Origin of the sequence: Streptococcus sp. ST16, from assembly GCF_046098135.1 — a bacterium.
Classification (GTDB): Bacteria; Bacillota; Bacilli; order Lactobacillales; family Streptococcaceae; genus Streptococcus.
On the sequence record NZ_JBJUSE010000001.1, the window covers coordinates 230,686 to 288,356 of the forward strand.

Here is a 57,671-nt window from a genome sequence, read left to right on the forward strand (position 1 = left end):
TATTCGGTTTGGGAATTCGCCATGTCGGAAGCAAAGCAAGTCAGCTCTTGCTCCAACACTTTCACTCTATTGAAAATCTAGCCCAAGCAGACCCAGAGGAAGTAGCAAGTATCGAGAGCTTGGGTAGTGTGATTGCTCAAAACCTTCAGACTTATTTTGCTACAGAAGGATCGAAGATTCTCTTAGACGAGTTGAAAGAAGCTGGAGTAAATCTGGACTACAAAGGACAGACAGTAGTAGAAGATGCAGCCTTGTCAGGTTTGACCGTTGTATTAACTGGAAAATTGGAACGGCTCACACGCTCAGAAGCCAAAAGTAAACTCGAAAGTCTGGGTGCCAAAGTTACAGGCAGTGTATCTAAGAAAACGAATCTTGTCGTAGCAGGAGCAGATGCAGGAAGCAAGCTCCAAAAAGCGGAAGAACTTGGTATCGAGGTTCGAGATGAAGCCTGGCTAGAAAGTTTGTGAAGAATAGTCGAAAACTAGATGTTAGATAGTCTGGAACTATCTCTCCTGATGTGTTTTTATATCTATTAATGTAATGCTATTCTATATTGTGCTGAATTTCCCGCTAAATTCTTCAGCATGACTTAAAAAATTAAAATTGAAATTAGGAATTAGGAAAAGAAATGTATAGATACCCAGTAGTCATCCATTTTCACCGAAAAAATGGGGATTATGATGCTTGTTCATTCAGTAGAAAACAGGCAGATTTTAAAGAAAATTTGTATTATGAAAATGACTATTTTGGAGCAAAATTCTCCTTTACAGTTACAAGTGCAGAAAGGCTCGATACTCTGACCTTTTCTGTTGAAATAGATGGAAAAGCAAAAGACTATCTCCTACGGTTTAACCATTATCCACTGTTGACCGAGGTTTGGATTTTGGATGGTGATGAGACAGTCTATTATTCTGAAAATCCAGCCATTGCAAGTCCTTACTATAAAGATCAAAACCCGTTTGCTTTTGATAAAGCCTTGCACAGTGAAAGTTTTGATCATCATTGGGGATACCAAGGAGAGTTAGGTTACAGTATCTCAGACTACCAGACAAGCTTTAAACTCTGGGCTCCAACCGCTACAGCTGTCCAAGTGGTCGTTTATGAAAATACAAGCAACGACGCGCCGGTTTGGAAAACCTTTAATCTTGAGCGTGGGAATAGCTATTCATACAGCCATAAGTACAATACCATTGGTGTTTGGAGTGTAGGCCTGGATGAAAATCTTACCGGTAAAGCTTATCAGTATCAGATTGAGTTTCCTCACCACCAGACTTTGACACGAGATCCTTACACCATCGCTACAAGCCCTGACGGGAAACGTTCCGTCATTCTCTCTCAGCAAGATAGACAGGTAGAAGGATTCAAAGTTAAACATGGGACAGATGCTCCTTGGCGTTTGGAAAATCCATGTAAAGCAGTTATCTGTGAGATGCACATTCGTGATTTTACAAAATCACCGACATCTGGAGTTCCAGAAAACCTTCGAGGGACCTTCCTTGGGGCTGCCCAGACAGGAACGACTAACCAATTTGGCCAAGAAACCGCCTTTGACTATATCAAAGCGCTCGGCTGTAATTATGTTCAGCTTCAACCAATCTTTGATCGCCATAAGGAATATGATAAGGACGGAAATGTAACATATAACTGGGGGTATGACCCTCAAAACTACAATGCTCCAGAAACGAGTTTCTCTAGCAATCCAGATGATCCTGGACAAGTTATTCGAGATCTCAAAACCATGATTCAGGCTTATCATGATGCAGGAATCGGTGTCATTATGGATGTCGTTTACAACCATACCTTCTCAACGGTTGATGCTCCTTTTCAAACAACTGTTCCTGATTATTACTATCGTATGAATCCAGATGGAACCTTCCAAAACGGCACAGGTGTTGGAAATGAAACCGCAAGCGAACACGAAATGTACCGCAAGTATATGATTGACTCACTTCTTTATTGGGTGAAAGAATACAATATTGACGGTTTTCGTTTCGACTTGATGGGAATTCACGATGTTAAAACCATGCAGGCAATTCGTTGGGCACTTGATGAAGTTGACCCGCGTATTCTCACTTATGGAGAAGGTTGGGATATGGGGACAGGTCTTGCACCTTATGACAAGGCCAAGAAGGACAATGCCTATCAGATGCCAAATATTGGCTTTTTCAACGATGATCAGCGAGATGCCATCAAAGGAGGAGAAGTTTATGGCTCAATCAAGGCAGGATTTGTTAGTGGTGCTGCTACAGAACCGATTGTAGCCAAAGCTATTCTTGGTAGTCGAGAGTTGGGCTCATATCTTAGCCCAAACCAAGTCCTTAACTATGTGGAAGCCCATGATAATTACAACTTGCATGATTTGTTGGTGACCCTTCATCCAGATCACAGTTTAGATAAGATTATGCGCCAATTTGAGACAGCAACAGCGATGAGCATCCTCATGCAAGGGATGTCCTTTATAGAGTTGGGGCAAGAATTTGGCCGCACTAAACTCCTTGCTACTGGAGAAAATGGCGAGCTGACTGCGGCAGATAGAGAACGGGCTATGAATAGTTACAATGCTCCAGATAGTGTCAACCAAGTCAACTGGGATTTAATCAATGAGAGACAAGAGAGCATTGAATTTATCCGTCAGATTATTCGCCTAAAAACACAGACCAGTGCCTTCTCTTATCCTACATACGAAGAAGTCTATCGCCATGTCTTCGTCCATACAGCTGCTGAAAATAGTGGGTGGATTGTTTACGAAATTCACGGTGGACCAGAGCACTTATTGGTAGTCTTTAATGCGAAGGGAACTTCCTTCTACTTTGAGAATGCAGGAAATCTTGAAATGCTTGTGTCTAATAGTCGTTCTAAAGAATCAAATGTGATTGATGATACCAGTGTCGTGGTCTTAAAGGTACTCTCGTAAATTAATATTCTAAAAAGGTTTAGATTAACTAGGCCTTTTTTGATTTTTATTGAAAAACCAATATCTAATAGGAATAAAATTCAAATAATTTGAAGAGTCAAGTTTGTGAAAAAATATCAATATTTGCACAAGAAGGGTTGTAATTTTCTGAAAATTTGATAAAATAAGTTTTAATCATTTTCAGGAGGAAGAGAATTTGACAAATTATCAGAATTTAGTGAATGGAAAATGGAAATTATCAGAGAACGAGATTACGATCTATTCTCCTATCAATCAAGAAAAACTAGGCACAGTACCAGCTATGAGTCAGGCTGAAGTAGATGAGGCTATGAAAGCTGCGCGTGCAGCTCTCCCTGCGTGGCGTGATTTAGCACCCGTTGAGCGTGCAGCCTATTTACATAAGACAGCAGATATTTTGGAACGTGATAAAGAAAAAATTGGTACAATTCTTGCCAAAGAGATTGCAAAAGGGATTAAAGCAGCCATTGGAGAAGTAGTACGTACAGCAGATGTGATCCGTTTTGCTGCTGAGGAAGGTCTCCGTATTACTGGACAAGCAATGGAAGGTGGCGGTTTTGAAGCTACAAGTAAAAACAAACTAGCCGTTGTCCGTCGTGAGCCAGTTGGAGTTGTCTTAGCTATCGCGCCATTTAACTACCCAGTCAACCTTTCTGGATCCAAGATTGCTCCGGCTTTGATTGCAGGGAATGTCGTTATGTTTAAGCCACCAACACAAGGATCTATTTCTGGTCTCTTGCTAGCTAAAGCATTTGACGAAGCCGGAATTCCAGCAGGCGTCTTTAACACCATCACTGGACGTGGTTCTGAGATCGGAGACTACATCATCGAACACAAGGAAGTGAACTTCATTAACTTTACAGGTTCAACACCGATTGGGGAGCGTATCGGTCGTTTAGCTGGTATGCGTCCAGTTATGCTGGAGCTTGGCGGGAAAGATGCAGCAATCGTTTTAGAAGATGCAGATTTGGAAAATGCAGCCAATCAAATCGTAGGTGGTGCATTTAGCTACTCTGGTCAGCGCTGTACCGCTATCAAACGTGTCTTAGTTGTAGAAAGCGTAGCAGACAAGTTAGCCGAATTGCTCCAGGCTAAAGTCGCTAAGCTAACAGTCGGTGATCCATTTGACAATGCTGATATCACACCTGTTATTGACAATGCTTCAGCCGACTTCATCTGGGGATTGATTGAAGATGCTCAGGAAAAAGGCGCTAGGGCTCTTACACCAATCAAGCGTGAAGGCAATCTTCTATGGCCAGTGCTTTTTGACCAAGTTACAAAAGATATGAAAGTAGCATGGGAAGAGCCGTTTGGCCCTGTTCTACCAATTATCCGTGTCGCAGATGCGAATGAAGCAGTAGCAATTGCCAATGAATCTGAGTTTGGTCTTCAATCCTCTGTCTTTACAAATAACTTTAAGAAGGCATTTGAAATCGCTGAGAAACTTGAAGTGGGAACCGTTCATATTAATAATAAAACACAACGCGGACCAGATAATTTCCCATTCCTTGGTGTAAAAGGTTCTGGAGCAGGAGTGCAAGGAATTAAATATAGTATCGAAGCGATGACAAATGTTAAATCCATTGTATTTGATGTGAAATAATCTATAAAATCAGGAAATCGATTTCCTGATTTTATTTTTTTCAAAAAAATACAGTTTAAAATTGTTAAAAAACGAATATTCTGGTATTATAATAAAAAAATATATGGAAATTGTTTCGTATTCTATTTTCGGGATATCTTTTTTAAAATGATCGGTAATTTTTTGAAGACTTTCATAAAAAAATATGATTTTCTTCGTAAATTACTTGAAAGTTATCTTAAAAGAGTGTATAATAGAATTATAGAAAACGCTTACAAAAGAGAGGGGATCGAATGAATAATCAAGAAGCATTAAGAACCTTTACTACAGGTGAAAACTTTCACCTCCAGCATTATTTAGGAGCACATAGAGAGGAGAAAAACGGAGAAATTGGCTATACTTTTAGGGTTTGGGCACCAAATGCACAAGCAGTTCATCTAGTTGGGGATTTTACTAATTGGGTCGAGAATCAAATTCCTATGGTTCGTAATGAAGCAGGTGTTTGGGAAGTCTTTACTAGTCAGCCTCAGGAAGGTCAGATTTATAAATATCATATCACGCGTGCAAATGGTCACCAGATTATGAAGATTGATCCGTTGGCAGTTTATTTTGAAGCTAGACCGGGTACAGGAGCAGTTCTGACCAATATCCGTGAAAAGAAATGGAAAGATGGTCTTTGGCTAGCACGTCGCAAACGTTTGGGATTTTTCGAGAGACCAGTTAATATATACGAGGCCCATGCAGGATCTTGGAAGAGAAATCCAGACGGTAGTCCCTATACTTTTTCGCAACTGAAAGACGAGTTGATTCCATACTTAGTTGAGATGAACTATACACATATTGAGTTCATGCCATTAATGGCTCACCCACTTGGCTTGAGCTGGGGCTATCAGCTTATGGGTTACTTTGCTTTTGAACATTCCTATGGCAGACCTGAGGAATTCCAAGATTTCGTTGAAGAGTGTCATATAAATAATATCGGTGTTATCGTAGACTGGGTGCCAGGCCATTTCACTATTAATGATGATGCATTAGCATATTATGACGGCACACCAACTTTTGAATACCAAGATCACAACAAGGCTCACAACTATGGATGGGGTGCGCTGAATTTTGACCTCGGGAAAAATGAGGTCCAGTCTTTCTTGATTTCAAGTATTAAATTTTGGATTGATTTTTACCACTTAGATGGTATTCGGGTCGATGCAGTGAGCAATATGCTTTACCTAGATTATGATAATGCTCCTTGGACTCCAAACAAAGACGGTGGAAACCTTAACTATGAAGGTTATTATTTCCTTCAACGTTTAAACACAGTGATTAAGTTAGCTCATCCAGATATCATGATGATTGCAGAAGAAAGTTCATCAGCAACAAAGATTACTGGCATGAAAGAAATGGGTGGTCTTGGCTTTGACTATAAATGGAATATGGGCTGGATGAACGATATTCTCCGTTTCTACGAGGAAGATCCAATTTATCGCAAGTATGATTTTAATCTTGTGACCTTCAGCTTTATGTATGTTTTCAATGAAAACTATCTCTTACCTTTCTCACATGATGAAGTGGTTCATGGCAAGAAGAGTATGATGCATAAGATGTGGGGAGATCGCTATAACCAATTTGCCGGTTTGCGCAATCTTTACACCTATCAAATTTGCCACCCAGGTAAGAAATTGCTCTTTATGGGCAGTGAGTACGGGCAATTCTTAGAATGGAAGTCTGAGGAACAGTTGGAATGGTCTAATCTAGAAGATCCGATGAATGCGAAGATGAAGCATTTCACTTCTCAACTAAATCAATTCTATAAAGAGCATCATTGTCTTTGGGAAATTGATACTAGTTATGATGGTATTGAGATTATCGATGCTGATAATAGAGATCAGAGTGTTCTTTCCTTTATTCGTAAGGGCAAGAAGGACGAAATGTTAGTCTGTGTCTTTAATATGGCACCGGTTGAACGTAAAGACTTTACGATTGGTTTACCTGTTGCAGGTATTTACGAAGAAGTTTGGAATACAGAATTAGAAGAATGGGGAGGTGTGTGGAAAGAGCACAATCAAACAGTTCAGACTCAAGAAGGCTTATGGAAAGATTACGAGCATACTTTGACCTTTACCTTGCCTGCTATGGGAGCAAGCATCTGGAAGATCAAACGTCGTTTGAAACCAGCTAAGAAAAAAGAATAAGAGGCTGTTGATTACAATTTTTTAGATTTTAAAAACGGATGTACTTGTATTGGACTTGAAACACAAGAGAAATGGATTTCCTATTATTTTTATAAAAAGTTTGACTTCCGACCTTCTTTCGATTTTAACGTTCACATGTCTATAAAAAGGAGTAGAAAATGAAGAATGAAATGCTAGCTTTGATCCTTGCGGGTGGGCAAGGAACACGTCTCGGAAAACTCACTCAAAGCATTGCCAAACCGGCAGTGCAATTCGGTGGGCGCTACCGTATCATTGACTTTGCTCTTTCCAACTGTGCAAACTCTGGAATCTATAATGTTGGTGTGATTACGCAATACCAACCTCTCGCTTTGAACAACCATATCGGAAATGGTTCTAGCTGGGGATTGGATGGTATCAATTCAGGTGTCTCTATTTTACAACCTTATTCAGCCAGCGAAGGAAACCGTTGGTTTGAAGGGACTAGTCACGCTATCTACCAAAACATTGACTACATCGACAGTGTTAATCCTGAGTACGTTTTGATTCTTTCTGGTGACCACATCTATAAGATGGACTACGATGATATGCTTCAGTCTCATAAGGATAACAATGCCAGTTTGACAGTAGCTGTCCTAGACGTACCTCTCAAAGAAGCTAGCCGTTTTGGTATCATGAATACAGATGCCAATAACCGTATCGTTGAATTCGAAGAAAAACCTGCTCAACCTAAGTCTACAAAGGCTTCTATGGGGATTTATATTTTTGACTGGAAACGGCTTCGCAATATGCTTGTCGCTGCTGAAAAGAGCAATGTGGATATGTCAGACTTTGGTAAGAACGTTATCCCTAACTATCTCGAGTCTGGTGAAAGTGTCTATGCTTATGAATTTAATGGTTACTGGAAAGACGTTGGTACGATTGAGTCACTTTGGGAAGCCAATATGGAATACATTGATCCAAACAACGCTTTGGATAGTCGTGATCGTCAGTGGAAAATCTACTCACGGAACTTGATTTCACCACCAAACTTTATTGGAGAACACGCTCATGTAGAAGATTCTTTAGTTGTGGATGGCTGTCTCGTGGATGGAACTGTTAAGCATTCCATTCTCTCAACAGAGGCGCAAGTACGTGAGGGGGCTGAAGTAGTAGACTCTGTAATCATGAGTGGTGCCATTATCGGAAAAGGTGTAAAAATTAAACGTGCCATCATTGGTGAAGGTGCCATTATTGCAGACGGCGTAGAGATTGACGGAACTGACGAAGTACAAGTAGTAGGATACAATGAAGTAGTGGGGGTAGCAACAGATGAAGATTGATAAATATTCAGCCATTTTAGGAAACACAGTTGGTTTTCATGATATGTCAACGTTAACAGAACACCGTCCGGTAGCTAGCTTACCTTTCGGTGGGAAATACCGTTTGATTGACTTCCCCCTTTCCAGTCTTGCAAATGCAGGTGTTCGTAGTATCTTTGGTATTTTCCAACAAGATAATATCAGCTCAGTATTCGACCATATCCGTTCAGGTCGTGAATGGGGCTTATCCACCCTTCTAAGTCACTACTATCTAGGAATTTACAATACTCGTGTTGAAAGCAGTACAGTTGGAAAAGAGTATTACCAACAACTTCTTACCTACTTGAGACGTTCAGGTTCAAACCAAACTGTTTCGATTAACTGCGATGTGCTGGTGAATATTGACTTGAATCAAGTCTTCCACCTACACAATACAACGAAAGGTCCGATCACAGTTGTATATAAGAAACTTCCGAAGAAAGATATTTCTGATGTGAATGCTATCTTGGAAATTGATGAAACAGACCATGTTCGTTCGCACAAACTCTTTGATAACAAATCTACGGATGAACTCTTCAATATGTCTACAGATATCTTTGTTGTGGATACTCCTTGGTTGATTGAACGACTTGAAGAGGAGGCTCAGAAAGAATATCCTGAAAAGCTGCGCTATGTTCTTCGAGATTTAGCTGCAAAAGAAGGAGCTTTTGCTTACGAATACACAGGCTACCTAGCGAACATTCATTCTGTTCAGTCCTATTATCAAGCAAACATCGATATGCTTGAATCTAAAAAGTTCTATTCTCTCTTCTCACCAAATCAAAAGATTTATACAAAAGTTAAGAATGAAGAACCAACCTACTATGCGAATACTTCAAAAGTAAGTACTTCTCAGTTTGCTTCTGGTAGCATCATTGAGGGTGAAGTCGTTCAGTCAGTCCTATCTCGTAACATTTATGTTCATAAAGATAGTGTGGTGAAAGACAGCGTTCTATTTCCTCGAGTTGTGATTGGTCAAGGTGCCCAAGTTGAATATGCCATCCTAGACAAAGGAGTTGAAGTTGCGGACGGTGTTGTTATTAGAGGAACAGCAGAACAGCCAGTTGTAGTTAAGAAGGGTGAAACAGTAACAGAGGACATTTATTCATGAAAATTTTATTTGTAGCGGCAGAAGGAGCCCCCTTTTCAAAAACAGGTGGTTTGGGTGATGTCATTGGCGCACTTCCTAAATCACTTGTAAAAGCGGGGCACGAAGTTGCAGTTTTCTTGCCTTACTATGATATGGTAGAAGCTAAGTTTGGTGACCAGATAGAGGATGTTCTCCACTTTGAAGTGAGTGTAGGATGGCGTAGACAGTACTGTGGTATTAAGAAAACGGTCTTGAATGGGGTTACCTTCTACTTCATTGATAATCAATATTATTTCTTCCGTGGTCATGTGTATGGTGATTTTGACGACGGTGAACGCTTCGCCTTTTTCCAACTGGCTGCTCTTGAAGCCATGGAACGCATTGACTTTATCCCTGACCTTCTCCATGTTCATGATTACCACACAGCCATGATTCCCTTCTTGTTAAAAGAAAAGTACCATTGGATTCAGGCATATCAAGGAATCAGAACAGTTTTAACCATTCATAATTTAGAATTTCAAGGTCAATTTTCTGAAGGAATGTTGTGGGATTTGTTCGGTGTTGGATTTGAACGCTATGCTGATGGGACCCTTCGCTGGAATGATTGTCTTAACTGGATGAAAGCAGGGATTCTCTACGCAGATCGTGTCACAACCGTTTCCCCTAGCTATGCACATGAGATTATGACCAGTCAGTTCGGTTGCGGTTTGGACCAGATTCTTCGCATGGAGTCAGGTAAGGTTTCAGGTATTGTCAATGGTATTGACGCAGATCTTTATAATCCTCAAACAGATCCGCTTTTAGACTATCATTTTGATAAGGAAGATTTGTCTGGAAAAGCGCAAAACAAAGCAAAATTACAAGAGAGAGTTGGTCTACCTGTGCGAGCAGATGTGCCACTAGTTGGGATTGTCTCTCGATTGACGCGCCAAAAAGGTTTTGATGTTGTTGTAGAAAGCTTGCATCGTTTCTTACAGGAGGACGTTCAAATAGTCCTTTTAGGAACAGGTGACCCGGCTTTTGAACATTCCTTCTCTTGGTTTGCTCAAGTCTATCCTGACAAGCTATCAGCAAATATCACTTTTGACGTCAAACTTGCTCAAGAAATCTACGCAGCTTGTGATCTCTTCCTCATGCCGAGTCGTTTTGAACCATGTGGCTTGTCTCAAATGATGGCGATGCGCTACGGAACTCTACCATTGGTTCATGAGGTTGGCGGACTAAGAGATACAGTTCAATCCTTCAATCCAATCGAAGGAACTGGTACTGGATTTAGCTTTGATAATTTAACACCATACTGGCTTAGCTGGAGTTTCCAAACAGCCTTGGATGTTTATAAGTACCAGCCGGACGTTTGGAGAAATTTACAAAAACAAGCTATGGAATGCGATTTCTCATGGGATACAGCCTGCAAATCTTACCTAGACTTGTACCATAGTCTAGTCAACTAATAGATAAAATCGTATGATTCTTTCATACGATTTTTGGGCTGTTTAGAAAAGAGGAGAGGAGAAGAGATGACTCAAGTAATGGGGCTCTGTGTTATGGATGTTGACGGCACCTTGATAGCAGAGGAAGTGATTGATCTTCTAGGAAGAGAAGCTGGTTGCGAAGCCGAAATTTCGCAGATTACAAGCCAGGCAATGCGAGGTGAACTGGATTTTGAAACAAGTTTAAGAGCAAGAGTGGCTTTGTTAAAAGGTCTTCCGATTTCGGTCTTTGATACTGTCTTCAAATCCATTCACCTGTCCAAGAATGCTCAAGAATTTATCTCCATTCTCCAAAAGAAAGGCATTCTAGTCGGTCTAGTGTCTGGTGGATTTACACCAATAGTTAAGAGATTAGCAAAATCCCTTGGTATTTCCTATTTCTCTGCCAACCAGTTGGAAGTCAAAGACGGTTCTTTAACAGGGCAACTAGTTGGTGAAATTGTGACAGGTAAAGTAAAAAATGCTACTCTTGAGAAATGGAGAAAGGAATTAGAACTACCCAAAGAAAGAACGATTGCTATCGGTGATGGTGCCAATGACCTCTTGATGTTAAAGACAGCAGGCCACGGTATAGCCTTTTGTGCCAAAGAGGTCGTAAAAGCAGAGATAGCTTGTCATGTAGATACGAGGGATTTTTTGGAAGTTCTTCCTTTGATTGATTTCTTAGAATGAGAGGGAACTATGAAAATTGTAATTGCACCTGATTCCTTTAAAGAAAGTTTGACAGCAGAAGAGGTCGCTCAAGCTATAAAAAGAGGATTCCAAAAATCGATAGCAGATGTAGAATGTCTGCTCTGCCCTGTAGGTGATGGTGGGGAAGGAACTGTAGACGCTATTCGCCATTCTCTTGAACTCGAAGAAAAATGGCAAGAGGTGACGGGGCCTTTTGGGCTAAAAGAATCAATGCGCTACTTTCAAAAAGATCAAATAGCGCTCTTCGAAGTTGCTGACTTGGTTGGTCTTGGAAAGATTCCGCAGGAGAAACGAAACCCTCTCCACATCCAAACTCGCGGTATCGGAGAATTGATTCGCCATCTCATTGATCAAGGGATGAAAGAAATTTATATCGGAGTTGGCGGTACGGCTAGTAATGACGGTGGGATAGGCATTGCTGCTGGTTTAGGTTATCGTTTTTATGATAGGAAGGGAAAAGAATTGCCTGCTTGCGGTCAGACTTTGCTTGAGTTCGAGTCAGTTTCAAATAGCAACTTGTATAGGATTCCTGAAGATGTGAAAATCCGCATTTTAGCAGATGTCGTGAGTCCTTTATGTGGTCATCAAGGAGCGACCTATACATTTGGAAAACAAAAGGGCTTGGATCCTGCTTTATTTGAAATAGTAGATCTGGCTATGCGGCGGTTCTATGAAAAATTATCGCCTTCTACCCTATCTCTTAAAGGAGCAGGGGCAGGTGGGGGTATTGCTGCTGGGCTCTGTGCCTTTGCTAAGGCCTGTATCGTATCTGGGATTGATACTTGCTTGGATTTGATAGACTTTGACAAGAAAGTTGCAGGTGCCGACTTGGTTATCGTTGGAGAAGGCAGACTGGACAGTCAAAGCTTTGCTGGAAAAGCTCCTATCGGCGTAGCAAAAAGAACCCCTAACAGAGTTCCAGTTATTGCTATTTGTGGTAGTCTTGCTGACGATTTGCCTCCCCTACCATTTGAAAATATACAAGCAGCATTTTCCATTTTAGAGAAATGTGAACCTTTAGAGAATAGTTTGAAAAATGCAAGTCTCTATTTGGAGCACACAGCTACTAATATCGGTCATTTATTAAATATGAGGAAGAATTAACCTAACCATTTTTTCCAGATTGATTTTTTAGGAGTTTCTGTCTTTTTCTCCTCCCAGAGATTCGAGAATGCAAGTTTAAGGTCTTTTTCATCTACTTGAACAGGTTGGTTCGAATGGATAACTAAGCCTAAAGGAGAAGAAGTGTGATCCTCTGATACGATTGTTGCTTGACTATTGGTTTTCTTAGCTTCTTTTAAGTAGAATACTTGTTTGTCAAACTCAATATTTGGCGAAATCTTCACAAAAAGAGTCTCTGTCTTTTTTGAAAATGTTCCAAAATCGTTAAAAATCCCTTTTGTAGCTGAAGACTATTTGCTGTCTCGATATCCGCATAGCCCAGAACCCTCTCCTCAAAAGTACCAAGAAAGTGACGTTGCTCATCTGGGTTTAATTTTGGCCCACCATGAGCTTTTTCTAGTAGTTGTTTTGATAAATCTGTCATAAAATTAGTATATCACAAAAAACAAAAGAAAACAGACAAAAGAAAGCGATTACTTTATAAAGTTAAGGAAAATTTGCACAAAGATAACGTTTTTTCTTGAAAAACGCTTATTTTTAAGGTATCATAGAGGTGTAAAAAATTTAACTCAAAGGAGAGTAAAAAATGTCAATTATTACTGATGTTTACGCTCGCGAAGTCCTAGACTCACGCGGTAACCCAACACTTGAAGTAGAAGTTTATACTGAATCAGGTGCTTTCGGACGTGGTATGGTTCCATCAGGAGCTTCTACTGGTGAACACGAAGCAGTTGAACTTCGCGACGGTGACAAATCTCGTTACGGTGGTCTTGGTACACAAAAAGCTGTTGACAACGTAAACAACATCATCGCTGAAGCTATCATCGGCTACGATGTACGTGACCAACAAGCTATCGACCGTGCTATGATCGCACTTGACGGTACTCCTAACAAAGGTAAATTGGGTGCAAACGCAATCCTTGGTGTGTCTATCGCTGTAGCTCGTGCTGCTGCTGACTACCTTGAAATCCCACTTTACAGCTACCTTGGTGGATTCAACACTAAAGTTCTTCCAACTCCAATGATGAACATCATCAACGGTGGTTCTCACTCTGACGCTCCAATCGCTTTCCAAGAATTCATGATCGTACCTGCTGGTGCACCATCATTCAAAGAAGCTCTTCGCTGGGGTGCTGAAATCTTCCATGCTCTTAAGAAAATCCTTAAATCTCGTGGTCTTGAAACAGCCGTAGGTGACGAAGGTGGATTCGCTCCTCGTTTCGAAGGAACTGAAGACGGAGTTGAAACTATCCTTGCTGCTATCGAAGCTGCTGGTTATGTTCCAGGTAAAGACGTATTTATCGGATTTGACTGTGCTTCATCAGAATTCTACGATAAGGAACGTAAAGTTTACGACTACACTAAATTCGAAGGTGAAGGCGCTGCTGTTCGTACTGCTGCAGAACAAATCGACTACCTTGAAGAATTGGTAAACAAATACCCAATCATCACTATCGAAGATGGTATGGACGAAAACGACTGGGACGGTTGGAAAGCTCTTACTGAACGTCTTGGTGGTAAAGTTCAATTGGTTGGTGACGACTTCTTCGTAACAAACACTTCTTACCTTGAAAAAGGTATTGCAGAAGGTGCTGCTAACTCAATCCTTATCAAAGTTAACCAAATCGGTACTCTTACTGAAACATTCGACGCTATCGAAATGGCGAAAGAAGCTGGTTACACTGCCGTTGTATCACACCGTTCAGGTGAAACTGAAGATTCAACAATCGCTGACATCGCAGTTGCAACAAACGCAGGACAAATCAAGACTGGTTCACTTTCACGTACAGACCGTATCGCTAAATACAACCAATTGCTTCGTATCGAAGACCAACTTGGTGAAGTAGCTGAATACCGTGGATTGAAATCATTCTACAACTTGAAAAAATAAAATAGTTCAGTGAACTATTTTATCCCGAACCTTGAAATTCAAAAGTTCGGTCGTTGATTTAACAACGTTTTAAGCCCCTCGGATTTTATCCGAAGGGCTTTTTGTATATAAAGGCAAAAAATAGAAAATAGTTTATGGTATAATAGACAAAAACACTTGTATTAGGAAGAAATTATGTCTAAAGAGATTGATATTGAGTATTACCACCAACTAGCACTGCAAAAGCAGAAGGAGCACCGCAAAGTGTTAGCTAATCTAAAGAAAAAACCTCCTAAAAACTTAGATAAGATTGCCCAGCAGATTCACCAAGAAGTTTTTGCTGAGATTGATTGTACCGCCTGCGCGAACTGTTGCAAGACATTGGGGCCTGACTTTAAGGAAGCTGATATTACCCGTATTGCTAAGTACTTTAAGATGAAATTACCAGCTTTTGAAGCGGAATTCCTTCAGGTAGATGAAGATGGGGACAAGGTTTTCAAATCCATGCCTTGCCCCTTTCTAGGAGGAGACAATCTCTGCTCCATCTACGACGTTCGACCAAAGGCTTGCCGCGAGTTCCCCCATACAGATCGTAAAAAGATCTATCAAATTAATCATTTGACGATTAAGAATACCTTGACCTGCCCAGCAGCTTATCTCTTTGTTGAGAAATTAAAAGATAAGTTATAAGGATTTGAACCTTTAAATCTTGTACAAATATTCTAGGGCGGAAGTATCTTGTATTTGCTAGAATATAGATAGATTGAACACGGCCTAAAAGCTATGCGAAAAAGACAGAATTTCCTAGGATCAGAAGCTCCAGCGTCAATTTTCCTATTTTCACTTTGCTTTTAACGTCCTTTGTATCTTATGGAGGTAAGAAAAGAAGAATATGATGCATCAATTCAATCAAACCATGGATTATTTGGAACAGCAGCTGACTGGAGAAGTGGATATGAAAAGATTTCAGCAGCTATCTGGCTATTCTTATCCTCTCTTTAGTAGACTCTTTTCTATCCTTGCTGATATGACCTTGGCAGAATATTTGCGTAATCGCAGGCTGTCAGAAGCAGTGACAGACTTACGGGAAAGCACTGAGAAAGTCATTGATATAGCAATGAAATACGGCTACGACTCTGCGGACGCCTTCAGTGCAGCCTTTAAGAAATTCCATGGGGCAACTCCCTCAGAAGTTCGAAATGGAAAAACTTATCGGTTCTTTCCTAAACTTCAGTTATCCTTAAAGATTACAGGAGGAAAGAACATGGATATCAAGATTCAAAAGAAACCTGCTTTTACCGTAGCAGGTGTCCTATTGGAAGCTATTGACAATAGCCAGTGTCCGTCTGCATGGGAGCATCTCTATGCAACTCACAGTTTTGAAAGCCTAGAAGGTTTGGGTAGCGGCCAATCCTTCGGTGTCTGCTCGGATGTCAAAGAAGGCGAAATTATCAACTATATAGCTGCCTATGATGTGACGGATAAAGCTAAAGCAGAAGAACTGGGTCTATCAATCAAAGAAATCGCAGAAGCTGAATATGCTATCGTACCAGTCAAAGGCCCAATACCAGAAAGCATCCATCATGCTTGGAAATATGTTCTAGAGATTTTTTTCCCAGAAACTGGCTATCGTCATTCAGGTGCTCCAGATTTTGAAGTCTATACCGAAGGAGACATGTGGTCAGCTGACTACCAAATGGAACTCTGGATACCAGTGATTAAGGACTAGATCATTTTCTGACATTTTATAAAGATGCAAACCTAACTCTGTAGAAGATATCTTTTACAGAGTTTTTTCTTTATTTGGATTTTGAATTTATAAGAATAACAATAAATCTGATTTTACTTAAATTTAATTATAAGGAATTTTTAAGCATTTATCTGTATACTTTTTCCAATCATCAAAGAAAGAGGTGTAAATATGAACTATCTAGTTATTCCAGCTTACGAACCTGACTACAATCTTATTAAATTGATTGAAAAGATTCACAACAGGAGCGATTTTTACATCATTGTCATTGATGATGGAAGTTCGGCAGAATGCCAAGACATTTTTTCTAAAGCAGAACGCTTTGCGACAATCCTTCGTCATCAGGTAAATCAAGGGAAAGGTCAAGCACTGAAAACAGCCTTTGAGTACATTCAGTCACTCAATATGCCTGGAACGGTGGTCACAGCTGACGCAGATGGCCAACATAGGATCTGGGACATCTTTCGTGTCTTGAGCAAATCAAATGAAAATCCTAATACACTTGTTCTTGGTGTCCGTGCCTTTACAGGCAAGGTTCCCTTGCGTAGTCGCTTTGGAAATAGCTTGACTCGTATCTTGTTTAAACTGCAAACGGGTGTTGCTGTATCCGATACACAGACAGGATTACGTGCCTTTTCAACAGATATGATCCCCTTCATGATCCAGATAGAAGGCCAACGGTATGAATACGAGATGAATATGCTCCTCGAAGCAAGCCAAGCCTACCCAATCTTGGAAGTTCCGATTGAAACGGTTTATATTAACGATAATGCGGCTTCTCACTTCCGTCCTGTACGGGATGGCTTGATGATTTATAAAAATATTTTAAAGTTTGCCCTTTCGTCTTTTAGTAGTTTTATCGTAGATTATGTAGTCTATGCTCTCTCAATTCTATGCTTGAGTTTTATTCCGACAGGTTTGCGTGTCCTCCTCTCAAATGGTTTGGCCCGTGTAACCAGTTCTATCTTTAACTTTTCTACTAATAAAAAATTGGTCTTTAAGAATAAGGCTAGCAGTTTTAAAACAGGGTCAGGTTATTTCGGACTAGCAATTGGTCTCTTTATTCTAGACACCATTTTGATTCGACTGTTTAATTCAGGTCTTGGAGTCAACTTGCTGATTGCAAAGATTCTTGTTGGAATCATGCTCTTCATCCTCTCTTGGACAGTTCAAACTCGCTTTATTTTCAAAGAAAGGACCTGTAGCCCATTATGAAAGTTTTAAAGAAACCCTATCTATACGCATCAGTCTTGGGCTTGCTTCTAACAAGTTCCTTTACCTATTCGATGTTGAAGACCTTTGTACTCGCTGAAACGATTTCCACTGTATCCAATGCAGGCTCAACGTCTAACACCGCAGAAGCAAGTAATGCAGCAAAAAATGCTCAAGTGACGAATACCAGCTATTCAGATGGAAATATCAGTGTCACCCTAACTGAAAAGACTGTGAATGAAACGCAAGTCTATGTGGCAGACATAACTCTCAGTTCATCGGATTATCTGAAGACTGCTCTAGCTCAAAACTCCTATGGAACGAATGTCACAGCTAAAACCTCTGTGACAGCTGCTGAAAATAATGCTATTCTAGCTGTCAACGGTGACTACTATGGAGCTAATAGCTCCGGTTACGTTATCCGAAATGGGGTTGTCTATCGTGATAGTGTCCGTGAAGATGCTAGTAATGGCGACCTTGCCATTTACAACGACGGTTCCTTTAAAATCATCTACGAGGATCAAATTTCAGCCAATCAGTTGGTTGAGGACGGTGTGGTCAATCTACTGGCATTTGGCCCTTCTCTAGTTGAGAATGGGGAAATCTCTGTCAGCACTAATGCAGAAGTTGGCCAGGCTATGGCTTCAAATCCTCGTACAGCTATCGGGATTATCGATGAAAACCACTACATCATCGTCGTTTCGGATGGTCGTACCTCCGAAAGCAAGGGCTTGTCACTGTACCAGATGGCAGAAGTGATGAAATCTTACGGAGTGAAGACAGCCTACAACCTTGATGGTGGTGGATCTTCCACTCTCTACTTTAACGGTCAGGTGATCAACAAACCGACCACAGGTGGAAGCAAAATATCAGAAAGGGCGGTGAGTGATATTGTCTACATCGGTTATTAAAAACAAAAACAAACGCCTCAAAAAGACACTTGTTGGTTATAGTCTTCTCACTATTTTCTTCTTAGCATTTAGCCGTATCTACGAGTCTTTCAGCTTTGGCGAAACCTCTCTCCATATGCACTATCTCTTTGTAGTTCCTCTAGTAGGAGGAATCATTCTGACATTACTGTTGAAAATCATTCCAAATTTAGCACGACTCAGCCTAAACTTGTGGAACTCGGCAGTTGCAGTCTTAACGGCCGGAATGCTCTTTCGCGGAATCGTCAACCTATCAGGTCGTTCAACGACACTCGATCAACCCTACTGGTATGTTGGCCTTGTCTTTGCATTGCTGGCTATAGCATCGCTTATCCTTCAGAAGAAGAATAGTAAGAAATTAGCTTAAAAATGAAGAAACTGGTTGTTGAGAAAAACAGCCAGTTTTTTGTGGACATTCATTTCCGAAAAGCAAACATACCTTATTTTTTGTTTGGATTTTATGGGGTATGAGTAACGTTATCTCGGTATAATAGACTCATAGAAGATAAGGAGGCATGGATATGCAGATGTATTTTGGAGATGTGTCACTTTGCTATAGCTATTCATTGGCAATGGCACTCGACGCCTATGGTTATGACTTTAAAGCAGAGTTTTTAGAGGCAATTATGGTGATGGGAAATGGCGCTAGTATCGTAAAGAAAGATGAGCAGCACCCTCTAGTATTCTTTGATAATGGAATGCCAGACCTTTCCATCTCCCATTCTTTAAAAATACTTGGATTTGACTATGAGGATTTCTATCTAAAAGATAGAACGGAAGTAGATTTGGAAGAGGTTAAAGGAAAGTTAGAAACCTTTCTGTCCAATGGACCTGTCGTACTGGGACCTCTTGATATGGGCCATTTGACTTACAATCCCAATCACACAATCCTTTATGGTGTAGATCACTTTGTAACCGTGTATGCTGTTGACGGTCAGTATCTCTATTTGCATGATCCAGCTGGTTTTGCCTGTATGAAGATTGCTTTTAATGACATTTTAGAAGCTTGGAAGGCGGAGGCTATTGACTATAAGCGTGGGGCTTACTCCATGTGGGGAAATTTTAAGAAGGTCAAGAGTCCTAGTCAAACTCAAATCTATCAAGAAACGGCAAGGCTTATAAGGGCCAGATATCTGGATGGACAAAGTAATGTCTTGGAATGTTATGCAAAAGCAGTTGCTGAAAACGGATTAAATTCGGAGCAAAAGCAATTGCATCAGTATTTCAGCTTTAAACTTGCTGCTGTTCGAAGTCTCTATCTCAGTCGATTTTTAAAAGAGTATGAACCTAAAGGGGCAAGGTTAAAAGAGGAATTAGCTAATTTATTTGGCCAAGCCCACCTTTCATGTTTAAAAGAAGATTACCAAGAACTAGCCGAATTGCTCTATCAGATAGCTGAAGTGGATGGTCGCTTTAGAGATTTATATGTAAATAAGTAAGTCTAGGGGCGCTCCTAACTTTTATAAAATGGCAAGTAAAAGCAGTTTTTCGTAAAATGAAGAACTGCTTTTTGATTATGGTATAATGAAGTAAGAAAATAGCTTATTCTACTTAAAAATGAAGGGAGAACGCCTATGCCTAAACCAAGAACAAAAGAGGAGCTAGTGTTAGCCTCTAAGGGAAGCTATGAAAAACTTAATCTCTTAATTTCTCAGTTAAGTGAAGAGGAGCTACAGACTCCTTTTGATTTTTCAAAAGACCAAAAGAAAAAAGAAGCTCACTGGAAAAGAGATAAAAATCTAAGAGATGTTCTAATCCATCTCTACGAATGGCATCAGTTACTTTTGACCTGGGTACATTCCAATCAAAAGGGTCATGAAAGACCTTTTCTCCCTGAACCTTATAATTGGAAAACTTATGGGGAAATGAATGTCGCTATTTGGAAGAAGCACCAGAAAACGTCTCTAGAAGAAGCGACTAGGCTACTAGAGCAATCACATAAAGAGGTTTTAGAGTTGATGGAAGGCTTCAGCAATGACGAATTGTTCACAAAAGGTGTCTATAAGTGGACAGGAGGGACAAGTTTAGGTTCCTACTTTGTGAGTGCCACTTCCAGTCACTATGATTGGGCTCTGAAAAAACTCAAAGCTCATCAGAGAAATTGTAAGAATAGCTAGTTGAAGTGCTATTGAAATTCACCAAAGGTTCTTCTAAGCTTCGAATAGCTTCATTCTCGTGATTTTAGAGTTATTCTGGCTTTAGAATCCTTCAAAAATTAAAATTTAAGGCTATCATAGACTTAGAATAGTCCTAAAACATTTATTTTAATGTAATTCTAAGTTTAGAATTACATTGGTATTAAAGGAATTGAACTGTTCGATGCTTAGAATGTCTTGATTCTGAGAAATGTCGACTAGAAAATGCTTCGAGTGGCTTTTTTCTGATATAGGATGATAGATAGATGGGTGAGATGATGAGCATACAAAAAGAGAAAGTTAGAAAAGAGTTGGTGTCCCTCTGTTTGGGAGAGTTTACAGCCGTCCTATCCTTTTGGTTGTGTTTTTTCCTTTTGAAAAATCGACTTGGTGATTGGAAGGGGCTAGTCATCATTCTCTATCCTTTGTCTTTACTGACATTTATTTTGTTTCAAGGTTCAATCTATTGGGCAATTTTGATTAGAAGACTGTCAAATCCTCAGTTCGGAAGTGGAAGTGTCCCCAAACTATATGATGGTTTCAGAATACTAGACCTTGTTTTACTTATTTCTGGTTTTCTTTTTATTGTCTGGAACATACAGAGTGTCCAAGTGGCTGTCATAGCCACACTGATACAGCTTTTTGCCCTTATCGAATGGGTTAATTATTACCTCCTGCGCTTATCTTATAGTCTGAATCCTCTTGTTTTATGGAAACGAATTATCAAGGGAAAACTTGAAAAAAGCAGAATAGCGAAGGAGTTGGGGTAGGGGGAATGAAGAGTTTAGTAATTCATTTTACAATATGCTATAATTAAGCTATTAAATTTTTAAAACAACTACTTAAAGTGAGATAAGTATGCAAATAAACTCTAGAAAACAGAAATCAGATATTGTTATTTCTAAACCGTCAGCCAGTGAAGTAGAAAAATACTTGAAATCGTGGAAAAACCTTAAAAATTATAGGTTACAAGAAGATGCTTTAGATAAATTATTTTTTGAGCTGTTACCAAGTAACGAAGAAATTTCTGACATCTTATTAAAGGTTGCTACGTTGAATGATTTTTATAGTACAAATATTTTCTCAGTTTATCCAGTTGCAGAACATATACTGAGTCTTAAAATTGACGAGAGGTTGAGACAAGGTGATGTAACTTTAGTCAATGAAATTCAAAATGTTACTATCAATGGTGTAACTAGAAAGTTCTATTCTTTTTCTACTAAATACTGTTCTCATCATAATCCTAAAGAATATCCTATTTATGATAGCTATGTAGAAAAGGTATTGAAATACTTTAGAAAAACAGATAAATTTTCTAAATTTAAGAATTCAGACCCAAAAGATTATCAAAAATTTAAAAATATAGTTATTGCTTTTAGAGAATACTATGGATTAGAAGAATTTAATCTTAAAGAAATTGATCAGTATTTATGGCAGTTGGGAAAAGAATATTTTCCAAATAAATACTAGCGACTTATTTTCACTCAGAAAGGAAACTCAATGCCCTACAAATTTCTACTTTTCGACCTTGACCACACCTTGCTTGATTTTGATACTGCTGAGGATGTAGCTCTGACACAACTACTAAAAGAAGAAGGAGTTGCGGATATCCAAGCCCACAAAGACTATTATGTTCCTATGAACAAGGCTCTCTGGAAGGACTTGGAGCAAAAGAAAATCAGTAAACAAGAGCTGGTTAACACGCGCTTTTCGCGTTTGTTTGCTCATTTTGGATTGGAGAAGGATGGTGCTTTACTTGCCCAGCGTTACCAATTTTACCTTGCCCAGCAGGGGCAACCCCTTTCGGGCGCTCATGAACTCTTGGACAGTCTCATTGAGCGTGATTATGAGCTGTACGCAGCGACAAATGGGATAACCGCCATTCAGACGGGTCGTTTGGCTCAATCAGGTCTTGCTCCCTATTTCAACCAAGTCTTTATTTCCGAGCAGTTGCAAATACAAAAACCTGATGCACTATTCTATGAAAAAATCGGTCAGCAGATTGCTGGATTTGATAAAGAAAAGACACTGATGATTGGAGATTCTCTAACCGCCGACATTCAAGGTGGCAACAATGCTGGTATTGATACTATCTGGTACAATCCCCATCATCTGGAAAATAAGACGAAAGCCCAGCCGACCCATGAAGTTCATTCTTACCAAGACTTGCTGGATTGTTTAGATAAACTGTAAAAAGTGGTTTAGATAGCCACTTTTTGCTATAATAGAGGCAGTAAAAATGAAGGAGTTGGCGATGCAACACTCATCTTGGCATGCTTTGATTAAGGAGCAATTACCTGAAGGTTATTTTGCGAAAATCAATCAGTTTATGAATCAGGTCTATGCACAGGGAACTGTTTATCCACCTAAGGAAAAGGTTTTTCAGGCTTTGTTGACAACACCGCTTGAAGAAGTTAAGGTGGTGATTCTAGGTCAAGATCCCTATCACGGGCCAGGTCAAGCGCAGGGCTTAAGTTTTTCTGTTCCTGACTCTATCCCAGCTCCGCCATCCTTGCAAAATATCTTGAAAGAATTGTCAGATGATATCGGAGTTAAGAAATCCCATGATTTGACGACTTGGGCTGAGCAAGGAGTCTTACTTCTCAATGCCTGCTTGACCGTGCCTGCCGGACAGGCCAATGGTCATGCTGGGCAGATATGGGAACCTTTTACTGATGCTGTGATTCAGGTGGTCAATAATCTAGACAGACCAGTAGTTTTTGTGCTCTGGGGAGCCTATGCACGTAAGAAAAAGGCCTTAGTTACCAATCCTCACCACTTGATTATCGAATCAGCCCATCCCAGTCCTTTATCTGTTTACAGAGGATTTTGGGGTTCCAAGCCTTTTTCCAAGACTAATGCATTCTTAAAAGAGACAGGACAAGAGCCAATCGATTGGCTTAGATAAGGAGAAAATATGCCTCAGTTAGCGACGATTTGCTACATTGATAACGGAAAAGAACTGCTCATGCTCCATCGTAATAAAAAACCTAATGATGTCCATGCAGGGAAATGGATTGGTGTGGGTGGTAAGCTAGAGCGAGGGGAGACTCCTCAGGAGTGCGCAGCGCGTGAAATCCTCGAAGAGACAGGACTCAAAGCCAAGCCAGTTCTAAAAGGCGTTATCACTTTCCCAGAATTCACACCAGACTTAGACTGGTACACCTATGTTTTTAAGGTGACGGAGTTTGAGGGTGACTTGATTGACTGCAATGAGGGAACATTAGAATGGGTTCCCTATGATGAAGTCTTGAGCAAGCCAACTTGGGAGGGTGATCACACTTTTGTTGAGTGGCTTTTAGAGGACAAACCTTTCTTTTCAGCCAAGTTTGTTTATGATGGGGATAAATTATTGGATACCCAAGTTGATTTCTATGAATAAAGGAGAAAGCAGATGCTACTAATCAAAAACGGTCGTGTAATGGATCCTAAGTCTGGTTTGGATCAAGTGTGTGATATTTTAGTCCAAGATGGAAAAATTGTCAAAATTGCCCCTGAAATCAAGGAAGAAGGAGCAGAGCTGATTGATGCTACTGGGCTTGTAGTTGCGCCTGGACTCGTGGATATTCATGTTCATTTTCGTGAACCTGGTCAGACCCACAAGGAGGATATCCATACTGGTGCTCTAGCAGCCGCTGCAGGTGGTTTTACAACGGTTGTCATGATGGCTAATACCAATCCAACCATCTCAGACGTGGAGACTTTACAAGAAGTTCTTCAGTCAGCTGCTAAAGAGAAAATCAATGTTAAGACGGTTGCAACTATTACCAAGCACTTTAATGGTAAAGACTTGACTGACTTTAAGGCGCTTTTAGAAGCAGGTGCCGTTGGTTTCTCAGATGATGGTATTCCACTTGAAAGCAGTAAGGTTCTCAAAGAAGCCTTGGAAACTGCTAAAAAACTTGGCACCTTTGTTTGTCTACACGAGGAAGATCCCGGCTTGAACGGCATTCTTGGCTTTAACGAAAACATCGCTAAAGACCACTTCAAGATCTGTGGTGCGACAGGGGTAGCAGAATACGCTATGATTGCGCGTGATGTCATGATTGCCCATGCAACTAAGGCCCATGTTCACATCCAGCATTTATCTAAGGAAGAAAGTGTCAAAGTAGTAGAGTTTGCTCAAGGTTTGGGGGCCCAAGTCACAGCAGAAGTGGCACCACAACATTTTTCTAAGACAGAAACTCTTCTTTTAACTCAAGGAAGCAATGCCAAAATGAACCCTCCGCTTCGTTTGGAATCAGACCGTCGTGCCGTTATCAAAGGTCTCAAGTCAGGTGTTATCACAGTTATCGCGACAGACCACGCGCCTCACCATGCAGATGAGAAAAATGTAGAAGATATCACCAAAGCGCCATCTGGTATGACTGGTTTGGAAACCTCTCTATCTCTCGGCTTGACTTATTTGGTGGAAGCTGGTGAGCTAAGCTTAATGGAATTGCTAGAAAAAATGACTGTCAATCCAGCCAAACTTTACAACTTTGAAGCAGGCTACTTAGCTGAAAATGGTCCAGCGGACATCACTATCTTTGATGACAAGGCTGATCGTACTGTTGGTCCAAACTTCGCTTCAAAATCATCAAATTCTCCATTTATCGGGGAAACTTTAAAAGGGCAGGTCAAATATACCATCTGCAAGGGACAAATTGTCTACCAAAACTAGATGGGACTCTGCTCTTAAATTGAAAAGAATAGAGAGCACTTATGTACCCAACCCATCAATTTAAAGATAAGTTTGTCTTATTTCTTAAGATATTTTTCCCTATCCTGATTTATCAATTTGCCAATTATTCTGCCTCTTTTGTTGATACAACAATGACTGGGCAGTACAATACCATGGATTTGGCTGGTGTGTCTATGGCAACCAGTATCTGGAATCCCTTCTTTACATTCCTAACAGGGATTGTATCAGCCCTGGTGCCCATCATAGGCCATCATCTGGGACGAGGCAAAAAGGAAGAAGTGGCATCTGACTTTTACCAATTCATCTACTTGGCTTTCGGGTTGTCTTTGGTCTTGTTTGGCATGGTAATATTCTTTGCACCGCCTGTCTTAAACCATATCGGACTAGAAGCTCAAGTAGCGGCAGTTGCAGTTTTCTATCTTTGGTACCTTTCTATCGGGATTATTCCCTTGTTGCTTTTTAGTGTCATTCGGTCTTTGTTGGATTCTCTTGGATTGACTAAACTATCTATGTATCTGATGCTCCTATTACTTCCGCTCAATAGTGGTTTTAACTATCTCTTGATTTATGGAGCTCTTGGTTTTCCAGAGCTTGGTGGCGCAGGAGCAGGTCTAGGAACTTCGCTAGCCTATTGGGTTTTATTGGGGATTTCCCTGCTTGTTTTGTTCAAACAGGAAAGATTAAAAGCGTTACATCTTGAAAAACCTATTCCACTCAATATAGATAAAATCAAGGAAGGTGTTCGATTAGGTCTACCAATCGGAGGAACCGTATTTGCTGAAGTAGCTATATTCTCCGTGGTGGGACTAATCATGGCTAAGTTTTCATCGCTCATCATCGCCAGTCACCAGTCAGCTATGAATTTTTCGAGTCTCATGTACGCTTTTCCCATGAGTATTTCCTCTGCTATGGCAATTGTTGTGTCTTACGAGGTGGGGGCTAAACGTTTTGAGGATGCAAAAACCTACGCTCGTCTGGGGAGAATAACAGCCCTCATTTTTGCTGGTCTTACCCTGTCCTTTCTCTACATTTTTAGAGATCGTGTAGCAAGTCTATATGGGAATGACTCTCAGTTCATTGAAACAACTGCTGTATTTCTGACTTACAGTCTCTTCTTCCAGTTAGCAGATACCTTTGCGGCACCGCTCCAGGGGATTCTAAGAGGCTATAAGGACACTATCGTTCCTTTCTATCTTGGCTTAATCGGGTATTGGGGAGTAGCGATACCTCTAGGATATCTACTAGATCAGGCAACTGACTTAGGAGCATATGCCTACTGGATTGGGTTAATTGCCAGCTTGATTGTTTCTGGTTGTTTGTATCAATGGCGTTTGAAAACCGTAATGAAAAGATTGAGCTAATTATTGGAAAATATTCCGAAAAATAACTTTGTGAAAAAATGATCTAACTGGAGAGAATCCCTGTTAAAACGGGGATTTATTTTTTTACCTTGTGAAATTTTATCGGTCATATACTTTGACAGTGTTTTCTAAAAACGGTAAAATAGTAGAGTAAGTACAAAGTTAGAAAGGCAAGAAGATGTCAACTTTAGATAAAAATCTTTTGCTAGAGATGTTCCGTAAGATGGAAGAAATCCGTCGCATGGACTTAAAAATTGCTCAGTTAGTGAAAAAGGGGAAAGTTCCCGGTATGACTCACTTTTCTGTTGGAGAAGAGGCAGCTAACGTGGGTGCTATGTTGGCTCTCAATCCAGATGATCTAATTACCTCAAACCACCGTGGTCACGGACAAGCTATTGCCAAAGGGATCGACCTCAACGGAATGATGGCTGAAATCCTCGGAAAATACACTGGAACCTGTAAAGGAAAAGGTGGTTCTATGCACATCGCCGACCTTGATGCTGGTAACCTTGGTGCCAATGGTATCGTTGGTGGTGGTATGGGAATCGCTGTTGGCGCAGCCCTCAGTCAGCAAATGCAGAATACTGGAAAAATCGTCGTCTGCTTCTTTGGAGATGGAGCGACTAACGAAGGTGTATTCCACGAAGCAGTGAACATGGCTTCTATCTGGAACCTTCCAGTTATTTTCTATTGCATTAACAACGGTTACGGTATCTCTGCGGATATCAAGAAAATGACTAATGTAGAACATATCCATCAGCGTAGCGCAGCATATGGAATTCCTGGAATGTTTATCGAAGATGGAAACAATGTCATCGATGTCTATGAAGGGTTTAAAAAAGCTGTAGATCATGTTCGTGGTGGCAATGGTCCAGTCTTGATTGAAAGTGTAACTTATCGCTGGCTTGGTCACTCATCATCTGACCCTGGTAAATATCGTACGCGTGAAGAAGTGGAATTGTGGAAACAAAAAGATCCAATCGAAAATCTTCGCAAGTACCTCATTGAAAACACTATTGCAAGTGCCGAAGAATTGGAAGAAATTCAAGCACAAGTCAAGGAAGCAGTAGAAGCCTCTGTTAAATTTGCAGAAGAAAGCCCATTCCCACCACTAGAATCGGCATTTGAAGATATTTACGCAGACTAAGGAGAAAGAGATAAAATGGAAACAAAAACAATGTCCTTCCGTGACACTATTATCCTTGCTATGTCTGAGGAAATGCGTCGCGATGAAAATGTATTCTTGATGGGAGAAGACGTCGGTGTCTTCGGAGGAGACTTCGGAACTTCTGTTGGAATGCTTGAAGAATTTGGTCCAGAACGTATCCGTGACTGTCCGATTTCTGAAGCTGCCATCTCTGGAGCAGCAGCAGGAGCAGCCATGACGGGACTTCGTCCAATCGTAGATATGACCTTTATGGATTTCTCAGTCATTGCCATGGACAATATCGTCAACCAAGCTGCTAAAACACGTTATATGTTTGGTGGTAAAGGTCAAGTTCCAATGACTGTCCGTTGTGCAGCTGGTAACGGAGTTGGTTCTGCAGCACAGCACTCGCAATCCCTAGAGTCTTGGTTCACTCACATTCCTGGACTTAAGGTTGTAGCGCCTGGTACGCCTGCGGACATGAAAGGACTTCTCAAGTCTTCTATCCGTGATAACAACCCCGTTATCATTCTTGAGTACAAGTCGGAATTTAACCAAAAAGGGGAAGTGCCAGTTGATCCAGAATACACAATCCCTCTTGGAGTTGGCGAAATTAAACGCGAAGGAACGGATGTAACAGTTGTTACTTATGGAAAAATGCTTCGCCGTGTGGTTCAAGCTGCTGAAGAATTGGCAGAAGAAGGAATTTCAGTTGAAATTGTGGACCCACGTACCCTTGTTCCACTTGATAAGGATATCATCATTAACTCAGTTAAGAAAACTGGTAAGGTCGTTCTGGTCAACGATGCCCACAAAACAAGTGGCTATATCGGTGAAATTTCAGCAATTATTTCAGAATCAGAAGCATTTGACTATCTAGATGCACCAATCCGCCGTTGTGCAGGAGAAGATGTGCCAATGCCTTACGCACAAAACCTTGAAAATGCAATGATTCCAACAGTTGAAAGCATCAAAGATGCCATTCGAAAAACTTATAACAAAGAATAATCTTGCATAAATTAAATTATGTAAAATTTTAGAGGTTTTTAACTTTAGTAACTTGAGACATGTGTTGTATTCAAGTTACTTGTAGAGTTGAACACGGGCTAAAAGCTCGGAAAAAAGATAAATCTTTTTGGCTTCATCGAAGCCTACGTAGATTTCCTATTTTTCAGTCTCTTTTAACGCCCTTTGTATCATGTAATTGAATTCGGACGGAGGTCTGCGAAAAAAAGATAGATTTCCTTGTGTTTATCGAACACATCGTCAATTTCCTATTTTTTCATTGCCCTCTTCGTCCTTAATATCTTAAATTAGAGCACGGGCTAAAAGCTCGGAAAAAAGATAAATCTCCTTGACTTCATCGAAGTCTGCGTAGATTTCCTATTTTTCGGTCGCTTTTAAACGCCCTTTGCATCATAAATAGAATTGGAGAGGTCATGGCTGATGACAAGCTAAGAGCGACTCCTGCGGCTAGAAAGTTAGCAGATGATCTAGGGATCAACCTCTACGACGTTTCTGGCTCAGGTGCAAACGGTCGTGTCCACAAAGAAGACGTGGAAACTTATAAAGACACAAACGTGGTTCGCATTTCGCCACTTGCAAAACGAATTGCCCTTGAACATAACATTGCTTGGCAGGAAATCCAAGGAACTGGTCATCATGGTAAGATCATGAAGAAGGACGTTTTGGCCTTCCTTCCTGAAAATATCGAAAACGACACTATCAAGTCTCCTGCTCAAATCGAAAAAGTGGAAGAAGTTCCAGACAATATCACTCCTTATGGTGAGATTGAGCGTATTCCAATGACACCAATGCGTAAGGTCATCGCCCAACGTATGGTTGAATCCTACCTAACCGCGCCAACCTTCACACTCAACTATGATGTCGATATGTCAGAAATGCTGGCTCTTCGTAAGAAGGTTCTTGAATCAATCATGGAAGCAACTGGTAAGAAAATTACGGTTACTGATCTTCTTTCACTGGCTGTTGTTAAGACATTAATGAAACATCCTTATATCAATGCTTCATTGACCGAAGATGGTAAGACCATTGTCACTCACAACTATGTCAACCTTGCTATGGCAGTTGGGATGGATAATGGATTGATGACACCTGTTGTTTACAATGCTGAAAAGATGAGTCTTTCAGAGCTGGTTGTAGCTTTCAAGGATGTCATTGGTCGTACCTTAGATGGTAAATTGGCTCCAAGTGAACTTCAAAATTCAACATTCACAATCAGTAACTTGGGAATGTTTGGCGTTCAATCCTTTGGTCCGATTATTAACCAACCCAACTCAGCAATCCTTGGGGTTAGCTCAACAGTTGAAAAACCTGTAGTTGTCAATGGTGAGATTGTTATTCGTCCTATCATGAGCCTAGGATTAACTATTGACCACCGTGTTGTAGATGGTATGGCTGGTGCTAAGTTTATGAAAGACTTGAAAGCCTTGATTGAGAATCCGATCTCAATGTTGGTTTAAGTCAGCTATTGTATTTTAGAGATTTAGATAAAGGAAGTAAGACATGGCCTTAGAAGTAATTATGCCAAAAGCCGGCGTGGATATGACAGAAGGACAAATCGTCCAATGGAATAAAAAAGTCGGTGAATTTGTAAAAGAAGGAGAAATCCTTTTGGAAATCATGACTGACAAAGTCAGCATGGAATTGGAAGCCGAAGAAGATGGATACTTGATTGCCATCCTCAAAGGAGATGGAGAAACTGTCCCTGTAACGGAAGTTATCGGTTACCTTGGGGAAGAAGGGGAAAATATTCCAACAGCTGGAGTGGCTGCGCCAGAATCAAAACCTGCACCTGCAGTTAGTGCCTCAAACGACGACGGAAAGAGCGACGATGCCTTTGATATCGTTGTGATCGGTGGTGGACCTGCTGGTTATGTTTCTGCTATTAAAGCAGCCCAACTCGGTGGTAAGGTTGCTCTTGTTGAGAAATCTGAACTTGGTGGAACCTGCTTGAACCGTGGTTGTATCCCAACGAAGACCTACCTTCACAATGCTGAAATCATCGAAAACATCGGTCATGCAGCAAACCGTGGTATCGTCATTGAAAATCCAAACTTCACTGTAGATATGGACAAACTCCTTGAAACCAAGTCTAAGGTTGTTAATACCTTGGTTGGCGGAGTTGCAGGTCTTCTTCGTAGCTACGGTGTTACTGTTCATAAAGGAATTGGTACCATCACTAAAGACAAAAATGTCTTGGTAAATGGTTCTGAATTGCTTGAAACCAAGAAAATCATCCTTGCTGGTGGTTCAAAAGTCAGCAAGATCAACGTACCTGGTATGGAATCTCCACTTGTGATGACCAGCGATGATATTCTTGAAATGAACGAAGTTCCAGAAAGCCTTGTTATCATCGGTGGTGGAGTTGTCGGTATCGAACTCGGTCAGGCCTTTATGACATTTGGGTCAAAAGTAACTGTTATCGAAATGATGGACCGTATCGTTCCAGCTATGGATGCGGAAGTTTCTAAGAACCTTCGCTTGATCCTTGAGCGTAAAGGAATGACCATCTTAACAGGTATGAAACTGCAAGAAATCATCGAGGAAAATGGTCAACTTCGTATCAAGGTTGAAGGAAAAGATGATATCATCGCAAGCAAAGCGCTCCTTTCAATTGGTCGTGTGCCAGACCTCGAAGGAATTGGCGATGTTGAGTTTGAATTGGATCGTGGACGTATCAAGGTCAACGAATACATGGAAACTTCTGTTCCAGGTATTTACGCACCAGGTGATATCAATGGTACTAAGATGTTGGCGCACGCAGCCTTCCGTATGGGTGAAGTTGCCGCTGAAAATGCCCTTAAAGGAAATCATGCTGTTGCCAAACTGAACTTGACTCCTGCAGCCATCTACACTCTTCCTGAAGTAGCAGCAGTAGGCTTGACTGAAGAACAAGCACGTGAGAAATACGATGTCGCTATCGGTAAATTCAATTTTGCTGCGAACGGACGTGCGATTGCATCTGATGCTGCTCAAGGTTTCGTAAAAGTTATCGCTGATAAGAAATACGGAGAAATTCTTGGTGTTCACATCATCGGTCCTGCAGCTGCAGAATTGATCAATGAGGCATCAAGCATCATCGAAATGGAAATCACTGTTGAAGAAATGCTTAAGACCATCCATGGGCACCCAACCTACTCTGAAGTGATGTACGAAGCATTTGCAGATGTTCTAGGAATGGCTATCCATTCACCTAAGAAAAAATAAATCGAAGATAGAATAGACTGGAAAGGTATTTTCCAGTCTCTATCGTATAAAGGGATATCATGAAATACATTATCAATCATTCAAACGACACTGCCTTTAATATCGCCTTGGAAGAATATGCCTTTAAACATCTTTTGGATGAGGATCAAATCTTCCTACTTTGGATTAACAAGCCATCTATCATTGTTGGACGTCACCAGAATACTATCGAAGAAATCAACCGTGATTATGTTCGAGAAAATGGTATTGAGGTAGTCCGCCGTATCAGCGGTGGTGGAGCTGTTTACCACGATCTAAACAACCTCAACTACACAATTATCTCAAAAGAAGATGAAAACCGTGCCTTTGACTTTAAGAGCTTCTCAACTCCAGTCATCAATACCTTGGCTCAACTTGGTGTTAAAGCTGAGTTTACTGGCCGTAACGACTTAGAAATTGACGGTAAAAAATTCTGTGGAAATGCCCAAGCCTATATCAACGGCCGTATCATGCACCACGGTTGCTTGCTCTTCGACGTTGATTTGTCAGTCCTTGCTAACGCCCTCAAGGTTTCAAAGGACAAATTTGAGTCAAAAGGTGTGAAATCTGTCCGTGCTCGTGTAACCAATATTGTCAATGAATTGCCAGAAAAAATCACAGTTGAAGAATTTCGTGATTTGCTATTGGAATACATGAAAAAAGAGTATCCAGAAATGACAGAATACGTTTTTTCTGAGGAAGAATTGGCTGAAATCAACCGCATCAAGGATACCAAGTTTGGAACTTGGGACTGGAACTACGGTAAATCACCTGAATTTAACGTCCGTCGTGGAACCAAATTCACTAGTGGTAAAGTCGAAGTCTTTGCTGATGTTCTCGAATCAAAAATCCAAGACATCAAGATTTATGGTGACTTCTTTGGTATTGAAGACGTTGCAGCTGTAGAAGATGTCCTTCGTGGAGTGAAATACGAACGCGAAGATGTTCTTAATGCCTTAGAAACTATTGACATTACACGCTACTTCTCTGGAATTAGCCGTGAAGAAATCGCTGAAGCAGTAGTGGGATAAAAAGAAAAGGAGTTGGTTATATGACCAGCTTCTTTTTATGAGTTATAATTTACATAAATAATTTTATGTATTCTACAAACTATCTAGAGCATTCTTTTGTTCATCATTGACGATATGGGTATAGAGGTCAGTGACTTGTGTGCTAGCATGACCTAACTGATGGCTGACCAAAACTTGCGATTTAGTAGCATCATATAGCCTAGTAGCCAGGGTATGGCGAAGTTTGTGGGGAGTTACACGGACTTTGAAGTCCTCAGAGTACTTAGCAACCATCTTTTCAACACTAGAAGCATCAATACGATTGGGAACGCCACGATATAAGGTGAGAAATAGTGCTGTATCTGTCTTTTCCGTCTTATAGCGTTGATTTCGAATAGCGAGGTAATTCTCTAGATAAGGTTTTGCAAAGGCCGCGACATTGACAGAATCACGTTTGCCCCCTTTTCGAGTGACATCTATAACCATCATTTTGAGATTGAGGTCTCTTAGATCCAGATTAACAGCTTCAGATAAGCGGACACCAGACGCCAAGAGAAGGGCAATAATGGCTAAATCACGTTCTTTATTTTTATTGAATGACGAGAGTGCACGATTTGAGAGCTGTTGTGGGTACTCCTGGTCGATATAGGTTAAAAAACCTTCTGTTTCATCACCTAGAAAGAGTTTTTGTTTGATGTTTTCAGCTCTAGCAGCAAGTGTTTCTTTCTTTTTCTTGGTTGAAACTTTCTTCATTACATTACGATAGAAATAAGGCTCACCCTGGTCGTTTTCGACTTCCTCGGTTAGGTACTTATAAAGACTAGATAGTGCTGACAAAGTGCGATTGATTGTCGTCTGAGAAACACCTTGTTTGGTTGTATTGGCATTCAGCAAAGGTCGTTCTCGTAGATAAAGAATAAAGGATTCCATATCTTTCTTTGACATATTTTCCAAGACCGATAAAGGAATATCAGCAATTTTATCCGCGTTTGAAATCCCAGACTCTAAAACCCAGCTGAAAAAACGATCGTATTCCTTGAGGTATTCGTACAAGGTTGTAAAACTGTAGGGAACAGCAAGCTTAGATTGGTAGTATTCCAGAACATACCAGGGCATGATTTGTTTTAGTTTGTCGATTCGTTCCAGTAAAATCTCACGTTTCATGTATTTTCTCCAAAATTAAGTCTACTAGTAGTATAGCATAGACTTACATATTTTTCAAGAAAATTATAGTTTTTCGGAAAGATGTTATAGGAATTTTTTAAAAGTGATAAAAAGACTTAGACCTACAAACAAAACATTTATAACGGGGTTTAAAAGGGGGTATTTTTGTACATTATGTATCTAAGCTACTGGATAAAAAATGTACTTTATCTTGCCTCAAAATAAAGTACATTTCGATTATAAAGTATATTTTTTAGAAAATGTACATTACGCCTTAAACTCAGTCGTATCAAGGGTTTGTCCACTGTCTAAGGAAAAGTACAAAAATTTCCAGTTTTAGATCTAAGTCTTTGGAGTTATTATTGTGAATCATTATCTAGTGCCTTTTCTAGTTTCCAAATACTAAACCAGAATGAAATAGTCAGCAGAATAAGGAAAATAAAAAAGAGATTATCTGTAACGATACTTCTGTTCATTCTACATAACTGAAGAGCTATATAAGGAGCTATGAGATACAAAATACATTGTATAATTGCTATTGTTTTCTTTTTCATGATTTTAATCTTACTGTTCAGATTTGATACAGTAAACTCCTTTCTAGCTTTATGCTTTATCATTTCTAACTTAATTATAGTCTTATTTTTACCAAAGTTCAATTACTTGTATGTGAAATAGCTTTACAGGAAAAAATAACCGATCTCATTACTGAGAATCGGTTTTCTAGTGTATTTAATTAAGAAATTCATTTTCACATAACATAAATTATGTAAAAACTTCTACAATAACAAATCTTTGACCTTCCCAATTTCACTTTTTGGAATAACTAGGTGAATCATATCTCCGAGATACATTCTGGTTGAGCCGTGAACTGTTTGGCTGTTGCCATTATGGACTTGGGTGGTGATGAGTACGTTATGTGGCAAGTTGAGCTCGTGAACCTGTTTTCCTGCTATTTTATCTGAAACAGGAATTTCAATTAGTGTTACTTCTCCTTCGTCTGTTGCTTCTTCTGGTAGCATTTTTTCTAGCATGGCCTCATAGACTGGAGCACCCTTGAGTAGATCCATGACAATATATGCGACTAAGGTCACTAAGCCAAGTGGCATGAGGTTGCGAATGTCACCTACCATCTCAGTTACGAGTATCATAGCTGTTAAGGGAGCCTTAGATATTGCTCCAAAGTAGCCACTCATTCCTAAAATGACAAATATGGGGAATTGTTCCTGACTGACAAGCCCAAGTTTCACACAAATAACACCAATCAGGGCACCGAGTAAGGAACCAAGCGCCAGAATGGGAAGGAAAATTCCTCCTGGGAGACCACTTCCATAACTAATCATGCTCCAAACAAAGCGAATCAAAAAGTAAGCTAATAGAATTTGGAAACTAAAATCTTGCTCAGTCAAAGAAAGAACGACCTGATTTCCACCACCAAGGATTTGTGGCAAGAAAATCCCGACTGGTATGATAAGGATAAAGGCCAAGATTGGATAATAAGCTCTATCCAAATGGATTTTTTGACCAAGCCAATCATAAACTCGACCAACATTGAGTACAGCTTTCTCATAGAGAAAACCAGAAAGCCCGAGAAAAACTCCCATGAGGAGGTATATCCAATACTGGTCCAGGGTCATGAGAGGGATGTTATCTGGCATATCCAGTACGGGGGTTAGGCCAAATATGAGCAGAGAAATAAAGTTTGCTACGAGACTAGCCGCTAAAGTTGAGACCCAAAAAAAGCGTGAAAAATGGTGGTAAACTTCTTCTATAACAAAGAGAAGACCTGCGATTGGTGCATTAAAGGCAGCTGCTAATCCTGCTGCAGCACCACTGGCAATCAAGGAACGTTCCTCTACTGGGCTAGATTTGAGCCACTTGGCAATGCCTTTACCACCAACTGCTCCAAGTTGAATACTTGGCCCTTCTCTACCTAGCATAAGGCCACTGGCAATAGCAAGAATCCCTAGAATATACTTTTTCCAGAGGACACTCCACCAGTTAAGAGTCATGAGTCCTTTTAATTCGGCTTCGACTTGAGGAATTCCTGAACCCTTGATATCTTTTTCTGACCGAGTTAGTTTCGCACTGAGCCAGCAAACTATTAAATAAAATAGACCAATGATAAAAAGATTGCGGACTAGGTGCGCTTGATCTTGATAGAGTCCTTGTATCAGGTGGAAGCCTTTTTCGATTGAAAACCGAAAGGATCCGACGATTAGCCCGACGACGAGACCGACAATGACCCCTCGCCCAACTTGGGATAATATGGTGCTTGAGGCAAAGGCAAATTCTTTCTTGGAACTGAGTGTTTCTGACTGTTCCTCCATAATCATTTCCTCTTACTTATCTTTCTTAATTGAAACCAGTGTTTTGACTGGTTCAAAACTGGTCCGGTGAATTGGGGTAACTCCTAGTTTCTCGAGCCCTTCTAGATGTTTAGCTGTTCCATATCCTGCATTAGCCGTGAAGTCATAGCCGGGGTATTGATTATCATAGTCCTTCATAATATTATCCCGTGTCACCTTGGCCACTATAGATGCAGCTGCGATGGAGAGGGAGTTAGCATCTCCTTTGATAATGGAGGTTTGTGAAATCGGTAATTCCAATTTCATGGCATCTATCAAGAGGTGCTTAGGCTGCGGACTGAGCTGGGAGATTGCTTCCTTCATGGCCAGTTTGGTCGCTTCATAGATATTGACTTGGTCGATGACTTGATTATCCATGATACCAATCCCGATTGCCAAGGCTTGGTCTTGAACAGCATGATAAATTTCCAAATGTTTCTTTTTAGGGATCTTCTTGCTATCGTTTAGGCCTCTAATCTTACAATTTTTTGGTAAAATAACGGCTGCAGCGACTACAGGTCCAGCCAGTGGACCACGGCCGACCTCGTCAACACCTGCTATTAAGGTCACTCCTTGTTTATAAAGCTCTTTTTCATAGGAAAGCATGGATTCCAAACGAAGGTTTTCATCCAGTTCTGCCTGAATAGCTTTTTTTCGCTTGCTGATTTCCTTTTGAACTCCAGAACGAGTATCTTTTTCGAATTCTAGAAAAAGAGGATTGTCTAATTCTTTGACAGTAGCAAGAAGTTCTTTGATTTCTTTAATCGTTGTCATCGATGTCGTCCAATGTATCTAAGGTATAGTTACCAAGTTTGCCATCACGGACTTCCTTGACGAAGAGGCTGTAAAAGCGGTCGTAGTCGTCTCGGAAACCGAGAGCACGTGTCATATCCATGATGATAACAGGTGCTTCTTCTTCAATTTTCATTTGTTTGAAGCGTTCAGCTAGCTTTTCCGGATAATGTTTTTTGAAATAATTGAGACCAAAAATGGTCACCTCATCCATAGGAAGCAACTGGTCTTTGATAGCTCCAGTCAAGGCTAGTTTTAGAGCGACAGTTTCATCTTCGAACTTAGGCCAAAGAATTCCTGGTGTATCCAAGATTTCCAGGTCTTTATTGGTTTTAAGCCATTGTTGCCCCTTGGTCACACCAGGTTTGTTGCCGACAACTGCGATTTTCTTACCAGCCAAGCGGTTCATCAGAGTTGATTTACCAGCGTTTGGAATTCCGATAATCATAGTCCGCAAGGTTTCGATCTTGATACCGCGTTCTTTCTGGCGTGCAATCTTATCAGCCATGAGCTTTTTAGCAGCATCTGTCACAACTTTCACAGTTACTTGCTCTTTGGAGTTGATAGCCAGAGTTTGAATTCCCTGTGATTCAAAATACTGACGCCATTCTTTGGTCATTGCCGGGTCTGCTAGGTCCGCTTTATTTAAAATCAAGAGCTTCGGTTTATCACCCACAATCTTGTTTAACATAGGATTTTGACTAGATAAAGGTAGCCGAGCATCCACCAAAATCGTCACAAAATCAACAAATTTTAGATTCTCCTGAACTTGTCGCCGAGCCTTAGACATGTGGCCCGGGAACCATTGAATAGTAGCCATTGAGTTTTTTTCCTTTCGTAGCAAGGGTTTAGAGCCCCTATTTTATTTTACTATTGTCTAAACACCAAGCGAACACCAAAACTACCATGCAATGGAAAAACCTCTGATTTGATTCTCACTTGATTTCACAATCTTTATATCAAACTGTGGGTGGTATTTGACAATATCTTTTTTGATTTTTAATAGTAAATTCGAAATAATATTTTTAGGTGAGTAACGTGGACTAAGATGTAACAAGTCTTTGAACTCATCGACACTTAATTCTACTTTATTGCTATTATCACTAGTTTCAATGAATTTTTCAATTATTCTGGAATATTTACAGGTATAACTTTTCAATTCTTCAAAATGGAAATTGTGATTTTCTACAAATTGATTTAAGGCTTTTACAGTATTTTCTTGTGAACGATTTATATTATGTGTATAGCCCATTGTTGTCTCAAAGTTAGCGTGTCCTACTCTAGTCATAATATCTTTCACTGCTATGTGCATCTCATTACTTTGAAGGTAACTAATATGCATATGCCTAAACGAATGGGGAGTAACATGTTTTACCCACTTAAAACCATAGTCACTTAAACAATTTGTCAATAATTTTCCTTCTATTCGTTTCAAAATTTGACGAAAAGTGCTTGATGTTATTGGAGAGCCGTATTCTGTTCTAAATACACTTTCAGAATGTGTAAAAGCAGGACAGGGATGTTTCTCCATATAAGCATCAAACTCTTTATTTCTCTGTATTGTCCTTTTAATAGCTTCGCTTGCAGCTTCAGGCAAAGCTACTTCTCTAATTGAATTGAGTGTTTTAGTTGTATCAAAGTGAAATTGTTCAACTTTTAAACAATGATATTGAAGTGCCTTATCAATATGCAAGATTCCTTTTTCAAAATCAATATCTGATGGTAAAAAAGCAGCTTCACTAATTCGAATACCTGTAAGCAACAATACTATAGCAAGATCATAATAGTTTGCATTTCTGCATTGGCTTAATACATCAAAAAATGCGTGTAATTCATGGATTTCTAGAAATTTAGAATCATGTCTTTCTTTTGCTTTACGCCTTTTCTCTAGTGAAATATCTAGTTTTACCGCAGTCATAGGAGAGAACTTAATGACATTATATAACACACCATGATTAAAAATCTTATTACAAGTACTTTTTATATGAGTCATTGTTGAAGGTGATGCATCATATATTTCTAAATATTTATTGAGACTTTTTTTCATCAGAAGTGGAGTAATCCTGTCTAATAAAAAATCATCTCCTATAATTTTCCCAAGACGCTTCATCACCAGTAGTTCTCTCTGAATTGTTTGTGGTTTAACAGAGACACACCAAGTCTGAAACCAATTTTCTTTTAACTCTCCAAATGTTGTAATCAGTTCAGGGCTAAACTGACTTTCAAATGAAGTAGTTAGTCTATCTATCTTATCAAGAACCTCTCTTTCAGCTTGTTTCCTCGCCCTACTAGTATTCCTAGTGTAACTTACAGTTACTGATTTCCACTTTCCTGTTAGTGGATCTTTGTACTTTTCAACCACTTGATATAAGGGTTGCCCTTTTGAATTTGTTTTAGTTACATAATACATAATTTAATTCCTCTTAACTCTTAAAAAGAAATAAATCATTGTTGTATAGAATAAATAACTACCCTATATTATACCATGACTTCCTTATTTTGTCCGCTTTTGCTTCCATCTTAAGAAACTTTCAAATCCTTCTAGATTAATGAAAACAAGTTTATGGGTTGGGTTAATTACATACATGGAAAATGTTCTGTTTTCTCGCATTTCTTTAATCCATCTGTTCAATGTATATTGATTTAAACCATCCCATCTTTTTAGAATTCCTTTTTTATCGGCCCATTCTGCAATGGAATTTTCGACAGATATATATTTTATATTCATGTCATCATCCTTCCTAAAAAATATTTTCTCCTCCATGGCATGACTGATGAAGTCATCATAAGAATTTCACTTGCTGCTCTTTCACGGTGGCAGCCTGAACGGTCAGAAGTATCATTGTATATCATTTGTATCATGGCATATAAAGTATCGCTCTATTTTATTGATGGTTTTAATATCGCTCTTATCATGGCGAGCCATTCAAAACTGCTCCACAAATGAGGAAAGTACCATTTTGGACTATTCAATTGTCAATGTGCTTTCTTAACCTAATACTTTTTGGAGTAATGGTCTTCTTTATTATCCACTCGACCTACAAGGTAATCTAAACTTACATTATAAAAATCTGCAAGTTTGATAAGGTCATCTATAGAGATTAACCTGATACCTGATTCCATTTTAGAATACGCTGATCTTGTACAATTTAAGATTGTTTTTGCAACATATTCTTGTGTCAAATCATCATCCTCGCGTAAATCTCTAATCCTTTTCAACATCCAATGTCTCCTAAAACAAGTATAATATAGTTATTTTCTTATTTTTAAATATGTGACAAATTGGCACATGAAACTATTCTATATATACCTTTTAGGAAACTGTTTACTCTAAATGTATCTCATTTTCCTTAATAGATTTCATATTTTGTTTTTCCTTATATTTCTTTATTGTTTTATTAAACATTTCAAATAAATTTATTGCTTCTCTATGTTGTTCCTTCAGTGTTTCAATCTTTCCTTTATATATGTATAAATCCTTCTCTATTGTATCTACTGAACTTTTACCTTGAATACTATTTTCTAAATTGCTAGAACTATTTGTCGTATCTTTCAACAATACTTCCTCTAAATTAGTTAAATCATTAATTTTATTTTGGACTTGTTCAATCATATTCTCTAGATATGATATTTGGGCAATGAAATCATTTGTTATATCTTCAAAATCATTCGAACTATTTTCCGCAGATATAAGAAAATCTAATTGTTCTATTTTTTCTTTAATTTTGCTAAGAGGAATTCTTCTATACATATACTGTGGTTCATACTGAAGATTAAATTGTCTAATCAAAGTTTTACCTTTCATAAATCGATTTTTTTCTACTGAATCTTTATGATATACATAGTAAGAACTAGTTTCTCTGAGAAATACTTTAACTTTTTCTTCTTCCATATTGATCTGAATATTTGGTACAAAAATAAGTCCTTCTTGTCGGATACCAAACTGTACCTTAATGTAAATTCCATCGTCTACTACTTCTTCTATTTGATTAAGATTCAACTCTACTTCAAACTCATGAACAGCATCTCTATTTCTCTTGAAATCTTGATAAGATTTCCATACCATCTCTTCTGACGGCAACTCTTTTTCTTTAATTATCTTTTCTTCATTGTAAAGTTCAACTAAATTTTTATTATCTAAGACAAAAGTTTCATTTTTGTTATTAAAATAGTCTTGAAAATAACTAACACTATACAGATTCGTTTTTACCAATTCCTGCTCTGCAAGCTTAATCCCATCAAATTCAAATAGAACATGTTTTTCTTTCGGAATTATTTTTAAGCCAAAAACTTCTGCTCGTTGAATCAATTCATTCATATTCTTCATTTTCGGAAGTAAAAATTCTAATATGTTTATGATTTCCCTTTGAACAAACTTTTTCTCAAAATAAGTTTCATTATAAGGTTGTTTTCTACTCAATTTACTATCACGTACGACTTGTTTCATATTTGAATCAGTCATAAAATAAGTAACATGCTTGTGTCTAAAATCAATTTTTAAATGTAAAGCTTTAGCTTTTTTCTTAAGATCTTCAAAATTTTTCGAGTTCTCGATTAGAAAATATACCCGTTGTTTTATTTCATATTTGTAATTTGTTTTGCGATAAACTTCATACTGACGATGCGAATAACGATTTTCTATAATTTTTGCCCCTGCAATTTTTGAAAGACGATCAGAAACCATTCGTAGATTATGTTCTGCCTTATAATCCCATAGAAACTTTTTATCAGAATTCTGATCAATTGAATTTAGGATGATGTGATTGTGGATATGACCTTTATCGACATGAGTTGCTACAATAAAACGAAATCTACCTCCTGTCAACTCTTTAGCTGCCTCATAACCAATTCGATTGATTTGTTCAGGAGTGAGATGGTCATCTGGAGAAAAGGACTGAATGATGTGATGAGAATGAATTTTTCGTTGATTTACTTCTTGCCTATCATGACGAAATTCATAAAGAGTATCATTACTTAAAAAATTATCATTGTACATCTTCACTAGTTCTTTATAACTAGGAAAATCTAAATAATTTCTCATACCAAAATCTGAAACTAGTGTTAGATTTTTTGTTTTACTTGGATTCAAAATATATTTGATTAGTTTACTACGATAATTTTTTCCATGAATCGCAAAGTGTTTAGTGATGACCATAAAATTTCCTCAATTTTTCAGATCGAATAAGAAAATCTTTCTCCACTTCTACTATTAACTCTTCTATACCTTTTCTCAACTCATTTAATTCAACTTCCGTTATTAAATTCGAATAATTTATGCTTCTGGCTATTTGATTAATATTATTTCCGATTCGTTTTAATTCAAAAATCAAATCTTGATAACTATTTGTATCAATGGTGATAAAATTCATACCAGGATCTAGTAGAGTTCGTCTAGCATATTCTGAGAATGATAAGCAGTTACTTTTTGAGATATTTTCATTCAATTTGACTAATTCTAGATCAGATAGAAAGACTTTTTTTAAATTTGTTCTATATCTGTGCTCCACTCTACTACCTCATGTATTTATTACAAAAATCTTCACTAAGAGGACCTGTTTTTTCTACCTCTTTAATTAATTCCTGAATACAAGTTAACAAAATAGAAACATGTTCGTGAGTAACCTGATGATTTGTTTTAGCAATTATGAATACTTCATGAACATCACGACTAATTTGTTCCAACTTTTGTTTTTTCCAAAGGTTGAACCATTTTTCCATCTGTTTTTGTCCATCAGATAATAGTAAGCTTTTACGGAGAAAATCAGAAAAATTATCATCTCCTTTCTCTCTCATTAAATCTAGTATTTGTTTTTCTTCCGTTTCTGTTAAGCGAAATTGTTTCCGAATACTACGTATATTTCTTTTCATATGATTTATCCTCTCTCATAGATACTTGTACTGACAATGTAAGCTTACATACACTGTCAGTACGTTTTACAAAATAGATTCAACATTTTTGTATGGCTTTGCGAGCTCAGATATTGTGTCCACAATATCCCAAAAATCATATCGCCTGCCATTTCAAACCTCACGGTTCAAAAAACAAACGATATGAAAATGTGGTGGCACGCCCCCAAACCCCCAAGATAAATCTAAATTAAAAAAAGTATAACAAATACTTTTTGATAAAATTATCACAGAAAAAAGAGCCCTGTCGGACTCTTACAAATTAAAACAATGTCTCTGATATTCATACTGTCTAATACCACTACTGTCTTTGTTCATCTTGATAGAAAAAACAAAGTAATGATCACGACCGTCTAAAGATTTACTTTTGTTAAGTTTAAAATAATGTTTTTGAGACATAGCCATTGTGCGTAAAATATCATCTGTGATAAATGTTAATGGTATATCTAAAGCTGAATACTTGTAAAAATCTGACTCAAACTGTAAATAAGAATCTGAAAAATAATCTAGCTGTAATTTATCATCATATAATTCTTTACGATTCATGTAATTCCTCCCCTTCTATCTGTATATCGAGTATATCTTCCCATTTTAATCGAAGAAAACCAGTGTCTGATTTTATAGATATAAACTCTTTTCCAATCTCTTTAACAATACCTGATACTACTTTTCTTTGATTAGAAAACTTAAAAACAAAAGTTGCAGGGAATACATTCGTATAAAGTTGACGAACAAATAGAACTTTCTCTTCCAATGATAGGGAAATGGAGATATCTTCTTTATTTTTTTCTGCCCAAAGAGAACTGGAATGTTCTGATAAAAAGAAGCCCATCCACTTAGCCATGCCACGATCCTGATATACTCGGGCAGACTCAAAAGGTAAATAAGAACGATTCATTATTTTAGTCCATCTAATCCTCCAGCTGAATGACCACCAATGAGTTTGCTTCTAGCAATTGTTCTAGAAGCTTGATCTAGGGCATTACCTTTCAATAGTGAAGTGAACCCAAATTCTGTTCGAATAGCATCGATTGCGGACTGGAGCCTTTCTTCTTTTTCTATTTTCTCAATATCATCAAATAATGAAATCAATCCAAAGGATTCATCCACTAAACCAGAATAGTTAACCGCAACATTCCTGATAGCTCCTGAAGTATATTTAGTGTGAAATAACTTTAAAACGTAGTTTGTCAGTAGTGCTGTTTGATTAGTTGGTTCAATTTTCATTTGAGTATTGATAGAACGCTTTTGTTCCACTTTAGAGTAGCCTAGATGTATAGAAACTACTGTTGCTTTTTTACCAGATCTTCTCAATCTAACTGCAACTTGTTCTGCCATCTCACGAAGTATGATCTCAATATCTCTTTGTTTAATATAATCTTTTGGTAAAACTTGAGAGTTCCCTATCCCTTTTGACTTTGGCTTATAAGGTTTATGAACATTACTTTCATCAATCCCATTGGCATGGAACCATAACTCTAGACCCATGATACCAAGCTCTTTTTTAATCAAGTCAGGATTAGCCTGAGCCAATTCTTTAATCGAAAAGATACCTAAATTATGTAATCTTTTCTCCATGCGATTTCCAATTCCCCAGAAATCTGTCATTTTAGGAATAGTCCATACTTTCTTTTCGACATCCTCATAGGACCAATTGGCTCTCATTGTCGGAGTCTTTTTAGCTTCATTATCAAGTGCCAGCTTAGCTAATAAGGGATTGGCATTAGACATGCCTACAGTTGAATAGATTCCAGTTTTTCTCCAAATCTTTTTTTGAATAGCAGCCGAAATAATATCTAATTTATCTTTCCTACTAATACTTTTATCTGGTACAAAATAATTTAATGAACTTGTTAAATCAATAAATCCTTCATCAATTGAGTAGGGATAAATATCATCTGGTGCTGCAAAATCTTGAAAGATTTTTTGAATCTCCATGTTGACAGCAATGTAAGTATCCATTCTCGGAGGAACAATCACGGTTGATTTTGCCCATTCCTCTATATAGCGGACATAGTCTATCGTTGTCGGTAAACCTTGCTTCTTAGCATTATAATAAGAGAATTTGCGAGTCTTTACATCAAATGGTAAATCATAGGAACGTCCAACGTTCGACTTTCCAAAGACCTTTTTAAACATAGGAGAGGAAGCAAGGATTAAACCCGCAGAATTATCTGCACGACTCATAACACAAAGCGAAGTCTTAAGTGGGTGTAATCCTCTATCTACACATTCTACACTTGCGTAAAAAGATTTCATATCAATAAAGGCAATGTCACTTTGAGGTTCGAGACTATAATCAAACCAACTCATACTTAGTCCTCTAAAGGCATAAAGTTCCCAACTATTTTCCCTATAATGCGAGGATTCTCATCATAAGGCGCAAACTTATCTGAATAGTTCCGATTGAGTGAAACTAAACGAAGCCCATTTTCTTCACGATACACTTTCTTAATATATGTTTGACCATCCCAATCTATGGCATAGATAGCCCCGTCATAATCAAATCCCGTTTGCTTAATAAGGGCTACAGAACCATCTTCATATGTCGGTTCCATTGAATTTCCAAACACCCATGATGCAAAGTCATAATCAAATTGATGATTAAAATAAACTGTATCGTAATTACCATCATCAAAATAAGCTGTTCCTGTACCAGCTGATAATTTTTCGTAAACTTTATAAGCAAAACGCTCAGGAATTTCTACAACCTTCGCATTCTGTTTGTTCAATAGTTCTGTAGCATAATGAAGTGTTGCTTCTTGATTCCTTTCCGTTAGTTTGAGATAGGTTTCTACTATTTCATACTCTGATTCAAAATATCGAGGGTCTACATTCAAAATCTCACTCAATTTGCTTAGATTATTTTGATTAGGTTTTGTTTTACCTGATTCCCAATTAAAGTACGAAGCTCTACTAATTCCCAAACTGGATGCAAGTTGAGATTGAGATAATCCTTGACTTTCTCTTTTTTCTTTTAATTTAGTAGGTGAAAACATTTGTTCTCCTTTTGTAAGTTTATTAACTAACAAAAGGATACCATAGCTTATTGAAAAAATCAAGAGTTTAATAACCCCCAAGATTTAAAATAATCATAAACTGTGCTTAATTTGTACTTATATTGCTAGGAAACCATCACTTAAGAAAGTTATAACTTTTGAAAAAGATAAAGAACAAGCAAAAATAGAAAATAAAAAAAAGGATCGTTATTTTTAAAATGACGATCCAATAGACTATATTTTAAAACTCATGATCTAACAACCATTTCGATTAGTTAAATCTTTCAATCTTTCTTCTCCAGATTTAAGCATATCCTTCTCTACTTGACTCCACTCCCCAAACAGTAACTCTTGAAGAACATCTGCCGCTGAAGTTGTATTTTCTTTTGCATCATATACACAACCTCTATCTCGTTGGTAAATTTGAATTCTTTCAAAGATAGCTAGTTCTTCCAATTGTCGTGTATTATCAACTAGATGATTTACAATGAAATCATGATGTTCTTTTGGAGTTGCGCGTGCTTGATTTGGGTTAATAGCGTACAGTTCTTCGTATCGGATAAGGGTGCTCAGATAGGACAGCTTAGGCTTTGTCGCAATCAAGGCTAATTGTATTTCATATCCCCTACTTTTCAAGAGTTGTGCTGTTTTCTTTGGAACATCAATAGTTCGTAAAGTTCCCTCTATCAAAAGATTGTATCCCAAATGACTCAATTCTCTTACTAAAGACTCTACCATTTTACCTGCAAAATATTTGGTGTATTCAACACTGTCTTTGCCATATTCTTGCTGAAGTTCTAAATAGTGTGGATGCTGAGAACGAAAACTATCTCCATCTATGATAACAATATTTCCTTGAAATTCTTTCTGTTTAATACGATGAATTGTAGTCTTACCGGCACCACTTTGCCCTCCGAGCAAAATCGCTATAGGTTGCTTACTGGACTTTTTTCCTCTTGTCAGTGAACGAAGATTCCGTGCTAGAGCATGTTTGAATTCACTGTCAGTATAATCTTGGATTTCCACTAGGCTACCATCCGTTTTTCAGATATCTCTAACATACGTTCAATTCCATCCAAATAGCCGCTATATCTCTCTATTTCATCAAAAGTTTCTACTAAATAGATATTCGTATGAATCAAGTCAGATAGATCATCACTCATTAAAATCCAAGGATTAGATTCATCATCAATGCTAATTCCCTGACTATCTTGATAACGATAGAGTCGAGATAAAAGATTAGCACCTCTTTCTTTCACAATTTCAATTTTTAAAGTCAATTCATAGTCTTCAACAGGATTGAGCATTTTATCTTCTCCTACAATATCGACATAAGATACATTAAACTTCTGACAAATGATGTCTATTAATTCGGTAGAGACTGAACTCGTTCCATTTTCATAACGACTCAAGCTATTTCGAGAAATTCCTATAATTCGGGCAAATTCGGGTTGTGTTAATTCATGTGTTTTACGTAAGGATTTTATGTTCTTTCCAATCATGGCAAACTCCTTTATTTTTATAATTCAATTATAGCATAAAAAAGCATAACGCACCAAAATTGGTGCGTTATTGACTGTTTTTCCTAAACCTCTCTAAATTCTTCTCCAATTGTTCCTTATGAAGTTGATTCTTAGCTTCCTTTAATGTGTCGTCCAAAGTTTCTTCTCTGTAAGTTGATTCTGTTTTTAGTTGTTCTGATCCTTGATCTGGAGTGAAAATGATATCTAGCAGTCGGTCTATTTTTTCAAGATCTTGGGAAGACATATCAGATAGTCTATGAATCAGCTTTTTAAATATATCACTATTGTCGTGATTTTTCTTAAAAAATGTTGTAAACATCTATAACCTCTCAAAAAAAGCAGCCTATCAGGACTGCTTAGTGTAATTCGGAAATCGCATCATAAATGGACTGCAATTTCTTATTGTCTTTATTCTTTGTGTCAATCAACGTATGTAGCTCTTCAATTTTCTTTTGACTACTTTGAATATCGCTATTGTTATCTGCAATCAGTCTTTTAAGATGTTGCTGATAACTTGTAGTGATATCTGTCTCTTTTCCTGTTCTAACCTCTGTAACTTTGGGTTTAGAACTAGGATTTGATTCCGTCACAGGGGCTTGTTTTCTCTTTTGAAAAGCTGCTTCATAATTTACATCATTACCTCCTTGATGATTTCCAAATAAGGCCGCAATTTTATCTGGATCTTCTTGATTTTCTGATTTACTTTCTAATGGTTGATTAAAATTCCAATCTTTTGTCATTCACTCATTTCATCCTTTCTAAATTCAGAATCATCGAATTGTCTTTCTTTACCAAAGGCATGGTCAAGAGCTTCTTCAAAACTCATGTGACTAATGCTTTGACGCCTTTTGAACGTCGCAAACATCGCTGTCTCTAGTTGCTCTTTGTAAGCAGCTAGTTTTTCTGTTTCTCTTGCTACCTTACTCTCTTGCCTAGTGACCTTTTCTTCTAAGCGTTCGATTATGGTCATATACGATCCTCCTTCATACTAATATTAGCTAAAACATCTTGATTTTGTTATCACAATTCTAAACATTGAGAAGTTTGTCTTACTGGTGGATTTCCAAATGTCTCTTTTACAGTCTCAAGCATAAATTGTAAATCTGATTTCTTTTCTCGAAGAATATCGTTCCAGTCTCGTTTTTCTTTCCCAGATTCATTATCAGGTAAATCCAGTAAAACAGGCAATCCTGATTGAGATAACTTATCAGAAAAATCTTTACCTGCATCATCACAATCTACTGCCAGTGTCAATAAATCAGGATGATTATCAAAATAGCTGGTGGTATCACGAATTGTATTGATTAAAGGCAATAACTTTGAAGGTATTACTGTATCTAAGAATTCCAATTTCTGATTTTCTTCAGCTATCAGTCGTAAAGTTTGATAAGCGACAACAGACCTTTTTAATCCCTCCATAGATACCAAACGAACATCTGATAGACTTTGTTGATGTAGCTCGTAATAGCTCATCAAGTCGATGAACGATTCACAAAAGACCAGTCTATTGGGGTGACCAATATCAAAGGATATTCCAACATGTCCATGGCTTCCTTTTAGAATCGTTTTCAACCTCTCTCTTGGAAGAGAATGATTCTTATAAATCCCTTGTAAGCTTGCTGCCTGCAGTTTGTGACGATGATCAAAACTTTTTAAAACAATAACAGGTTCAACAGTTTCATTTGTTTTCCAACTGGCTTGTGCTATCAAACCTTGTTGAATCATCTTTTGTACGATTTCTTCTGAAATTCCTCTACATTCTGTTAAGTAATATCTGGCCAGACTACAGTTAGAATCTTCTATTCTATTTAAAGGATAATAAAATGGTCTCTCTCTTTTTTCTTGAACAGCTTCTTTTTGAAAAGGTTCTTCAGAAAGAAATGCTAGAGCTTTTTTAAAGGAAATTCCCTTAACAAGTCGAACAAAATCAATGACATCACCTTGAATATCTCTTGAAAACCATTTAAAAGTATTTGTATTCGAAAAAATCCGGAATGAATCGTGTTCAGGATGTTCATAGACACTGCTAGAAACTTGTTTAAAGGAGATACCTAAACGACTTGCTACATCAAGAATTGAAATTTGCTTACATTCTTCTATTTCCATGTAATATCATCATTTTGTCGTAGTATTTGGCAATGATGGAACTGATGATGATTCTTCTAAGGTTTTAGGAGTTGCCTTATCTAAATCATCTAATCCAGATTTCCAAACCTGCACTTGATTGACCAATAACTTACCAGGTAGTTTAGAATAGGACAATTTAACCGTTCTGGTTTCTGTCTGATTGGTCTTTGATTGGTTGGCATTCTTTAAATCGGATACATAGGTTACATTATAAGAGACCATGGCAATGGCTTGATTCGTAGTCTGATTGACAAAGATATCAGCTTTTTCAAAATGATAATCCAAAATATAGTCCTTATACACTTGGTTCATGGCATCGTTTTGACTTGTCAATTCTTGAGAATAAGCCGATTCAGTCATATAAGGTTGAATACGTATATTATTTTCCCCTAGTTTTTCTTTCGTATAGTACTGTGTCAAAAATTCTTTTACAGTATCTGATGACAAAATACTTGCCTTATCTTCTGCTTGTTTGTCCTCTACAAGTTTAGCTGCAGCCAATTCGATTTCTTTGCGACTTTGTTTAGCAGTAAAATGTTGACCAGCAGTATATCCCATCATGAGAATAAAGCTAGTTGCAGCCACTGCTCCGACACTAATTAAGGCTTTAGTTTTGACTTTATTTAACATCTTAGACCTTCTTTCTATAAAAACTAGGTCAAGAATAACAAAAAGGACTTGTAAGTTTTATCACACAACAACGAAAGGTGATTCCTACATTTCAGGCGTAAAATCGTACAGTTCAGAGAAAAAAATAAAACTAGCTGTCTTCAGTTTATAATATAAATTTGAGAAGAGCTCTTTCTCATATTGAACGACATAAACAAGCCATAAATACAAGTAATAATAGTGAGGATAATGATTTTCATAAATTATTACTCCAATTTAGCTATGATGTATATGAAAGAATCAAGGCAAATAAAAAACCTTATCCGAATTTAGATTCAGATAAAGTTTTTTAACCATCTAACAAGTTTACATACTTTTCTTAGTTTTGGAGTTTATGAAACGCCAACTGAATCCTAGAACCAACATCAGATTGATGAAAAGGTACACAGCCGTAAAACTAGTTAAACCATGTTGTCTGATATCATCAAAGTATAAAGTAGGTTCAGTAAAGAACAAATAAATTCCATAGACCTCCACGAAAATAAGAAAACTGACAAAACCAATCAGGAAAAGTCCACTGGCAATAAGGAAGATCCTCCATAAAAGAATGAGAATTCCTCCTACTGCTAAAAAAATTACTGGGATAAGGAGTAAATCATTCATGACTTTCTCCTTTCTAATCAATCAACTGTCGATAATGGGTGGCAAGAGAAGAATCAAACTCTTCTAGTTTTTGAACTAATTCCAAATACTCCTCTTTTTCATGTTCTTCAAAGTCCACACCTCGATGATTTTGAAGAGTGATTTCCAATTGGCTAGTGAGTTCTCGTTTAGAAAAACTGTAATCCCCAGTAACTTCCTCATAATGTTCCTTTAGCTCCTTGTAGGCTTGATATTCTTCAGGTGTTTGAAATCCCTGTACCAAGGCCTCTTCTAATTGATAATAGGTATCTTCCATCATAATCGTTACCTCGTTTCTTTCTATCTTTATTCTACCGCGCTTTTCTTTTCTTGTCCGCTATTTATATCTATTTTTTAATCTAATTCAAAAGAAAGTTGTTCTTGCTTTTCCTTTCCTTTTTCGTGGAATTGTCTTAGGGCCTGATCAATAATATCTAAATCTGTTTCTGTTTCAATCAATGGCGCGAGTACATCGTATTCGGCCTTTTTAGTTTGATAATCCTCTTCCTTTGGAAAATTTTTCTCAATTTCTACTCTAGCAGTAGTCCATTTATCCTTTAATTCATCCAATAAGTTCTGAGTTTTCACTTGGTCCTCTTTAATGTGATCAATCGTATGCTGAAGCCTTTGAATGGTCCCCAAAGGAGAATACAAATCTAAACTGACAGAATATTGATTTTCTCCTACAATCTTAACAGAGAATGTTTCAGGAAGAGGTTGATTTATTGGAAGACTAAGCATTTTAATGTCAAATCCTCGATAGCTTGCTAGGGTTCGGAATTCTTTGCTGTCAGCTTGATTATGACGGATAAGACGGTGTAGGGATTCCCCTGCTTCAGATCGTTGATCAAAAGCTTGCTTACCTACCGTCATAGAAAATGCCTGGTCTTTCGACATTTCAGACTGTTGAATGTCTCCTTCATATTTGCTTAATCGTTTCTCAAGAATGGGCATATTTTCTTCACAGTAGGAGATTGTATGACGATAGTGATCCTTGCTGCGTTGAAAGGCGCGTCTTTGATTTTCTAATAGAGTTAGATCATTCTCTAGTTCCATCTTATATTTGAGATAAGGATTACCTGTTGCTAATGCCTTAAAGTCAGAAGCCGTCATAGTCTGTTCATCAATGTCTTCTGCAGCACGAATCGGCTCCTTAGAAGTCATAATCTGCTTAATATAACGGAGTTTGTTCTCCTGAGTTGCCCATAGATAATTATCAAACGAACCTTTGGTAATATAGTGGTAAATATCTACTTCCTTGTTTTCATTTCCCTGTCGGATAATACGTCCATTGCGTTGCTGAATGTCACTTGGTCTCCAAGGGACATCCAAATGATGAACTGCTTTCATCTTGCTCTGAACATTTAAACCTGTTCCTCCTTTTTCAGTTGATGCAAGTAAGATACGCACCTCTCCTGCATTGACCTTTCGAGACAAACTATTCTTCTTTTCATCACTATTGGCATCATGTACAAAGGCAATTTCCTTACTAGGGATTCCTCTATCAACTAATAAAGCCTTTATTTCAGAATAAACATCAAAGCCATTATCCTTTTTCTTAGGTGTGCCAATATCTGAAAAAATCATCTGAGTAGCCTTATTTCCCATTCCCTCACGATAAATTCTTTCAACATTATCCACTACCTGAAGCAGTTTATGATTGTCTGCTAGACTATAACTAGAGTCCAATAAACGCATATCAATAGCTAGTTTTCGTGCCTCACCCGTAATCTTTAACATGTTATCCTGGCTCGGATCAACTGTTCCACATTTGACCGCATCTGACCTCATAACCAATTCTTCTAGATAGAGTTTCTGGTTTTCAGTTAACTCACTCTCAATAGGGATAAGATGAGCTTCTGGAACAGGTAAATCCAACATATCTTGTGTTTGAATGTCAGCTGTTTCTTTATAGATTTTCATCAACTCAGGTAGATTGACAAACTTTTTAAATCGTTTCTTAGGTTGGTACTTATCCCCTGTAGGAGCTAATTCCATAGAGTTTTGAATTTCTCCAAAAGCACCTACCCAAGAGTCAAAATAATCAACTTGATAGCGTTTTAAGATATCCGGTTGAATGTAGTTCATCATAGTATACAACTCACTAATAGAATTGGAAACAGGTGTTCCTGTCGCAAAAACAATATTCTTAAAATCATGTTCTTCCTGAATCTGTCGAACCTTCATTTCCATATCCACGTTCTTCTTAGAGGTTGTATTGGTAATCCCTGCTACATTTCCAAGTCCAGTAATTGGACGAATATTTTTAAAGTGATGTGCTTCATCCACAAAGAGAAAATCAATTCCTAAGTTCTCAAAATCAATAAAACTATCACGATTAAAGCGTTGGAGTTCTTCCAATTGTTTCTCTAGACCACTTATTGATTGCTCTGCTTCTTTAACGGTATACTTATTTTCAGAATGTGTTTTAATCTCTCGTAGTTCATTAAGTTTATCCTCTATATAATTCATCTGTCTTTCCTTACTGACAGGGATTTTTTCAAATTGAGAATCCCCAATAACAATGGCATCGTAATCTCCTGTAATAATACGTGACACAAATTGTTTTCTTCTCGCCTTCACAAAATCTTTCTTAGTGGTCACAAAGACTTTTTTGGTAGGGAAAAATTTCATGATTTCTTGGCCAAATTGAGCGGACAAACTAGAAGGTACTACATACAAGGGCTTATGAACCATCCCCAACTCCTTTAATTTAAACCCAGCACCAAGCATGGTCAAGGTCTTTCCTGAACCTACCTCATGAGCTAACAAGGCTCTTTTTTCTTCTACGATTCTTTGAATGGCATTCTCTTGGTGAGGACGAAAACTGATGTTTTGTGCCAAGCCATCAATAACTAGATGGCTACCGTCATACTCTCGACTAACCGTTCGATTATAAAGACGATTATAGCTTTCCTCAATGACTTGTTGGACTTCTGGATACCGTGAGACAAAGTCTTGAAAGAGCTCTTGTAAATGCTGCTCTTTTGCTCTTAGAACAGAGGTTTTTTCCAAATCTGTTATGGTCTTTTTCTTTTCTCCTTCCGTAACAGTCATAGTAATCGTCGGTTGGTTTGAATTTAGTAAATTCTCAAAAATCTTTCTTCCTGTATCATAACGTGACCCATTAACTCCAAGACTACTATCTTTAGCACTTGGATAGCGATAAGCAAATGATGTCCTTAAATGAACCTGGCCATCGACAGGATTCACTTCAATGACTTGTTCAACATCAGGCGAAGACAATTCAAATTCACGATTAGTAAAACATTCAAAAGCAAACTTACCATAAACGGATTGAGGAATCCAACGTGACCCTATTTTAAACTCAATATCTGCCAGATGAATCCGTGGAGGACGAACAGATTCTAACAAATCTAAAGCATGAGACCAGTCACATTCTTGATTGTTTTCCTCCACTAATAGTTGAACTACTTCTATCTTGTTGAGAATATCTCCTGACAAAAACTGGTTCTTAGAAAGATATTTTTTTTCCCCTCTTAAATAGCTTTCTGGATCCATTAAAACCTGGTCACCTAACTCATCTAAAATAGCAGCTTGGCTATGCTCAGGGTAAATTGATACCATATAGTCTAAATCAACCCCTCTACCATCCGATAAACTAGAGTTTAAGGCATCTAAAGCAGTTGATACTCTTGTAATCACTCTCTCCGGCCTAACCAATGCTTTCTCAAAGGCTAAAGATTTTTTATATTTTACTTTCTGATCTTTAGAATCAATGTATTCATCTTCTAAACTAGCTAGTAAGGAATACTTATCGTCACTATCAAATAAGTTCCGATTGACTGAGGCATTCAAGTAGCCAAATTGACTTACAAAGCGGTCATAGTCATGATTGAGTTTACTAAGTAATACCTGAAAATCTGTCCGACTATAATCTTGATGACGTTGAATTTCAATTAAGGCTTGATAGGTCTCTCTCAAATCAACCATGCCCTTAATACGACTAATATCCTTATTCGATAAGGGACTTTCATAAAAGACAGTTTTTTTGAACAGTCCCTTATATTTCCCTCTTTTACTCGCTTCTTCTGACTTGTAAACATCTAGTGCTTCCTCATCTGTCAAATGAAGTTGCACGAATCGGTCTATTTTATGTTCAGACAAAGAACTGTCCCAAGCTTTAAAATCTCCCTTCTCATCTACATAATAACTAATTTCATCTACTTTTGAACTTTTCCGAATGCCATGCGTATCTCGGTAATAAATTTGCTTTCCCTCATATCCAAAAGAATAGAGCGCTAAGTCCTCACGTATACGACTTGGAATAGAATTATCCACTTCTTCTTGGATAAAAACAGGTGCTTTCAAAGAGTTGTCAATTGGTCTAGGTGCTTCCACATTCTCGAATGCTTTCATTATGTCAGTAGCTAATGTTTCTGATACCCTCTTAACATTGAGAGTTCCTCCATTAAAATTACGTACCTCATATTGACCCAAAACTTGTGTATTGTATTTCCCATCAAAATAAGGATTGATCCAGACACGCTTATCCTCCTCAAAGGGAATAGAGCCACTAAAGACAAGTTCCTCCTCATTAAGATTCTTTGCTTGATCCTTTTGAAAGAAGAGGAGATCTGTGGTCACTCGAGTACCTGCAATCTTTTTAAAAGCCGTATCCGGCAAACGAACACCCCCTAAAAAATGAGTGTTGGTTTTAATCTCTTGTAAGACATTATCTGTCCGCTTATCCATTGTCCCGATAGAAGAGATAATCGAAACTTGTCCTCCGTCTCTTACTAAATCAAGTGAGTGTTTGACAAAGTAGTCGTGAATCATATAAGGTTTATCATAGTTTTTATCAGCAATCCGAAAATTTCCAAATGGAACATTCGTTAAGACTAAATCAAAACTATTATTTTGATAGGGAACTTCTTCAAATCCTCGCACTTCAATATGGGTATTGGGGTGGAGTTGTTTTGCGATTGCGCCTGTCACGCTGTCTAATTCAACTCCATAGAGTTCTGACCTCTCTCGTATACTTCTAGGCATAGCCGCAAAGAAGTTCCCAGTCCCCATAGAAGGATCTAAAATCCTTCCTCCTTCAAAACCATCATCCAGTAATTTTTGCCAAATCTGGCGAATAATCATTGGGTCTGTATAATAGGCTGTAAGAGAACTTTGTTTCATGGTGGAGTATTCTGATTTACTTACTAAGCTCCTAAGAGTTAAACGTTCTGATTCGTACTTTGGATTGAGTTCATCGAAAAATTCATTGGCAAGACCACCCCATCCAACATACTTGGCTAGTAGTTCTTGTTCTTCTGGATTCGCTTGTCGTCCCTCTTTTTCTAATCTTTTAACAAGTTTAATTGCGGCGATATTCGTTTCAATCTTTTCTCGATTTGTCTTAGGATAAAAGTCCTCTAAGTCATCTGGAAAAACAAAATCTTGAACAGTAACATCCGTCTCTTCTATACCTGAAATTAAAGGTTTTGTTTCCTTATCCTTTTCCTTTTCATTATCTTCTTCCAGGTAGGAAAACAAATCTATTTCCTGACTTTCACTTGATGGATCAATCTCAATCTCTGAATCATCTTTTTCAAGTTCTACATGAGACAATACTTGTTCAATCTCTTCTAAACTGTTCAAGTATAAGATAGGATTCTCTTCAAATAACTGGTTGGAATCACTGAATAGTTCTAGGCGAACCAAGTCATTTAACTGAGCATTTTCAATCGAAACCAACTGAAATACTTGTCCTTTATAACTTACTTGTGAACCGATTGGATATTCCCTCAAAGCTTCTTCTACAATTTTATCGACATTAGAAAAAGAGTTCGTTTCTTCCGTTTCCTGTTCAATATCACTTGAAGGAGATAAAGATTCCTCTACTTGATTAGACTTTTCTCTTATAGCTTTCACTTCATCAAAATGAGTAATAATCTTCAGCTTTTGTGTCAGTGGGAGTTGTGTGTAGTTTTCTTCATGATGGACAAGATCCGTAACGGTATCTAAAGTAGCCATCAATTCTGAACCCAAATAGGCTAGAACATCTCCCTCTTTTTCTTCAAAATGAATCTCAAGAACTTCTTTTTTAAGCTCTTTTGAGTCAACCATTAGAAGAAATTCCTCTATATCTCTACTAATACGGTCAGATAGATTATTCGCAACTCGATAGACATTGACTAAATTGACATCCTTATTCTGATGACATACAAGCTCACTTAATGGTTCTAACTTCTTTTTTTCAGATTGGATGTAAAATCGAGTGGAAAGGTTATAGATTGCGACTTCTAGCACCAAGTTTTTCTCAAAATTACTTAATTGAGATAATTTATCTAGACCCGCTTGTCCAAAAGTTCTTGTGTAACTTTCTAAATCTTGGTCATTATTTTCAGAACTAGCCTCTAAGAAAGAAACAATATCTTGATAAAAAGAATAGACGTGAGGAATCTCTTCTATCTTGCCCTCTTCAGCCAAAAAACTCTCTACCAAGTCCTGCCATTTCTCATCAAAATGTTGCGCTTGATAACGAAGAAATAGGTCCATTTTCTCCCTATCTTTTGGAATTGTTCCACGAAACATAGCCAATAATTGCACTACTTCCATACTCGCTCCTTTCATCTATACTAAAATAGGAGAATCACATGATTCCCCTACAACTCTATCTCCATTTCCACCTCTTGAGGACTGGTTTCTAAATTACTAGACAAAAGAGAAACAGCATCTGTTCTCATGTAGTAAGTATATAAGTCTTCTAGGTCTTGTTGGTTTTCAATCCCTGTTTCAATACTAAT

The 57,671-nt window shown here is 38.2% G+C and carries 55 protein-coding genes and 1 pseudogene (2 of these 56 only partly in view); 30 read left to right on the forward strand and 26 right to left on the reverse strand.

Annotated elements, in window-relative coordinates; genetic code table 11:
- The 9 genes from ligA to ACIY14_RS01190 all read left to right on the forward strand — a co-directional run.
- Positions 1–467: the final stretch of an NAD-dependent DNA ligase LigA gene (gene ligA / locus ACIY14_RS01150; protein WP_409001244.1), read on the forward strand. The gene continues 1,492 nt to the left of window position 1, outside the view; only the last 467 of its 1,959 coding nucleotides appear in the window; the start codon falls outside the window, past its left edge; its stop codon occupies positions 465–467.
- 161 nt (positions 468–628) lie between these two features.
- Positions 629–2,914: a type I pullulanase gene (gene pulA, locus ACIY14_RS01155; protein WP_409001245.1), complete on the forward strand. Its 2,286-nt coding sequence runs from the start codon at positions 629–631 to the stop codon at positions 2,912–2,914.
- Positions 2,915–3,110: 196 nt separating this feature from the next.
- Entirely contained in the window at positions 3,111–4,535 is a 1,425-nt protein-coding gene (locus ACIY14_RS01160; RefSeq protein WP_409001246.1) for an NADP-dependent glyceraldehyde-3-phosphate dehydrogenase, read from the forward strand.
- A 272-nt stretch (positions 4,536–4,807) separates the two neighbouring features.
- A complete protein-coding gene (gene glgB, locus ACIY14_RS01165) occupies positions 4,808–6,703 on the forward strand; it encodes a 1,4-alpha-glucan branching protein GlgB (protein ID WP_409001247.1) in 1,896 nt (631 codons plus the stop codon).
- A 158-nt stretch (positions 6,704–6,861) separates the two neighbouring features.
- Positions 6,862–8,004, forward strand: a complete 1,143-nt coding sequence (locus ACIY14_RS01170; protein ID WP_409001248.1) for a glucose-1-phosphate adenylyltransferase — start codon at positions 6,862–6,864, stop codon at positions 8,002–8,004.
- Positions 7,994–9,133 (forward strand): glucose-1-phosphate adenylyltransferase subunit GlgD, encoded by a 1,140-nt coding sequence (gene glgD / locus ACIY14_RS01175; RefSeq protein ID WP_409001249.1) that lies wholly within the window; start codon positions 7,994–7,996, stop codon positions 9,131–9,133. The genes ACIY14_RS01170 and glgD overlap by 11 nt, the downstream gene beginning before the upstream one ends.
- Positions 9,130–10,563 carry a glycogen synthase GlgA gene (gene glgA, locus ACIY14_RS01180; protein WP_409001250.1) on the forward strand — a complete coding sequence of 478 codons (1,434 nt, stop codon included), beginning with the start codon at positions 9,130–9,132 and terminating at the stop codon, positions 10,561–10,563. Before glgD ends, glgA begins: the two co-directional genes overlap by 4 nt.
- Before the next feature lie 66 nt (positions 10,564–10,629).
- Positions 10,630–11,274: a phosphoserine phosphatase SerB gene (gene serB, locus ACIY14_RS01185; RefSeq protein ID WP_409001251.1), complete on the forward strand. Its 645-nt coding sequence runs from the start codon at positions 10,630–10,632 to the stop codon at positions 11,272–11,274.
- Between the two features lie 9 nt (positions 11,275–11,283).
- A complete protein-coding gene (locus tag ACIY14_RS01190) occupies positions 11,284–12,399 on the forward strand; it encodes a glycerate kinase (protein ID WP_409001252.1) in 1,116 nt (371 codons plus the stop codon).
- Here ACIY14_RS01190 and ACIY14_RS01195 read toward each other — a convergent pair.
- A pseudogene (locus ACIY14_RS01195) lies at positions 12,396–12,841 on the reverse strand (DUF1694 domain-containing protein). The gene ACIY14_RS01190 and the pseudogene ACIY14_RS01195 overlap by 4 nt on opposite strands.
- 162 nt (positions 12,842–13,003) lie before the next feature.
- On the opposite strand from ACIY14_RS01195, the gene eno reads away from it, so the two are divergent.
- The 20 genes from eno to ACIY14_RS01295 all read left to right on the forward strand — a co-directional run bounded on the left by eno (position 13,004) and on the right by ACIY14_RS01295 (position 32,784).
- Positions 13,004–14,308 (forward strand): surface-displayed alpha-enolase, encoded by a 1,305-nt coding sequence (gene eno, locus ACIY14_RS01200; RefSeq protein ID WP_000022821.1) that lies wholly within the window; start codon positions 13,004–13,006, stop codon positions 14,306–14,308.
- 174 nt (positions 14,309–14,482) lie between these two features.
- Positions 14,483–14,977, forward strand: coding sequence for a YkgJ family cysteine cluster protein (locus tag ACIY14_RS01205; RefSeq protein WP_084932553.1), 495 nt, complete (start codon positions 14,483–14,485; stop codon positions 14,975–14,977).
- A gap of 202 nt (positions 14,978–15,179) precedes the next feature.
- Positions 15,180–16,016, forward strand: coding sequence for a GyrI-like domain-containing protein (locus tag ACIY14_RS01210; RefSeq protein ID WP_409001253.1), 837 nt, complete (start codon positions 15,180–15,182; stop codon positions 16,014–16,016).
- A gap of 192 nt (positions 16,017–16,208) precedes the next feature.
- Positions 16,209–17,252 carry a glycosyltransferase gene (locus tag ACIY14_RS01215; RefSeq protein WP_409001254.1) on the forward strand — a complete coding sequence of 348 codons (1,044 nt, stop codon included), beginning with the start codon at positions 16,209–16,211 and terminating at the stop codon, positions 17,250–17,252.
- Positions 17,249–18,160 carry a phosphodiester glycosidase family protein gene (locus ACIY14_RS01220; RefSeq protein WP_409001255.1) on the forward strand — a complete coding sequence of 304 codons (912 nt, stop codon included), beginning with the start codon at positions 17,249–17,251 and terminating at the stop codon, positions 18,158–18,160. Before ACIY14_RS01215 ends, ACIY14_RS01220 begins: the two co-directional genes overlap by 4 nt.
- A complete protein-coding gene (locus ACIY14_RS01225) occupies positions 18,141–18,545 on the forward strand; it encodes a hypothetical protein (RefSeq protein ID WP_409001256.1) in 405 nt (134 codons plus the stop codon). Before ACIY14_RS01220 ends, ACIY14_RS01225 begins: the two co-directional genes overlap by 20 nt.
- Positions 18,546–18,699: 154 nt before the next feature.
- Positions 18,700–19,617, forward strand: a complete 918-nt coding sequence (locus tag ACIY14_RS01230; protein WP_409001257.1) for a peptidase — start codon at positions 18,700–18,702, stop codon at positions 19,615–19,617.
- 135 nt (positions 19,618–19,752) lie between these two features.
- Positions 19,753–20,295 carry a ClbS/DfsB family four-helix bundle protein gene (locus ACIY14_RS01235; RefSeq protein ID WP_409001258.1) on the forward strand — a complete coding sequence of 181 codons (543 nt, stop codon included), beginning with the start codon at positions 19,753–19,755 and terminating at the stop codon, positions 20,293–20,295.
- A 284-nt stretch (positions 20,296–20,579) separates the two neighbouring features.
- Positions 20,580–21,083: a hypothetical protein gene (locus tag ACIY14_RS01240; protein WP_409001259.1), complete on the forward strand. Its 504-nt coding sequence runs from the start codon at positions 20,580–20,582 to the stop codon at positions 21,081–21,083.
- An 88-nt stretch (positions 21,084–21,171) separates the two neighbouring features.
- Positions 21,172–21,783 (forward strand): hypothetical protein, encoded by a 612-nt coding sequence (locus tag ACIY14_RS01245; RefSeq protein ID WP_409001260.1) that lies wholly within the window; start codon positions 21,172–21,174, stop codon positions 21,781–21,783.
- A gap of 30 nt (positions 21,784–21,813) precedes the next feature.
- Entirely contained in the window at positions 21,814–22,506 is a 693-nt protein-coding gene (locus tag ACIY14_RS01250; RefSeq protein WP_409001261.1) for a YjjG family noncanonical pyrimidine nucleotidase, read from the forward strand.
- A 61-nt stretch (positions 22,507–22,567) separates the two neighbouring features.
- Positions 22,568–23,221 carry a uracil-DNA glycosylase gene (locus ACIY14_RS01255; protein ID WP_409001262.1) on the forward strand — a complete coding sequence of 218 codons (654 nt, stop codon included), beginning with the start codon at positions 22,568–22,570 and terminating at the stop codon, positions 23,219–23,221.
- Between the two features lie 9 nt (positions 23,222–23,230).
- Positions 23,231–23,695: an 8-oxo-dGTP diphosphatase gene (locus tag ACIY14_RS01260; protein ID WP_001135756.1), complete on the forward strand. Its 465-nt coding sequence runs from the start codon at positions 23,231–23,233 to the stop codon at positions 23,693–23,695.
- Between the two features lie 12 nt (positions 23,696–23,707).
- Positions 23,708–24,976: a dihydroorotase gene (locus tag ACIY14_RS01265; RefSeq protein ID WP_409001263.1), complete on the forward strand. Its 1,269-nt coding sequence runs from the start codon at positions 23,708–23,710 to the stop codon at positions 24,974–24,976.
- 41 nt (positions 24,977–25,017) lie between these two features.
- Entirely contained in the window at positions 25,018–26,358 is a 1,341-nt protein-coding gene (locus ACIY14_RS01270) for an MATE family efflux transporter (RefSeq protein WP_409001264.1), read from the forward strand.
- A gap of 178 nt (positions 26,359–26,536) precedes the next feature.
- Complete coding sequence (locus ACIY14_RS01275; RefSeq protein ID WP_084864344.1) at positions 26,537–27,505, forward strand: thiamine pyrophosphate-dependent dehydrogenase E1 component subunit alpha; 969 nt, start codon at positions 26,537–26,539, stop codon at positions 27,503–27,505.
- A gap of 15 nt (positions 27,506–27,520) precedes the next feature.
- The gene (locus tag ACIY14_RS01280) at positions 27,521–28,513 is read left to right on the forward strand and encodes an alpha-ketoacid dehydrogenase subunit beta (RefSeq protein ID WP_049518715.1); all 993 of its coding nucleotides are present in this window, start codon (positions 27,521–27,523) and stop codon (positions 28,511–28,513) included.
- Positions 28,514–28,944: 431 nt separating this feature from the next.
- A complete protein-coding gene (locus ACIY14_RS01285) occupies positions 28,945–29,988 on the forward strand; it encodes a dihydrolipoamide acetyltransferase (RefSeq protein ID WP_409001265.1) in 1,044 nt (347 codons plus the stop codon).
- A gap of 43 nt (positions 29,989–30,031) precedes the next feature.
- Positions 30,032–31,735, forward strand: a complete 1,704-nt coding sequence (gene lpdA, locus ACIY14_RS01290) for a dihydrolipoyl dehydrogenase (protein WP_409001266.1) — start codon at positions 30,032–30,034, stop codon at positions 31,733–31,735.
- Between the two features lie 59 nt (positions 31,736–31,794).
- Positions 31,795–32,784 (forward strand): lipoate--protein ligase, encoded by a 990-nt coding sequence (locus ACIY14_RS01295; protein WP_409001267.1) that lies wholly within the window; start codon positions 31,795–31,797, stop codon positions 32,782–32,784.
- Positions 32,785–32,856: 72 nt separating this feature from the next.
- Here the strand turns inward: ACIY14_RS01295 and xerS are convergent, their stop codons facing one another.
- The 21 genes from xerS to ACIY14_RS01400 form a co-directional block, all read right to left on the reverse strand.
- The gene (gene xerS, locus ACIY14_RS01300; protein ID WP_045617143.1) at positions 32,857–33,927 is read right to left on the reverse strand and encodes a tyrosine recombinase XerS; all 1,071 of its coding nucleotides are present in this window, start codon (positions 33,925–33,927) and stop codon (positions 32,857–32,859) included.
- A gap of 776 nt (positions 33,928–34,703) precedes the next feature.
- Entirely contained in the window at positions 34,704–36,254 is a 1,551-nt protein-coding gene (locus ACIY14_RS01305) for a chloride channel protein (protein WP_409001268.1), read from the reverse strand.
- Positions 36,255–36,266: 12 nt separating this feature from the next.
- Positions 36,267–37,046, reverse strand: a complete 780-nt coding sequence (locus ACIY14_RS01310; RefSeq protein ID WP_409001269.1) for a ribonuclease HII — start codon at positions 37,044–37,046, stop codon at positions 36,267–36,269.
- Positions 37,033–37,884 carry a ribosome biogenesis GTPase YlqF gene (gene ylqF / locus ACIY14_RS01315; protein ID WP_007516673.1) on the reverse strand — a complete coding sequence of 284 codons (852 nt, stop codon included), beginning with the start codon at positions 37,882–37,884 and terminating at the stop codon, positions 37,033–37,035. Before ylqF ends, ACIY14_RS01310 begins: the two co-directional genes overlap by 14 nt.
- 81 nt (positions 37,885–37,965) lie before the next feature.
- On the reverse strand, positions 37,966–39,474 hold the full coding sequence (locus ACIY14_RS01320) for a site-specific integrase (RefSeq protein WP_000291923.1): 1,509 nt from the start codon (positions 39,472–39,474) through the stop codon (positions 37,966–37,968).
- Positions 39,475–39,558: 84 nt separating this feature from the next.
- Positions 39,559–39,792, reverse strand: coding sequence for a hypothetical protein (locus ACIY14_RS01325; protein ID WP_001022845.1), 234 nt, complete (start codon positions 39,790–39,792; stop codon positions 39,559–39,561).
- Between the two features lie 266 nt (positions 39,793–40,058).
- On the reverse strand, positions 40,059–40,286 hold the full coding sequence (locus ACIY14_RS01330) for a helix-turn-helix domain-containing protein (RefSeq protein ID WP_409001270.1): 228 nt from the start codon (positions 40,284–40,286) through the stop codon (positions 40,059–40,061).
- A 103-nt stretch (positions 40,287–40,389) separates the two neighbouring features.
- Positions 40,390–42,219 carry an SAG1250 family conjugative relaxase gene (locus tag ACIY14_RS01335; protein WP_000237134.1) on the reverse strand — a complete coding sequence of 610 codons (1,830 nt, stop codon included), beginning with the start codon at positions 42,217–42,219 and terminating at the stop codon, positions 40,390–40,392.
- Positions 42,206–42,571, reverse strand: a complete 366-nt coding sequence (locus ACIY14_RS01340) for a MobC family plasmid mobilization relaxosome protein (protein ID WP_000401236.1) — start codon at positions 42,569–42,571, stop codon at positions 42,206–42,208. Before ACIY14_RS01340 ends, ACIY14_RS01335 begins: the two co-directional genes overlap by 14 nt.
- A 4-nt stretch (positions 42,572–42,575) precedes the next feature.
- On the reverse strand, positions 42,576–42,932 hold the full coding sequence (locus tag ACIY14_RS01345) for an SAG1252 family conjugative relaxosome accessory protein (protein ID WP_000827835.1): 357 nt from the start codon (positions 42,930–42,932) through the stop codon (positions 42,576–42,578).
- 294 nt (positions 42,933–43,226) lie between these two features.
- Positions 43,227–43,517: a DUF5960 family protein gene (locus ACIY14_RS01350; protein WP_001080184.1), complete on the reverse strand. Its 291-nt coding sequence runs from the start codon at positions 43,515–43,517 to the stop codon at positions 43,227–43,229.
- A complete protein-coding gene (locus tag ACIY14_RS01355; RefSeq protein WP_000981955.1) occupies positions 43,507–43,872 on the reverse strand; it encodes a hypothetical protein in 366 nt (121 codons plus the stop codon). Before ACIY14_RS01355 ends, ACIY14_RS01350 begins: the two co-directional genes overlap by 11 nt.
- Positions 43,869–45,284 (reverse strand): Y-family DNA polymerase, encoded by a 1,416-nt coding sequence (locus tag ACIY14_RS01360; protein WP_000118333.1) that lies wholly within the window; start codon positions 45,282–45,284, stop codon positions 43,869–43,871. The genes ACIY14_RS01355 and ACIY14_RS01360 overlap by 4 nt, the downstream gene beginning before the upstream one ends.
- A 2-nt stretch (positions 45,285–45,286) precedes the next feature.
- The gene (locus ACIY14_RS01365) at positions 45,287–45,970 is read right to left on the reverse strand and encodes a LexA family transcriptional regulator (protein WP_000492698.1); all 684 of its coding nucleotides are present in this window, start codon (positions 45,968–45,970) and stop codon (positions 45,287–45,289) included.
- A 255-nt stretch (positions 45,971–46,225) separates the two neighbouring features.
- Complete coding sequence (gene pezT / locus ACIY14_RS01370; RefSeq protein ID WP_016399580.1) at positions 46,226–46,996, reverse strand: type II toxin-antitoxin system toxin PezT; 771 nt, start codon at positions 46,994–46,996, stop codon at positions 46,226–46,228.
- Positions 46,996–47,472, reverse strand: coding sequence for a type II toxin-antitoxin system antitoxin PezA (gene pezA / locus ACIY14_RS01375; RefSeq protein ID WP_000579623.1), 477 nt, complete (start codon positions 47,470–47,472; stop codon positions 46,996–46,998). Before pezA ends, pezT begins: the two co-directional genes overlap by 1 nt.
- 67 nt (positions 47,473–47,539) lie before the next feature.
- Positions 47,540–47,812, reverse strand: a complete 273-nt coding sequence (locus ACIY14_RS01380) for a hypothetical protein (protein ID WP_000495438.1) — start codon at positions 47,810–47,812, stop codon at positions 47,540–47,542.
- Positions 47,813–47,849: 37 nt separating this feature from the next.
- Positions 47,850–48,233 (reverse strand): DUF5945 family protein, encoded by a 384-nt coding sequence (locus ACIY14_RS01385; RefSeq protein ID WP_000159212.1) that lies wholly within the window; start codon positions 48,231–48,233, stop codon positions 47,850–47,852.
- On the reverse strand, positions 48,230–48,463 hold the full coding sequence (locus tag ACIY14_RS01390) for a DUF5965 family protein (RefSeq protein WP_000152419.1): 234 nt from the start codon (positions 48,461–48,463) through the stop codon (positions 48,230–48,232). Before ACIY14_RS01390 ends, ACIY14_RS01385 begins: the two co-directional genes overlap by 4 nt.
- Positions 48,464–48,513: 50 nt before the next feature.
- Positions 48,514–49,599, reverse strand: coding sequence for a toprim domain-containing protein (locus ACIY14_RS01395; protein WP_050215984.1), 1,086 nt, complete (start codon positions 49,597–49,599; stop codon positions 48,514–48,516).
- 9 nt (positions 49,600–49,608) lie between these two features.
- Complete coding sequence (locus ACIY14_RS01400) at positions 49,609–50,250, reverse strand: hypothetical protein (RefSeq protein ID WP_050215983.1); 642 nt, start codon at positions 50,248–50,250, stop codon at positions 49,609–49,611.
- Between the two features lie 134 nt (positions 50,251–50,384).
- On the opposite strand from ACIY14_RS01400, the gene ACIY14_RS01405 reads away from it, so the two are divergent.
- The gene (locus ACIY14_RS01405) at positions 50,385–50,582 is read left to right on the forward strand and encodes a hypothetical protein (RefSeq protein WP_074187117.1); all 198 of its coding nucleotides are present in this window, start codon (positions 50,385–50,387) and stop codon (positions 50,580–50,582) included.
- 13 nt (positions 50,583–50,595) lie between these two features.
- Here the strand turns inward: ACIY14_RS01405 and ACIY14_RS01410 are convergent, their stop codons facing one another.
- The 4 genes from ACIY14_RS01410 to ACIY14_RS01425 all read right to left on the reverse strand — a co-directional run.
- Positions 50,596–50,892, reverse strand: coding sequence for a DUF5966 family protein (locus tag ACIY14_RS01410; protein ID WP_000998888.1), 297 nt, complete (start codon positions 50,890–50,892; stop codon positions 50,596–50,598).
- Between the two features lie 13 nt (positions 50,893–50,905).
- Positions 50,906–51,190 (reverse strand): DUF5962 family protein, encoded by a 285-nt coding sequence (locus tag ACIY14_RS01415; protein WP_000969645.1) that lies wholly within the window; start codon positions 51,188–51,190, stop codon positions 50,906–50,908.
- 74 nt (positions 51,191–51,264) lie between these two features.
- The gene (locus ACIY14_RS01420; protein WP_191619953.1) at positions 51,265–57,483 is read right to left on the reverse strand and encodes a DEAD/DEAH box helicase family protein; all 6,219 of its coding nucleotides are present in this window, start codon (positions 57,481–57,483) and stop codon (positions 51,265–51,267) included.
- A 47-nt stretch (positions 57,484–57,530) separates the two neighbouring features.
- Positions 57,531–57,671, reverse strand: the final stretch of a protein-coding gene (locus tag ACIY14_RS01425) for a thrombospondin type 3 repeat-containing protein (protein ID WP_000387509.1). The gene runs 270 nt beyond the window's last position; only the last 141 of its 411 coding nucleotides appear in the window; its start codon lies off the right edge, out of view — the gene reads right to left on this strand; the stop codon is at positions 57,531–57,533.

Coding starts and splice junctions, on each gene's coding strand:
- glgD (WP_409001249.1), top strand. CDS start 7,994: ATGAAGATTGATAAATATTCAGCCATTTTAGGAAACACAGTTGGTTTT.
- pulA (WP_409001245.1), top strand. CDS start 629: ATGTATAGATACCCAGTAGTCATCCATTTTCACCGAAAAAATGGGGAT.
- ACIY14_RS01240 (WP_409001259.1), top strand. CDS start 20,580: ATGGGTGAGATGATGAGCATACAAAAAGAGAAAGTTAGAAAAGAGTTG.
- ACIY14_RS01420 (WP_191619953.1), bottom strand. CDS start 57,483: ATGGAAGTAGTGCAATTATTGGCTATGTTTCGTGGAACAATTCCAAAA.
- ACIY14_RS01335 (WP_000237134.1), bottom strand. CDS start 42,219: ATGGTCATCACTAAACACTTTGCGATTCATGGAAAAAATTATCGTAGT.
- ACIY14_RS01205 (WP_084932553.1), top strand. CDS start 14,483: ATGTCTAAAGAGATTGATATTGAGTATTACCACCAACTAGCACTGCAA.
- ACIY14_RS01220 (WP_409001255.1), top strand. CDS start 17,249: ATGAAAGTTTTAAAGAAACCCTATCTATACGCATCAGTCTTGGGCTTG.
- serB (WP_409001251.1), top strand. CDS start 10,630: ATGACTCAAGTAATGGGGCTCTGTGTTATGGATGTTGACGGCACCTTG.
- ACIY14_RS01260 (WP_001135756.1), top strand. CDS start 23,231: ATGCCTCAGTTAGCGACGATTTGCTACATTGATAACGGAAAAGAACTG.
- ACIY14_RS01230 (WP_409001257.1), top strand. CDS start 18,700: ATGCAGATGTATTTTGGAGATGTGTCACTTTGCTATAGCTATTCATTG.
- ACIY14_RS01350 (WP_001080184.1), bottom strand. CDS start 43,517: ATGAATCGTAAAGAATTATATGATGATAAATTACAGCTAGATTATTTT.
- glgA (WP_409001250.1), top strand. CDS start 9,130: ATGAAAATTTTATTTGTAGCGGCAGAAGGAGCCCCCTTTTCAAAAACA.
- ACIY14_RS01215 (WP_409001254.1), top strand. CDS start 16,209: ATGAACTATCTAGTTATTCCAGCTTACGAACCTGACTACAATCTTATT.
- ACIY14_RS01285 (WP_409001265.1), top strand. CDS start 28,945: ATGGCTGATGACAAGCTAAGAGCGACTCCTGCGGCTAGAAAGTTAGCA.
- ACIY14_RS01235 (WP_409001258.1), top strand. CDS start 19,753: ATGCCTAAACCAAGAACAAAAGAGGAGCTAGTGTTAGCCTCTAAGGGA.
- lpdA (WP_409001266.1), top strand. CDS start 30,032: ATGGCCTTAGAAGTAATTATGCCAAAAGCCGGCGTGGATATGACAGAA.
- ACIY14_RS01210 (WP_409001253.1), top strand. CDS start 15,180: ATGATGCATCAATTCAATCAAACCATGGATTATTTGGAACAGCAGCTG.
- ACIY14_RS01255 (WP_409001262.1), top strand. CDS start 22,568: ATGCAACACTCATCTTGGCATGCTTTGATTAAGGAGCAATTACCTGAA.
- ACIY14_RS01385 (WP_000159212.1), bottom strand. CDS start 48,233: ATGACAAAAGATTGGAATTTTAATCAACCATTAGAAAGTAAATCAGAA.
- ylqF (WP_007516673.1), bottom strand. CDS start 37,884: ATGGCTACTATTCAATGGTTCCCGGGCCACATGTCTAAGGCTCGGCGA.
- ACIY14_RS01280 (WP_049518715.1), top strand. CDS start 27,521: ATGGAAACAAAAACAATGTCCTTCCGTGACACTATTATCCTTGCTATG.
- eno (WP_000022821.1), top strand. CDS start 13,004: ATGTCAATTATTACTGATGTTTACGCTCGCGAAGTCCTAGACTCACGC.
- ACIY14_RS01265 (WP_409001263.1), top strand. CDS start 23,708: ATGCTACTAATCAAAAACGGTCGTGTAATGGATCCTAAGTCTGGTTTG.
- ACIY14_RS01295 (WP_409001267.1), top strand. CDS start 31,795: ATGAAATACATTATCAATCATTCAAACGACACTGCCTTTAATATCGCC.
- ACIY14_RS01360 (WP_000118333.1), bottom strand. CDS start 45,284: ATGAGTTGGTTTGATTATAGTCTCGAACCTCAAAGTGACATTGCCTTT.
- ACIY14_RS01345 (WP_000827835.1), bottom strand. CDS start 42,932: ATGAAAAGAAATATACGTAGTATTCGGAAACAATTTCGCTTAACAGAA.
- xerS (WP_045617143.1), bottom strand. CDS start 33,927: ATGAAACGTGAGATTTTACTGGAACGAATCGACAAACTAAAACAAATC.
- ACIY14_RS01330 (WP_409001270.1), bottom strand. CDS start 40,286: ATGTTGAAAAGGATTAGAGATTTACGCGAGGATGATGATTTGACACAA.
- ACIY14_RS01410 (WP_000998888.1), bottom strand. CDS start 50,892: ATGAATGATTTACTCCTTATCCCAGTAATTTTTTTAGCAGTAGGAGGA.
- ACIY14_RS01390 (WP_000152419.1), bottom strand. CDS start 48,463: ATGACCATAATCGAACGCTTAGAAGAAAAGGTCACTAGGCAAGAGAGT.
- ACIY14_RS01250 (WP_409001261.1), top strand. CDS start 21,814: ATGCCCTACAAATTTCTACTTTTCGACCTTGACCACACCTTGCTTGAT.
- ACIY14_RS01305 (WP_409001268.1), bottom strand. CDS start 36,254: ATGGAGGAACAGTCAGAAACACTCAGTTCCAAGAAAGAATTTGCCTTT.
- ACIY14_RS01365 (WP_000492698.1), bottom strand. CDS start 45,970: ATGTTTTCACCTACTAAATTAAAAGAAAAAAGAGAAAGTCAAGGATTA.
- ACIY14_RS01415 (WP_000969645.1), bottom strand. CDS start 51,190: ATGATGGAAGATACCTATTATCAATTAGAAGAGGCCTTGGTACAGGGA.
- ACIY14_RS01190 (WP_409001252.1), top strand. CDS start 11,284: ATGAAAATTGTAATTGCACCTGATTCCTTTAAAGAAAGTTTGACAGCA.
- ACIY14_RS01275 (WP_084864344.1), top strand. CDS start 26,537: ATGTCAACTTTAGATAAAAATCTTTTGCTAGAGATGTTCCGTAAGATG.
- ACIY14_RS01170 (WP_409001248.1), top strand. CDS start 6,862: ATGAAGAATGAAATGCTAGCTTTGATCCTTGCGGGTGGGCAAGGAACA.
- ACIY14_RS01325 (WP_001022845.1), bottom strand. CDS start 39,792: ATGAATATAAAATATATATCTGTCGAAAATTCCATTGCAGAATGGGCC.
- ACIY14_RS01320 (WP_000291923.1), bottom strand. CDS start 39,474: ATGTATTATGTAACTAAAACAAATTCAAAAGGGCAACCCTTATATCAA.
- ACIY14_RS01395 (WP_050215984.1), bottom strand. CDS start 49,599: ATGGAAATAGAAGAATGTAAGCAAATTTCAATTCTTGATGTAGCAAGT.
- ACIY14_RS01270 (WP_409001264.1), top strand. CDS start 25,018: ATGTACCCAACCCATCAATTTAAAGATAAGTTTGTCTTATTTCTTAAG.
- pezA (WP_000579623.1), bottom strand. CDS start 47,472: ATGATTGGAAAGAACATAAAATCCTTACGTAAAACACATGAATTAACA.
- glgB (WP_409001247.1), top strand. CDS start 4,808: ATGAATAATCAAGAAGCATTAAGAACCTTTACTACAGGTGAAAACTTT.
- ACIY14_RS01310 (WP_409001269.1), bottom strand. CDS start 37,046: ATGACAACGATTAAAGAAATCAAAGAACTTCTTGCTACTGTCAAAGAA.
- ACIY14_RS01245 (WP_409001260.1), top strand. CDS start 21,172: ATGCAAATAAACTCTAGAAAACAGAAATCAGATATTGTTATTTCTAAA.
- ACIY14_RS01400 (WP_050215983.1), bottom strand. CDS start 50,250: ATGTTAAATAAAGTCAAAACTAAAGCCTTAATTAGTGTCGGAGCAGTG.
- ACIY14_RS01380 (WP_000495438.1), bottom strand. CDS start 47,812: ATGTTTACAACATTTTTTAAGAAAAATCACGACAATAGTGATATATTT.